Origin of the sequence: Donghicola eburneus (assembly GCF_900115865.1) — a bacterium.
Classification (GTDB): Bacteria; Pseudomonadota; Alphaproteobacteria; order Rhodobacterales; family Rhodobacteraceae; genus Donghicola; species Donghicola eburneus.
In genome coordinates, this window is the sequence record NZ_FOXY01000011.1 from 57,672 (window position 1) to 115,342 (window position 57,671).

Annotated in this window: 47 protein-coding genes and 3 pseudogenes (2 of these 50 cut by a window edge); 38 read left to right on the top strand and 12 right to left on the bottom strand. The window is 58.2% G+C overall.

Translation table 11 applies throughout. The features are described from left to right. The 4 genes from BM225_RS17210 to BM225_RS17225 all read left to right on the top strand — a co-directional run. Positions 1 to 966, top strand: partial view of a dipeptide ABC transporter ATP-binding protein gene (locus BM225_RS17210; RefSeq protein WP_092465062.1) — the 3' portion only. The gene continues 663 nt to the left of window position 1, outside the view; 966 of the gene's 1,629 nt are visible here — the last part of the coding sequence; its start codon lies beyond the left edge, outside the window; the stop codon is at positions 964 to 966. Positions 967 to 987: 21 nt separating this feature from the next. Next, positions 988 to 2,019, top strand: a complete 1,032-nt coding sequence (locus BM225_RS17215) for a DUF475 domain-containing protein (protein ID WP_092465063.1) — start codon at positions 988 to 990, stop codon at positions 2,017 to 2,019. A 159-nt stretch (positions 2,020 to 2,178) separates the two neighbouring features. Next, positions 2,179 to 3,441 (top strand): MFS transporter, encoded by a 1,263-nt coding sequence (locus tag BM225_RS17220; protein ID WP_092465064.1) that lies wholly within the window; start codon positions 2,179 to 2,181, stop codon positions 3,439 to 3,441. A gap of 107 nt (positions 3,442 to 3,548) precedes the next feature. After that, the gene (locus tag BM225_RS17225) at positions 3,549 to 4,646 is read left to right on the top strand and encodes a Gfo/Idh/MocA family protein (protein WP_092465065.1); all 1,098 of its coding nucleotides are present in this window, start codon (positions 3,549 to 3,551) and stop codon (positions 4,644 to 4,646) included. Between the two features lie 283 nt (positions 4,647 to 4,929). Here the strand turns inward: BM225_RS17225 and BM225_RS17230 are convergent, their stop codons facing one another. Beyond that, a complete protein-coding gene (locus BM225_RS17230; RefSeq protein WP_143095411.1) occupies positions 4,930 to 6,069 on the bottom strand; it encodes a calcium-binding protein in 1,140 nt (379 codons plus the stop codon). 232 nt (positions 6,070 to 6,301) lie between these two features. On the opposite strand from BM225_RS17230, the gene BM225_RS17235 reads away from it, so the two are divergent. Further along, on the top strand, positions 6,302 to 7,867 hold the full coding sequence (locus BM225_RS17235; RefSeq protein WP_218157070.1) for an FGGY-family carbohydrate kinase: 1,566 nt from the start codon (positions 6,302 to 6,304) through the stop codon (positions 7,865 to 7,867). A gap of 85 nt (positions 7,868 to 7,952) precedes the next feature. Here BM225_RS17235 and BM225_RS17240 read toward each other — a convergent pair whose 3' ends face one another. The 7 genes from BM225_RS17240 to BM225_RS17270 form a co-directional block, all read right to left on the bottom strand. Continuing rightward, the gene (locus tag BM225_RS17240; RefSeq protein ID WP_092465068.1) at positions 7,953 to 8,258 is read right to left on the bottom strand and encodes an H-NS histone family protein; all 306 of its coding nucleotides are present in this window, start codon (positions 8,256 to 8,258) and stop codon (positions 7,953 to 7,955) included. Between the two features lie 507 nt (positions 8,259 to 8,765). Then, a complete protein-coding gene (locus BM225_RS17245; RefSeq protein WP_092465069.1) occupies positions 8,766 to 9,395 on the bottom strand; it encodes a nucleoside triphosphate hydrolase in 630 nt (209 codons plus the stop codon). Beyond that, positions 9,395 to 10,243: a sugar phosphate isomerase/epimerase family protein gene (locus BM225_RS17250; RefSeq protein ID WP_092465070.1), complete on the bottom strand. Its 849-nt coding sequence runs from the start codon at positions 10,241 to 10,243 to the stop codon at positions 9,395 to 9,397. Before BM225_RS17250 ends, BM225_RS17245 begins: the two co-directional genes overlap by 1 nt. Continuing rightward, complete coding sequence (locus BM225_RS17255) at positions 10,244 to 11,254, bottom strand: ABC transporter permease (protein WP_092465071.1); 1,011 nt, start codon at positions 11,252 to 11,254, stop codon at positions 10,244 to 10,246. It lies immediately after the preceding gene. Continuing rightward, on the bottom strand, positions 11,251 to 12,243 hold the full coding sequence (locus BM225_RS17260) for an ABC transporter permease (protein WP_092465072.1): 993 nt from the start codon (positions 12,241 to 12,243) through the stop codon (positions 11,251 to 11,253). The genes BM225_RS17255 and BM225_RS17260 overlap by 4 nt, the downstream gene beginning before the upstream one ends. Next, complete coding sequence (locus BM225_RS17265) at positions 12,236 to 13,741, bottom strand: sugar ABC transporter ATP-binding protein (RefSeq protein WP_092465073.1); 1,506 nt, start codon at positions 13,739 to 13,741, stop codon at positions 12,236 to 12,238. Before BM225_RS17265 ends, BM225_RS17260 begins: the two co-directional genes overlap by 8 nt. 71 nt (positions 13,742 to 13,812) lie before the next feature. Beyond that, on the bottom strand, positions 13,813 to 14,796 hold the full coding sequence (locus tag BM225_RS17270) for a substrate-binding domain-containing protein (protein ID WP_092465074.1): 984 nt from the start codon (positions 14,794 to 14,796) through the stop codon (positions 13,813 to 13,815). 69 nt (positions 14,797 to 14,865) lie between these two features. On the opposite strand from BM225_RS17270, the gene BM225_RS17275 reads away from it, so the two are divergent. From BM225_RS17275 to BM225_RS22210, 25 genes and pseudogenes are all read left to right on the top strand, one after another. Continuing rightward, positions 14,866 to 16,029 (top strand): LacI family DNA-binding transcriptional regulator, encoded by a 1,164-nt coding sequence (locus BM225_RS17275; RefSeq protein ID WP_245780530.1) that lies wholly within the window; start codon positions 14,866 to 14,868, stop codon positions 16,027 to 16,029. A 281-nt stretch (positions 16,030 to 16,310) separates the two neighbouring features. Then, positions 16,311 to 18,221 carry a type VI secretion system Vgr family protein gene (locus BM225_RS17280; protein WP_092465075.1) on the top strand — a complete coding sequence of 637 codons (1,911 nt, stop codon included), beginning with the start codon at positions 16,311 to 16,313 and terminating at the stop codon, positions 18,219 to 18,221. A gap of 10 nt (positions 18,222 to 18,231) precedes the next feature. Then, positions 18,232 to 18,801 (top strand): DUF6931 family protein, encoded by a 570-nt coding sequence (locus BM225_RS17285; protein ID WP_092465076.1) that lies wholly within the window; start codon positions 18,232 to 18,234, stop codon positions 18,799 to 18,801. After that, positions 18,801 to 19,088 (top strand): PAAR domain-containing protein, encoded by a 288-nt coding sequence (locus tag BM225_RS17290; RefSeq protein WP_177218651.1) that lies wholly within the window; start codon positions 18,801 to 18,803, stop codon positions 19,086 to 19,088. The genes BM225_RS17285 and BM225_RS17290 overlap by 1 nt, the downstream gene beginning before the upstream one ends. 244 nt (positions 19,089 to 19,332) lie before the next feature. Next, entirely contained in the window at positions 19,333 to 20,097 is a 765-nt protein-coding gene (locus BM225_RS17295) for a hypothetical protein (RefSeq protein WP_092465077.1), read from the top strand. Continuing rightward, on the top strand, positions 20,094 to 22,124 hold the full coding sequence (locus tag BM225_RS17300) for an MFS transporter (protein ID WP_092465078.1): 2,031 nt from the start codon (positions 20,094 to 20,096) through the stop codon (positions 22,122 to 22,124). Before BM225_RS17295 ends, BM225_RS17300 begins: the two co-directional genes overlap by 4 nt. Then, a complete protein-coding gene (locus tag BM225_RS17305; protein ID WP_092465079.1) occupies positions 22,117 to 23,118 on the top strand; it encodes an ABC transporter substrate-binding protein in 1,002 nt (333 codons plus the stop codon). Before BM225_RS17300 ends, BM225_RS17305 begins: the two co-directional genes overlap by 8 nt. A 37-nt stretch (positions 23,119 to 23,155) precedes the next feature. After that, the gene (locus BM225_RS17310; RefSeq protein WP_092465080.1) at positions 23,156 to 24,526 is read left to right on the top strand and encodes a type VI secretion system protein TssA; all 1,371 of its coding nucleotides are present in this window, start codon (positions 23,156 to 23,158) and stop codon (positions 24,524 to 24,526) included. Positions 24,527 to 24,563: 37 nt separating this feature from the next. After that, on the top strand, positions 24,564 to 25,088 hold the full coding sequence (locus tag BM225_RS17315) for a type VI secretion system tube protein Hcp (protein ID WP_092465081.1): 525 nt from the start codon (positions 24,564 to 24,566) through the stop codon (positions 25,086 to 25,088). A 23-nt stretch (positions 25,089 to 25,111) separates the two neighbouring features. After that, positions 25,112 to 25,615, top strand: a complete 504-nt coding sequence (gene tssB, locus BM225_RS17320) for a type VI secretion system contractile sheath small subunit (protein ID WP_092465082.1) — start codon at positions 25,112 to 25,114, stop codon at positions 25,613 to 25,615. Next, positions 25,615 to 27,096, top strand: coding sequence for a type VI secretion system contractile sheath large subunit (tssC, locus tag BM225_RS17325; protein ID WP_092465083.1), 1,482 nt, complete (start codon positions 25,615 to 25,617; stop codon positions 27,094 to 27,096). The genes tssB and tssC overlap by 1 nt, the downstream gene beginning before the upstream one ends. Positions 27,097 to 27,103: 7 nt before the next feature. Next, positions 27,104 to 28,471: a type VI secretion system contractile sheath domain-containing protein gene (locus BM225_RS17330; RefSeq protein WP_092465084.1), complete on the top strand. Its 1,368-nt coding sequence runs from the start codon at positions 27,104 to 27,106 to the stop codon at positions 28,469 to 28,471. Further along, positions 28,471 to 28,878: a GPW/gp25 family protein gene (locus BM225_RS17335; protein WP_092465085.1), complete on the top strand. Its 408-nt coding sequence runs from the start codon at positions 28,471 to 28,473 to the stop codon at positions 28,876 to 28,878. The genes BM225_RS17330 and BM225_RS17335 overlap by 1 nt, the downstream gene beginning before the upstream one ends. Continuing rightward, on the top strand, positions 28,875 to 30,614 hold the full coding sequence (locus tag BM225_RS17340; RefSeq protein WP_092465086.1) for a type VI secretion system baseplate subunit TssF: 1,740 nt from the start codon (positions 28,875 to 28,877) through the stop codon (positions 30,612 to 30,614). The genes BM225_RS17335 and BM225_RS17340 overlap by 4 nt, the downstream gene beginning before the upstream one ends. Continuing rightward, entirely contained in the window at positions 30,611 to 31,534 is a 924-nt protein-coding gene (locus tag BM225_RS17345; RefSeq protein ID WP_092465087.1) for a type VI secretion system baseplate subunit TssG, read from the top strand. Before BM225_RS17340 ends, BM225_RS17345 begins: the two co-directional genes overlap by 4 nt. A gap of 15 nt (positions 31,535 to 31,549) precedes the next feature. Next, positions 31,550 to 34,117, top strand: a complete 2,568-nt coding sequence (gene tssH, locus BM225_RS17350) for a type VI secretion system ATPase TssH (RefSeq protein ID WP_092465088.1) — start codon at positions 31,550 to 31,552, stop codon at positions 34,115 to 34,117. Next, entirely contained in the window at positions 34,104 to 34,817 is a 714-nt protein-coding gene (locus BM225_RS17355; protein ID WP_218157072.1) for a type 2 periplasmic-binding domain-containing protein, read from the top strand. The genes tssH and BM225_RS17355 overlap by 14 nt, the downstream gene beginning before the upstream one ends. Then, the gene (locus tag BM225_RS17360) at positions 34,814 to 35,734 is read left to right on the top strand and encodes an FHA domain-containing protein (RefSeq protein WP_092465090.1); all 921 of its coding nucleotides are present in this window, start codon (positions 34,814 to 34,816) and stop codon (positions 35,732 to 35,734) included. Before BM225_RS17355 ends, BM225_RS17360 begins: the two co-directional genes overlap by 4 nt. Next, complete coding sequence (gene tssJ, locus BM225_RS17365) at positions 35,731 to 36,288, top strand: type VI secretion system lipoprotein TssJ (RefSeq protein WP_092465091.1); 558 nt, start codon at positions 35,731 to 35,733, stop codon at positions 36,286 to 36,288. The genes BM225_RS17360 and tssJ overlap by 4 nt, the downstream gene beginning before the upstream one ends. Beyond that, positions 36,285 to 37,610 (top strand): type VI secretion system baseplate subunit TssK, encoded by a 1,326-nt coding sequence (gene tssK / locus BM225_RS17370; RefSeq protein WP_092465092.1) that lies wholly within the window; start codon positions 36,285 to 36,287, stop codon positions 37,608 to 37,610. Before tssJ ends, tssK begins: the two co-directional genes overlap by 4 nt. 3 nt (positions 37,611 to 37,613) lie before the next feature. Continuing rightward, positions 37,614 to 38,486: a DotU family type IV/VI secretion system protein gene (locus BM225_RS17375; protein ID WP_092465093.1), complete on the top strand. Its 873-nt coding sequence runs from the start codon at positions 37,614 to 37,616 to the stop codon at positions 38,484 to 38,486. Continuing rightward, on the top strand, positions 38,479 to 41,910 hold the full coding sequence (locus BM225_RS17380; protein ID WP_092465094.1) for an ImcF-related family protein: 3,432 nt from the start codon (positions 38,479 to 38,481) through the stop codon (positions 41,908 to 41,910). Before BM225_RS17375 ends, BM225_RS17380 begins: the two co-directional genes overlap by 8 nt. Before the next feature lie 12 nt (positions 41,911 to 41,922). Continuing rightward, on the top strand, positions 41,923 to 42,732 hold the full coding sequence (locus tag BM225_RS17385; RefSeq protein ID WP_092465095.1) for a hypothetical protein: 810 nt from the start codon (positions 41,923 to 41,925) through the stop codon (positions 42,730 to 42,732). Then, the gene (locus BM225_RS17390; protein ID WP_092465096.1) at positions 42,696 to 43,262 is read left to right on the top strand and encodes a BUD32 family EKC/KEOPS complex subunit; all 567 of its coding nucleotides are present in this window, start codon (positions 42,696 to 42,698) and stop codon (positions 43,260 to 43,262) included. Before BM225_RS17385 ends, BM225_RS17390 begins: the two co-directional genes overlap by 37 nt. A gap of 408 nt (positions 43,263 to 43,670) precedes the next feature. Further along, positions 43,671 to 44,024, top strand: a pseudogene (locus BM225_RS22210) (transposase); the annotation flags it as partial. 51 nt (positions 44,025 to 44,075) lie between these two features. On the opposite strand, the gene BM225_RS21970 reads toward BM225_RS22210, so the two are convergent. Beyond that, entirely contained in the window at positions 44,076 to 44,270 is a 195-nt protein-coding gene (locus BM225_RS21970; protein ID WP_276326966.1) for an ATP-binding protein, read from the bottom strand. Between the two features lie 41 nt (positions 44,271 to 44,311). On the opposite strand from BM225_RS21970, the pseudogene BM225_RS17400 reads away from it, so the two are divergent. Then, a pseudogene (locus BM225_RS17400) lies at positions 44,312 to 44,494 on the top strand (integrase core domain-containing protein); the annotation flags it as partial. Between the two features lie 200 nt (positions 44,495 to 44,694). On the opposite strand, the gene BM225_RS17405 reads toward BM225_RS17400, so the two are convergent. Together BM225_RS17405 and BM225_RS17410 are read right to left on the bottom strand one after the other, a co-directional pair. Further along, positions 44,695 to 45,258 carry a hypothetical protein gene (locus BM225_RS17405; RefSeq protein ID WP_092465098.1) on the bottom strand — a complete coding sequence of 188 codons (564 nt, stop codon included), beginning with the start codon at positions 45,256 to 45,258 and terminating at the stop codon, positions 44,695 to 44,697. 108 nt (positions 45,259 to 45,366) lie between these two features. Further along, the gene (locus tag BM225_RS17410) at positions 45,367 to 46,293 is read right to left on the bottom strand and encodes a hypothetical protein (protein WP_092465099.1); all 927 of its coding nucleotides are present in this window, start codon (positions 46,291 to 46,293) and stop codon (positions 45,367 to 45,369) included. 480 nt (positions 46,294 to 46,773) lie between these two features. Between BM225_RS17410 and BM225_RS17415 the strand changes: the two are divergent. From BM225_RS17415 to BM225_RS17435, 5 genes and pseudogenes are all read left to right on the top strand, one after another. Beyond that, positions 46,774 to 47,022: pseudogene (locus BM225_RS17415) on the top strand (transposase); the annotation flags it as partial. A gap of 1,143 nt (positions 47,023 to 48,165) precedes the next feature. Beyond that, a protein-coding gene (locus BM225_RS17420) for an IS3 family transposase (protein ID WP_092465100.1) occupies positions 48,166 to 49,301 on the top strand; the annotation gives its coding sequence in 2 pieces (ribosomal slippage) (positions 48,166 to 48,433 and positions 48,433 to 49,301; 1,137 coding nt in all). 72 nt (positions 49,302 to 49,373) lie between these two features. Beyond that, entirely contained in the window at positions 49,374 to 50,492 is a 1,119-nt protein-coding gene (gmd, locus tag BM225_RS17425) for a GDP-mannose 4,6-dehydratase (RefSeq protein WP_092465101.1), read from the top strand. Between the two features lie 64 nt (positions 50,493 to 50,556). After that, positions 50,557 to 51,528, top strand: coding sequence for a GDP-L-fucose synthase (gene fcl, locus BM225_RS17430; protein WP_092465102.1), 972 nt, complete (start codon positions 50,557 to 50,559; stop codon positions 51,526 to 51,528). Positions 51,529 to 51,546: 18 nt separating this feature from the next. Next, positions 51,547 to 53,001 carry a mannose-1-phosphate guanylyltransferase/mannose-6-phosphate isomerase gene (locus tag BM225_RS17435; RefSeq protein WP_092465103.1) on the top strand — a complete coding sequence of 485 codons (1,455 nt, stop codon included), beginning with the start codon at positions 51,547 to 51,549 and terminating at the stop codon, positions 52,999 to 53,001. Positions 53,002 to 53,214: 213 nt separating this feature from the next. Here BM225_RS17435 and BM225_RS17440 read toward each other — a convergent pair whose 3' ends face one another. Then, positions 53,215 to 54,510: a calcium-binding protein gene (locus BM225_RS17440; protein ID WP_092465104.1), complete on the bottom strand. Its 1,296-nt coding sequence runs from the start codon at positions 54,508 to 54,510 to the stop codon at positions 53,215 to 53,217. Positions 54,511 to 54,733: 223 nt separating this feature from the next. On the opposite strand from BM225_RS17440, the gene BM225_RS17445 reads away from it, so the two are divergent. Then, on the top strand, positions 54,734 to 56,455 hold the full coding sequence (locus BM225_RS17445) for a sigma-54-dependent Fis family transcriptional regulator (protein WP_177218652.1): 1,722 nt from the start codon (positions 54,734 to 54,736) through the stop codon (positions 56,453 to 56,455). Positions 56,456 to 56,594: 139 nt separating this feature from the next. Continuing rightward, positions 56,595 to 57,671, top strand: partial view of an NAD(P)/FAD-dependent oxidoreductase gene (locus tag BM225_RS17450; RefSeq protein WP_092465106.1) — the 5' portion only. The gene runs 723 nt beyond the window's last position; only the first 1,077 of its 1,800 coding nucleotides appear in the window; it begins with the start codon at positions 56,595 to 56,597; its stop codon lies off the right edge, out of view.

The following is a 57,671-nucleotide window of genomic DNA, read 5'->3' on the forward strand; positions in this document are numbered from 1 at the left end:
GCGGCGGACCGCGCGGTTGTCATGGAGGGTGGCCATATCGTCGAAAGCGGCACGCCGCGCGAACTTTATCATCACGCGCAGCATCCATACACGCGCAAGCTTCTGGCCGCCGCACCGGGCAAGGGCGAGATGCGGGACCCTGCCTCCGATGAGCAGCCGATTCTGCGCGTGCAGAACCTTCAGAAATCCTACGGCAGCTTTGCCGCGCTCAAGGGCGTGAACTTTGACCTGCATGCGGGCGAGACGCTGGCAATCGTCGGTGAGTCTGGCTCGGGGAAATCCACCATCGCCCGCCTGATGCTACATTTGGAACCTGCCAGCGGCGGCAAGGTGCTTTGGAAGGGCGAAGAGATCCTCTCGAAAACACCGCGCGAGATGGGGCCGTTGCGCCGCCAGTTGCAAATGGTGTTTCAGGATCCGACCCAATCTCTGAACCCGCATATGACGGTATTCCAGATCATATCGGAGGCTTGGGTGATCCATCCCGACATCCTACCGAAAAGCCAGTGGAAAGACCGCGTCGCCGAATTGCTCGAGCAAGTGGGCCTGAAGCCCGAGCATGCCTTGCGCAATCCCCACCAGTTTTCTGGCGGGCAGCGACAGCGCATCGCGATTGCCCGCGCGCTCGCGCTGGAGCCGGACCTGATCATCTGCGACGAGGCTGTGTCGGCTCTGGATGTTTCAATTCAGGCGCAGGTGATTGCGCTGCTCGGTGAGTTGCGCGACCGCCTGGGTATTGCCTTTATCTTTATCGCGCACGATCTGCCCGTGGTGCGCGACTTTGCCGACCATGTGCTGGTGATGCAGCGCGGGCAGGTGGTCGAACACGGCACTGTCCGACAAATTTTCGAAGCGCCGCGACAGGGTTACACCCAGCGGCTGTTGGCAGCGGGTCTCGACTCTGACCCGGATGTCCAAGCGGAACGTCGCAGCCAGCGTTTGGCCTTGGCCGCGACCCAAGCCTGATCCGAAAGGAACCCTCCTACAATGTCTGCGCTTTCCTACTTCAAATGGCCTTTTGCCGTGACCGCGTTCGGCCTTGTTCTGGCGTATTGGCTGGGGCTTCAGACCACGGGCACGGTTGCGGGCGCGCTGTCGTTTCTGCTGATCGGATCGGTTCTGGCGGTGCTGGAGATCAGCCTTAGCTTCGACAACGCCATTGTGAATGCGAACAAGCTGAAGGACATGACGCCGGTCTGGCAGCACCGTTTCCTGACATGGGGCATTCTGATCGCGGTGTTTGGGATGCGGATCGTTTTCCCGCTGGCTGTGGTGGTGATCGCTGCGCGCATCGGCCCGATCGAGGCGATTGTTCTCGCGGCCAAGCAGCCTCAGGAATACGCGCGGATCATGGATGAGGCACACCTGTCGATCTCTGCCTTTGGTGGGACGTTCCTGATGATGGTCGCGCTCAATTACTTCATGGATCAGGAAAAGGACGTCGACTGGGTGCGACTTTTGGAAGAGCGCCTGCGCAAGTGGTCCTCGATCAAGGGGATCGAGATTGCGATGGTTCTGCTGATGGCCGTTGGGTTCACCGTCGTCTTGCCCGAAGACCAAGGCGCAACGTTCCTGTTCTCATCAATTTGCGGTCTGCTGACCTTCTTGGCGGTAGAATTGGTGGGGCATGTTCTGGACGCCCAAGAGGATGTAGGCCGCGCGGCGGCCCAAGGCGGCTTTGGTGCGTTCCTTTATTTAGAGGTGCTGGACGCCAGTTTCTCGTTCGACGGGGTGATCGGGGCCTTTGCCCTAACGCAGAACCTGTTCCTGATCGCGATCGGTTTGGGCATCGGCGCGATGTATGTGCGGTCGATGACATTGATGCTGGTCGAGCGGAAGACCTTGGCACAGTTTCGGTATCTGGAGCATGGGGCCTTCTACTCGGTGCTGGTACTGGCGATCATCATGCTGGTGCAATCCCTGACCCATGTGCCCGAAGTCATCACAGGTCTGCTGGGGGCCAGCCTGATCGGGTGCTCTTTGTTGGCGTCCATCCACCACAACCGTCAGGTCGGGTAGGCTGGCGCGCCTTTGTAAGGCTGAGAACGCAGCAACTGATAAATGTTTCGCATCAGATGCGAGCAATGCATTTGTGCACCACCCAATCTTCCAGAAAACCATAGAATTATCGCGCAGAGCGGGTTGTCCCAAATCACTTTCCGCGTCTAGGCTGAACGTATGTTTCGTAGCCTGCTTCCTCTTTCTGCACTCTTGCTCGGCTCTGCTTTTCTGGTCTTTGCAGGGGGCATGAATGGTCTGGTATTGCCGATCAGAGGCGTGGCAGAAGGTTTCACTGCCGCGTCGCTTGGGTTGTTGGGCACGGGGTGGGCGATTGGATATGTGGCTGGCTGTGTCGCCACGCCCAAGCTAGTGAGCCGCGTCGGCCACATCCGCTCATTTGGGGTAATGTGCGCGATCGCCGCAATTGCGGTGCTGCTTTCGCTGCTTTTGATCACCCCTTGGGTTTGGGTGCCTGTCCGCGGGGTGTCGGGCTTCTGCTTTGCGGGCGCTGCGATGATCGTTGAGAGCTGGCTAAACGAACGCACAGAGGCCACGTCCCGCGGCAAGGTTTTCGGAATCTATACGATGGTCAACCTCGCCGCGACAACGGCTGGCCAAATGGTGCTGACTTTGGGGGACGCGACGGGGTACCTGTTTTTCGTCCTAGCTGCTATAGTTTATTGCCTAGCGCTTTTGCCCACGGCAATCAGTGCAACATCTACACCGAAACCGTTGACACAGGTTTCGCTGGACCTACCAAAACTTTGGCGCAACTCTCCAATCGCTGTGTTTGCGGTCTTCATGGTTGGAATTTCAAACGCAGCGTTCGGAACGCTAGCTGCGGTCTATGCGGCGCGTATCGGACTTACGATTTCCGAGATTGCCTTGTTCTCCAGTCTACCAATCCTCGCAGGCGCAGCGAGCCAGATTCCTGTTGGCATCGCCTCAGACCGATTTGATCGGCGCAAGGTCTTGCTTGGAATTGCGCTGCTGGCTGTGGCAGCGGATGCCTTGTTCTTGTTCTACGGCGTTGCGGGCGCGTGGGCCGCGCTGATCCTGTCAGGTCTTTTTGGCTCGACGGTTTATGCCATGTATCCCGTGATTGTCGCGCACGCGAATGACCACGCGGACACAGATTCTGCCATCCAAGTTAGCGGAGGGCTTTTGCTTGTCTTTGGCCTTGGTTCGATCATTGGACCTAGTTTGGCGGGCTTTGCGATGAGCGGATTCAGCGCACAATGGCTTTTCGCGGTGACGGGATCTGCCCACATGCTGCTGGTACTTTTTGCCTTGCTTCGCATCTGGATCGCGCCGCCTGTTCGGGCCGAAGACAAAGTGGCCTTTCAGGCGACACCTCTTGGACGTGGATCGACACCCGAAACGGTCACGATGGCCGCAGAGTCCCGAGAGATGCTGGAGCAGGATGCGTCCCAAACATAGCTCTCCACCGCTGGAAAATGCAGTCACAGCGTTGACGGCGTAGGGTTTGACGGCGCCGCGCCGACGGGGCAAGACTGCACGCTAATGCATTCGTTCAGGAAGAGAAAATGAAGCAAATCGCATTGGGCATGGTTGGCGGTGGGCAAGGTGCTTTTATCGGCGGAGTCCACAGGATTGCTGCCCGGCTCGATGGGCGGTTTCGCTTGATCGCTGGTGCGCTCTCTTCCACGCCAGAACGGTCTGCGGCGAGCGCGGCGGAATTGGGTCTGGAGCGGTCTTATGGCGATTGGGCCGAGATGGCGCGCGACGAGGCAGCGCGTCCCGACGGGATCGAAGCTGTTGCGATTGTCACACCAAACCACATGCATTTCGGTCCTGCCAAAGCTTTTCTCGAGGCTGGAATACATGTGATCTGCGACAAGCCAATGACTGTGACATTGGATGAAGCGTTGGAATTGAAAGCCATCGCAGATCGGTCCGATGCGCTGCTAGTATTGACACATACCTATGCGGGTTACCCGATGCTGCGAGAGGCGCGGCGGCTGGTGACTTCGGGCGCATTGGGCAAATTGCGGTTGGTTAATGTCGAATACGTGCAGGATTGGCTGGCCGAACTAGAGACTGGCAAACAGGCTGCGTGGCGCGGGGATCCAAAGCAAGCGGGCACTGGTGCGATTGGCGATATCGGCACACATGCAGCGCACCTGGCGCGCTTTGTCACTGGTTTGCCAATAGAGGCCGTTTCCGCCGAGATGCACAGCTTTGTCGAGGGTCGGCAGGTAGATGACAACATCCACGTGATGCTGCGTATGGTGCAAGGTGTACGCGGAATGCTTTGGGCCAGCCAGGTGAGCGTCGGCTTTGATAACGATCTGAGATTGCGCGTTGTTGGGGATAAAGCTGGAATGAAATGGTGTCATGATCGCCCCGAAGAATTGCGCTTCACGCGTCTCGGAGAGCCGACGCAAATCCTTACGCGGGGCGGCCCCGGCTATGCGGGCAAGTCCCGCGTGCCGGGCGGTCATCCAGAAGGTTTCCTAGAGGCGTTTGCCTCGATTTACGCAGACGCAGCAGATGCAATCGCGGCAGGCGCATTGCCCGAGGGTCTGCCAGGGGTCGAAGAGGGCGTACAAGGTTTGCGTTTTATAGATGCATGCCTGCGGTCCAACGCCGATGACGGACGCTGGACGCAGGTTGAAGAGTGACAAAACCATACTGGTACTTAAGCGGATCTCTCGCCCCCATATTCCCCACAAAGTTCTGATAGCAGCGAGTGCAGCCGGCTAATGATTTCCCCCCTTGGGGATACGGTGCGCTCGACGATGCCAATCTGACGTGTCACCTGCGGATGGCCGAACGGCAGACACTTAGGGAAACTGTGCTTAAAATTAGTTGGCCCCTGGCACTGAGTGCACCAGGAACTACTAGGGTAGAGGTCTGATAAGCCGACACGCTGAAACGATCGCTAACAGGCGGCGCGATCACCGATCACAGAAATTCGATTGTTTCTAGAATTGCATCGGTGTGAAAACCGCCTCCGGAAATCACGACGACGCCGGTATCTAAACCGTCAATATTTGTTCGCAAGATCAGGTTCATGTTGTTTGAATTGACGCTGTAGGTAAATTCGGTGCCTTCATCAAACACCAGACGGTCGATATCTCCGATGCGCTCATTGAAGTTTCCAGAGATATTGTCACGACCATAGCTCTCGTCACCCTTCAGGCGGAAGTCAAAGGTGTCGGTTGTTTTCCGCGAGGATGAACGAATGGTGTCGTCGCCAGCGCCGCCGTGTAGCAGGCCGCGACCATAAATGTTGTCGTTCCCCTCGTCTCCGAACAAACGGTTATTTCCCTTTGTGTCGTAGATCTCGTCGTCGCCCTCGCCTCCAGAAACACGGTCATTCCCTCGGCCTCCGGCAAGGTAGGCGTCGTCGCCTCCCTCACCAAAGATTTTGTCGCGGCCGCCCTGTCCATCAATATTATCGGCGCCATCGCCCCCGCGAATGACGTCGCGTCCACCGCCCGAGCGGACAAGGGTCATGCCGTCACCTAGGAGAACTTTGTCATTTCCCGAGCCGCTGTTGACACTGGTGTCTTCGTCCCTAGCGCGTAAATCGATTACGTCGTGGCCCCCGAAGCTAAAGAGGGTAATGCCGTCTTGTAAAAATGTAGATCCAGGCTTTGCGATGTATCGATCATTGCCTTCTGTCAAAACCTGATAACCGGGGTCCTCTGCATCACCATCTAATATAAATCGGAAACTCTCGCCCGCGAGAAAATCGGCGATCGCCGTCTCGTCCCCAGAATCATAAGCATCAATGGCTGGCTCTAGCGTTTCCATGTCCCACTGAAGGCCCTTCCAAACCTGAAATTTCTCGCCTTCGTAGAAAAATGTAATCTTCTTCACTGTGTAATCAGTCATCTCGCCGCCGGAGAACGTGAAGGATCCGTCGAGCTTTGCGAACATGTTCAGTCCACTGTGCTCTACTTGGAGTGTTTTGGCACTCGCGCTTGTGATGTCTGAATCACCCACCAAAATATCTTCAAGGTGAGGGCCACCAAAGTACGCTCTTTGATCCCATCCAATAACAGTTGGGGTTCGTCCAAAATTGATAATTGTTGCCATTTCAAGTTATCCACGAAATTTGTGATCACACATTACAAGATAGATTACATCATTTCAGATGGCCTCCGCAACTAACAGGATCCCAAGTTAACGGCACAGGTTAACTGTCTCCCAATGCAGAGTGTTGGTAATCCTACATTTTCAATGTGCACCTTCGGTTTTGCACGCAAATCGGCTTGAGCAGTTCCTGCTAATCCATGAAGCTTTCGCGTAACGAGCGGAGGAGATGCCTATGGATTGTGTGATCGGGATCGACGTGGGAACCGGCAGCGCTCGGGCAGGGGTCTTTGACCTGTCCGGCGCGATGCTGGGGTCCGGAAAATGCGAGATCACCCTACACAAAGGGCGAGGCGGGATCGTCGAGCAATCCAGCGAGGATATTTGGAACGCGGTCTGCACGTCGGTGAATTCGGCTGTCGCATCTGCGGGCGTGGCCCCCGAAACAGTGCGCGGGATCGGGTTTGATGCGACCTGTTCGCTGGTCATCTTGGGGCAGGGCGGTGCGCCGCTGCCCGTGGCCGAGGAGCGCAATATCATCGTCTGGATGGACCACCGCGCTTTGGATCAAGCCGAGCGGATCAACGCCATGGGGCACGATGTGCTGTCCTATGTGGGCGGCCGTATCTCGCCGGAAATGGAAACGCCAAAGCTCTTGTGGCTGAAGGAAAACTTGCCCGATCTCTACGCGCAGGCGTGGCAGTTCATGGACTTGACCGACTTCCTGACATGGCGGGCGTCGGGTGATCTGTCGCGGTCGATCTGCACAGTCACCTGCAAATGGACTTACTTGGGCCACGAAGGGCGCTGGGACGACAGCTATTTTCGTGCGATCGGGCTTGGTGATCTGGCGGATCAGGGGTTCGGACGGATCGGCACGAATGTGGTTGAGGCTGGCACGCCCTTGGGCACGGGCCTGACCGCTCAGGCCGCCGCGGATATGGGGCTGCCCGCTGGCACCCCCGTTGGCGCTGGCTTGATCGATGCCCATGCTGGCGGGATCGGGTCGGTGTGTGATGCGCCCCAAGATCGCTTGGCCTATGTGTTCGGAACGTCGTCTTGTACAATGACCAGCACGACGGAGCCGGCCTTCGTTCCCGGCGTTTGGGGGCCTTATTTCAGCGCAATGGTACCCGGCCTGTGGCTGAACGAAGGCGGCCAGTCCGCTGCCGGAGCCGCTATTGATGAGCTGATCTTGCACCATCCATTCGCACCAGAAGCGCAAGACTTGGCGGAAAGCGCAGGTGTCTCTTTGCCCGATTGGCTGGCTGAACAGTCCGCAGGGCGTGATATCCTACAGACGGTTAAAGGTTTACATGTGGTACCCGAACCCATCGGTAATCGCGCGCCTCATGCGGATCCGAATACGCGTGCCGTGATCAGCGGGATTGGGATGGATCGTAGCAAAGATAGCCTCGTGGCGCTCTATCTCGCCAGCCTTTGCGGACTGGGGTACGGGTTGAGGCAAATTATTGAAGCTCAAGCGCGTACAGGCACGCACGTCAAAGAGATTGTGATCAGCGGTGGGGCAGGGCGGTCTGCCTTGGTGCGTCAGGTTCTGGCGGATACCACTGGCTTGACTGTTGCGGCCCCGCGAGCGGAAGAACCAGTTTTGTTAGGCTCTGCAATCCTAGGCGCGGTCGCGGGGAAAGTCTGCGACAGCGTCACGGACGGCATGACGCAAATGTCCGGACTAGGCGACGTGTATTTCCCTGATCCGAAAGCTGTTGCGCGCCACAACGCGCGGTTTTCCGTGTACCAAGATTTGCAAGCCAATGCGCGGCGCGCAGTCGACGTCTGATAAAAAATATGGGGGCGACTGTGCCCCCAACAGCTCTTTCAGAAACCGGGTGGTGTTTCCCATCGGGGTTTCTGTTGGCGCAGAATTAGAGTGCGAAGTCCGATAGCTCTTTGCCGCTTTCGAGTTCGTGGACGAGCCACTTTGGTTTGCGGCCCATGCCCGTCCATGTGAGGCTTTCGTTTTCGGGATGTTGGAATTTTGGCGGCAGAACGGATTGCTTCGGTTTCGGAGCGTCGAGAAGCTCTCCTAGCGTAAAGCCCAGTTCCTTGGCCTGAGCTTCCAGACGTTCGCGTGCCTCACGGCGACGACGATCGTCAAAAGTGGCAATCGCCTTCTCAACATCTTTGTGGAGTTTTTTTAATTCTTTCAAAGACATGTCGTCTAGGTTCATGAGAAACCTCTTACTATTTGAAATTAAACCTTGGAGTGATAAGGATAGTTACAATGGCAAGCCATTTTGGCTTGACCGCATATCCCCTTCGAGAAGTGGGGGCGTGAATTGATTCAGGGCATTCGAATTGCTGTCGGTTAATCGCAGCGCATTTTTAATTAAGTTGTTGTCTTGATGATCTTAATTTACTTGGTGCCACTGTCTTTGTAAAAATAATATCATAATGGAATTAATATATCTTCCCCGCCTTGGATTATTATTTATCTTATCGAATGGTTAAATTGTTTATTATGTAATTGTATTCGCAATCAAGAGAAAACAAGGGCGCGAAAATCTTTCGTATGGTGCCGCCAAAATTCTGCTGCACATGGGCTGAGCCTTTTGTCTTTGTTGGTAAGGTGGATTGCAGCGCTGATTTCCTCAAGAAACACAGGGAAAATGGAAAAGCCGCACCCAAAATGGATGCGGCTTCGCAAGGTCAAGTTTTGAGCGGTGGTGCGTTCTTTTCTACTGAATGAGTACCAGATCAGCGGGCACACTCTTCTCTCGAACCGTGCGGCCGTTGGGCAGGTCATTGCCTTCTAGCTTCTGCAAGATTTCTGCCTCTGTGAGATCAAAAGATTCCCATCGGCTTTGCAGGCGCTGAGTTAGGATTTCTTCGGTAACGTCGATCATTACTTTCAGATCGAAAAGCGGATGCAGGTTGGACCAAGGTTGATCGTCAAGCAGCAAATAGTTGCCCTCAACCAGAATGACCGAGGCCGTTGGATCAATCAGCCGCGCAGAGCCGCGTGAAATCTCGAGGGCGCGGTCGAACACGGGGACCGCGACAGTCTCGTCCCGCGCCTTCAAACGTTGCAAGACCGATCGCAACCCGCCCACGTCAAAGGTATCTGGTGCGCCCTTCCAAGGGCGGCGACCTATCTTATGGAGGACAGAGTCGTCGTAGTGAAAGCCATCCATTGGCAGAATGGCGGTCTGCCCGGGCGCATCCTGTTCCAGCTGACCCCACAGGGTTTCGACCGTTGTGCTCTTGCCGGAACCGGGCGCGCCGGCAATGGCGACGAAGCGGCGATCTCCCCCAACGAGCTGAAGGACCTGCGCGTGCAGGTCCTTCATCGTGATGTGCGTGCTCATTAGATCAGGCGGTACTGCGCAGCTTTGTTGCGCAGGAAGGGCAGACCCTTGGACATGACTTCCTCGTGGTCTTTGGCGACAGGACGCCACACCGCAAGGCCGAAACCGATCTCGGGGGGCATGTTGATGAAGCTTTCCATTGCGAGACCCCCTTTGAAGTCGATCGCCTTGAGCGTCGCAAAGATCTCGTCCCAGTCGCAGCAGCCTTCGCCGGGGGTGCCACGATCGCTCTCGCTCAGGTGAATGTACTTCAGGTAGTCACGGCAATCGAGAATGCCGTTGGCGGCGCCCTTTTCTTCGATGTTCATGTGGTAGGTGTCGAGGTGGACAAAGATGTTGTCCGAACCCACACGCTCGATCATCTCTCGCGCTTGCCAGCCGGTGTTGATCAGGTGGTTCTCGTAGCGGTTCACTGGCTCAATCCCGAACAGTAGGCCCACCACTTTGGCATAGCGAGACGAGGCGTCCAATACCTTGGCGATGTTGTCGTATTCTGCTTGGGTGGGCCACGATCCGGTGCGCTGACCGATCCCGCCAAAGGTCACGCCGGACAGGGCCTCGGCCCCGCAGTCTTTGGTTTTGTCGATCGCCAGACGCAGGTAGTCGATCGCGCCCTCGGGGTTGACCGAGGCCCACATCTCTTCGGGCAAGCCCAAAGAGCAGACGGCACGCAGGTTGTTCTGCTCCAGCAGGCCCGCGGTATGCGCGGTGTCGATCTGAGCGGGTTGCAGCATCGGGATTTCGATGAAATCCACGCCATACTGGGTTGCCCCGGCGACGGCTCGTTCGGCCCCTTCGCGGTCCCAATTCATGGTCCACATGCTGGTGTGTACGCCAAAGCCTTCCATTTAAATGTCCTTTCGGGAGAAGAAGTTGACCATCTGTCGGATTTGGTCGGATCGCAGAACCATGACGGCGATCAGGAACAGGCCCCAGACGGCAGTTGCAAGATGTTGGTTGGCGCCGATCAGGTTCAGGCCGGATGAGAGGACCTGAAGAATAATCAGCGCAAGAATGACGGGGGCCACGCGCCCATGTCCGCCAAAGGGGTCGATCCCCCCAAGGAAACAGGCCAGCACGGTGATCAGCAGCATCGCTTCGCCGTGACCCACGCGGACCGAGTTGAAACGCGCGGCCATCAGGATACCCGCAATGGCGCAGAGCAGGCCCGACAAGGTGTAGATCAGAACCAGCGTGCGTTTCGCATTCAAACCCGCGTATTCGGTGGCCTTCATGTTCGAGCCGGTCATGTAAACCGAAAACCCGTGAGGCGTGCGGCGCAAGAGAACGTGCCAGCCAAATGCGATCAGGCCGAACAGGATCAGCGGGACGGGAATGCCTGCCAACTCTCCGTGTCCCAGAACGCGCATGTAGTCGGGAAAGCCAGAGATATCGCCGCCGCGGGTCAGGAACTCACCAAGGCCGCGCAGAAAGATCATCATCGCCAGCGAGACAAGGATCGGGTGCGCGCCAACATAGGCGACAACAGCGCCCATCACGGCCCCTGCAATCGCACCGACAATCATCGCTAGAACGCCGCCAAGGATAAAGGCCCCGATCCCAGCTTCGGCCCCGCCAAACTGCATGATCGTCCATGCCAGTGTTAGCCCGCAGATGTTCGCGGTGTAGACAATCGCCAAGTTCAGACCGCCCGACAGAATAGGAGCCAGCATGGCCAAGGTCAGCAGACCGAGCAGCGGCATCTGAAAGCCCATGGAACCCAGATTAGCACCGGTCAGGAACCGCGGAGACGCGATTGAAAAGACCAGCACAAGCACCGCGAGCATCACCAGCAAACCTGCATTTTCACCGCCCGCGCCGGATTTCAGTTGCGACAGACGCTTTGTCAGAGCGGTCATGAGCGGACCTCCTTCTTGCGTAGGACTTGGCTGAGGTCGATATTTGAAGTCGAGATCGCGATTAGGATGGCCGCGCCGATAATCATCTGGAACGCAAAGGGCGAGACCCCCAGCAGGTTCAGTCCGTTCTGGGTGATGGCCACGAACATGACCCCCAAGACGCAGCCCAGAATGGTGCCTTTGCCCCCACCCAGACGCGCGCCCCCAAGGACGACCGCGGCCAATACGTCGAGTTCACGGCCATAAAGGGCGTTCGGCACGACCTCTTTCACGATGTTCACCTGACACAGACCCGCGATGCCGGCCATCAGTCCCATCCAACCAAAGGCGACGCCTTGCATGACAGCAATGTTCACACCGGCGCGGCGGGCGCCTTCGGGGTTGTCACCAAAGGCATAGAGTTGGCGGCCGATATTGGTGCGCCGGATCAGCGCCCATGTGGCGACCACACAGCCGATCATGACAGCGACGGACAGGGTGAGTTCGGACCAGACACCTTGGGCATTCTCGTGCTCGAAGATAAAGATCCGCGCGGTCCACCAGTCGGGCAGGTTGTAGATGTTCCGACCGCCGGAAAAGAACATGAGCAGCCCGAAAAAGGCGTTGAACGTCGCGATGGTCACCACGATCGAGATAATGCGGAAGCCATGGATCAGCCATGCGTTCAGCAGGCCAAGCAGAATTCCGAGCGACCCGCAGAACAAAAAGCCAAGCACCCAGTTGCCGCCGCCGACCGCCATCAGCATCTTGGCCGCGACGTATTGCACGACGGAAGAGGCCACCGCGAAAGAGATGTCGATGCCGCCCGCGATCAGCACCACCAACAGGCCCACGGCCCAGATCAGGTTCACCGCGCTGTTGTTCAGCAGACTGGTTGCGTTGGGCAGGGTCGCGAATTGCGGTGCGGCGATGGACAGGCCAACGCAGATCAACGCCAACACGACCGCCAGACGCACTTCGATGGTGTAGGATTTCATGAGGTCACGCATAGATCCGTTCCTCCAGTTGCGGCACCGAAATGGTGCGCGGGTCGTATTCCTGCTGAATGCGGCCGTCGGCCATGTGCAGGATGCGGTCCGAGTTGTGCATGACCTCGGTCACTTCGTCAGAGATCAGCAGGATCGCCAAGCCCTCGTCCGCCAGTTGGCGCACAATGCGGAAAATCCCCGCCCGCGCGCCCACATCGACACCCACCGTCGGACTGTCGAGGATCAATAGCTTCGGATCGGTCGCAAGCCACTTGGCCAAAACGACTTTTTGCTGATTGCCACCTGACAACGTCGAAATGGGATCTTCTGGTGCACCGATCTTGACCCCAAGTTCCTTGATCCAGTGACGCACCAGATCGGCCTTGCGGGATTCCGAGATCAGGCCCGTGACGCTGGTCAGTTTGCGCAGTACCGAAATCACAGTGTTGTCCGCGATAGATTGCTTTTGCAGAAGCCCCAGCGACAAGCGGTCCTCTGACACATAGGCCATGCCTTGCTCAATCGCGGCGCGCACCGACTTGGGTCGATAAGGCGCGCCGTTCAACTGCATATCCCCGCTGTCGGCGCGGCGCATTCCCATCATCACGTGGGCCAGTTCCGTGCGACCCGCTCCGATCAGGCCTGTCAGGCCAACGACCTCTCCTGCCTTGATGGTCAGATCAACATCGTGGAACTCGCCATGGCGGGACAAACCGCGCGCTTGAAACGCGACAGGCGCATCGGGCAAGTCACGGGCCGAGACGTCGTTTTCGATATGGTGGCCTGTCATCAACTCGCCCAAGCGCGCTTGGGTCATGCCCTCGGTCGGGTAGACGCCGACCAGGTTGCCGTCGCGAACTACGGTCACGCGCTCTGCGATCTCTAGCACCTCTGCAAGACGGTGGCTGACAAAGACAATCGCCACCCCTTGGGCACTGAGTTTGCGGACGATATCCAGCAGGCGGTCGGTTTCGGATTGGGTCAGGGACGCGGTCGGCTCGTCCATGAAAATCAGCTTGGCGTCGTTCATCAGCGCGCGGGCGATGGCCACGACCTGACGCTGCGCGATGGGCAAACTATGTAGCGGCGCGCCAAGCTCCATGCGAACGCCGAGCCGCTCCAGCACTTTGCCTGCACGGGTGGTCATCTCGCCATAGCGGACGGATTTGGGGCGCAGGCCCACCAGATCGTCAAACGCAATATTTTCGGCGACAGACATGTGGGGGAATAGCGCCAGATCCTGCCAGATCACCGACACGCCCAATTCACGGGCTTGTACTGGTGTGATCCGGTCAATGCGCTGCCCGAACAATTCAATCAAATCAGCGCTTTCAGGGCGGTGGACGCCCGTCACCACCTTGATCAAGGTGGACTTACCGCAGCCATTTTCACCGGCCAGGCAATGTACTTCACCGGCGCGGACTTCAAAATCGACCTTGTTCAGCGCCTGCACGCCGCCAAAGGCCTTGGATACCTTGTGAAGACGCAGCGCAAAGCGCTCTGCCGAAGCAGTTGTCATAACGCACCTCTAGGGGAAAAAGGGGGTGCGGGCGCGCCACTCACTAGCGCGGCCCGCTGGGAGTGTGGCGATTACAGGCCCTTTTCGGCCAGCTCGTCCACAGTGTCTTTGTTAATTTCGAGCAGGTTATCGGTGATGATGTCACGAGCCTCAACGTCAGGGTTCACGACACCCAGCCCCGGAATATCCGCGCCTGCCTCAACGGTTTCGCCATTAGCCAGCATATTGCCAAGGGTTACAAAGACCTCGCCTGCTTGCGCGGGGTTCCACATGTAGCCACCAGTCAGAACGCCCGAATGGATCATCTTGCGGCCCTGACCCGGCGAGAACGGACCCATGACGTGGATGTCGCCTGTCTTGCGGCGCTCTTCTACTGCGCGGCCCGCACCGATGGGACCTTGGCTGCCGAACGCAAGGAAGCCCTTCAGGTCGGGGTTCGCGGCAATCAGGTCCAGCGCGGTCGAGCGGCTGTCATCCACGTTTTCGGCCACGCCGTAGCGGTCGCCAACGATCTCCAGATCGGGGCGGTTCTCTTTCATCCACGCGATGGCAGCGTCGGCCCAAGCATTGTGCAGGGGCACAGTCAGCGAGCCAACGTAAACGGCATACTTGCCGCCTTCGGAAACCTTGTCTGACAGAAGCTGTGCGTGCGCCTCGCCAAAGCCATCTGCCGAGGCCAATTCGAAGTTCCAGTCAACATTCTCGAGGCCGGGACCTTCGTGCGAGATCACGACGATGCCTGCATCACGGGCTTTCTTCAGGACAGGCTCCAGTGCGGCTTCGTCATTGGGAACGACGCCAATTACATCAACGCCCTTGGCGATCAGGTCTTCGATGGCCTGCACCTGCAGCGCAGGGTCGGCGGACACGGGGCCGATCATCTCTGCCTCGACACCCAATTCGTCGGCGCGGCGCTTGATGCCGTCTTCCATTGCATTGAACCACGGAATGCCGCCAATTTTGACAACGATGCCCATGCTTGTCTCTGCAAACGACGCAGATGCAAAGCCAACGGTCAGGGCGAGCGCGCTCACCAAGCCAGTGAATTTCTTCATAGTATCCTCCCTCCGCACGCAACACGCGCACGATCGCAAAAATGCTGTGCAACTTTTGCACAACCGATTGTGCTATTTGCGGTAAAAAAAGCCACGACGTCTCTTCGCGTCGTGGATTTCTATCGATCCGCCTTGCACAATCGATGTTGCAAAGCATTTCCCCTTTCGTGCATGTTGTCAACCAATTCTTCGAAACTGTTCGCATGGGACCGGGGGCGGATGTCAAACAAGCAGAAAGAGACGATCTACGACATCGCTGCAAAAGCGGGTGCTTCGGCGTCCACGGTGAGCGCGGCCCTGAATGGTACATGGAAGAAGCGCCGGATCTCTCAGAAAACGGCTGAGCGCATCATCAAAATTGCAAGAGAACAAGGCTATACGACCAACAACCAAGCGCGCGCTTTGCGCACGTCGAGGTCTGGACTGGTTGCGCTTTTGGTTCCTGAGTACAATCGGTTCTTCTCTAATATCGCGCAGACATTCTCCCAAGAAGTGCGTGCGCGAAATCTCTGTCCAGTGATTATCTCAACCGAGCGCGACCCTGAAGAAGAGCGCCACGTGGTCTCTGATTTAACAAATTGGCAGATTGATTCTGTTTTCTTCGTCGGCAGCGTCGCGCCTGATGATTTAAGCCGCCAGTGCCAAGATGCTGCGATCCCCCACGTCTTTCTCGACCAACCCTGCGCCTTGGCGCCGTCGGTGGTTACCGACAACAGGGCAGGGGCACGGATGCTGACAGAGCAAATCCTGGCATCTCTCCCGCCCCAAAGTGGCGAAGGTTTACGAGATCAAATCTATTTTTTGGGTGGGGACCGGACACTTCCTTCGACCTACAACCGGATTGAGGGGTTTTCTGATGCAATGTGCGCGCAAGACGTAGCGCTGCACCCCTCTCAGATCATCGCAGAGACCTACAATAAGGATGCTGCGACCCGCGCGATTGAGGCGCTGTACGCAGAGCTTGGTGGTCTGCCGCGGGGGCTTTTCATTAATTCTGACTCTGTTTTTGAAGGCACAATGCGCTTTGTCGCGGGCTTGCCCGAAAAAGAGCTTCGAGCCTGTGCCTTTGGTTGCTTCGACTACGAACCCTTCGGGCAACTCTTGCGTTTTCCGGTCCATATGGTCCGCCAGCGCCACCGGACGTTGGTTGAGCGTGCCTTCTGGCTGCTTGAAAACAACAGCCCGCCTGTCCTAGAGCAAGTCGTGCCGGAGTTATATCCAGCAGAGTTTTGAGACATCTGGCACACTAAAAGCCAAGGGATGGTTCGTTTGGGTTTCGGCATTAAAATCGAAACGAGCGATTAACATTAGTCGAGAGCAGTAAGGTATTAAAACTATTTGCGAAATTAGGATCCCAGCTTCGGTTCTCTGGCGTTTGCCTTCAGCATGATCCGCTTTTTGCTCTCTTTTGGACTCTTGCCAGAGCGTCAAGGTCGTTTCACAGTGAGTACGTAGCCGTATGCTCGGTTTTGTCAGTTCAGCTTGTTTTCCGCATCCTTTGAACAAGCAGACCTATGGCGACATCCTTCGCAGCGTTCATCTCGATTGACGGTAAAGACAAACTGGGGGCCGATGCGTTCTCTGGACGAGAGCAGATATCGAGCCTGCCGGAATACGTGATCGAACTGTCCGAAGTGACGGCCAAGATCGCGGATTACATTGGCAAACCCGCCGAGATTTCCTTGCCCCCCGCCACCAACGCTGCCGGAATAGAACCGCGCACTTTTGCCGGCATTGTCACAGACGTCGAGCTGTTGACCGACACCGGGAATGCTTTGGCGGAGCGGCAGCGCGCACGGCTGATTGTGCGGCCCTTTCTGATTTTGCTCGCCTACAGCAGCGCGAGCGTCATCTACCAGAACAAGTCAAGCGTCGACATCCTGAACGACGTTCTGGAGCGGAACGGGATGAAGCGGGCGACGCTCTCGGTGACCGCGACTCCGCCAAAGCGCGCGACCTGCATTCAGTACAACGAGAACGACCTAAGCTTTGTCGAACGGCTCTTGGCCGAGGATGGACTGGTATACTATTTCCACGATGGCTCGGCAGGGGCGACCATGCTGGTGCACGACACTGCCAAACCCTTTCCTGCGAATAAGAGCGGCGGGGCTGAATTGACTGATGCGGGCAATGCGGACCCCAAACTCTTTCAAGCGCATCGGTTGGGATTGGGACGGCAGATTGTGACCGGTAAGGTCAGTCTGACCAGCTATGACGCTGCCAAGGCTGCACAGGCCCTAGGTGGGCCGACGGACTCGACCGAGACCAAGATGACCGGAACGCCCGCTGTCGTGGAATACCGGGCCGATCGTGGGGACGGTGTGAAAACCGATGCCAAGACCTTTGCCCGTCAGGTTCAGGGCGCCGAGAGCCGCCTGTCCGGCCGCACGGATCATCCTGCGCTATTTCTGGGGCAGGTGCTCAAACTGGCCAAGGTCGCGGATTCGGACATGAAGGGCAGCTACGTGGTCAGCCATCTGGAGTTCACGGCAAGCGGCAACGGGCTGCGCACGACCTTCCGTGCCGCACCTAAAGAGGCACCCTATCTGCCACCACATTTGCCCAAGCCTATGATCGCGGGAGTCCACAATGCGCTGGTCGTGGGCGGCAATGATGGGGAGGTCGCTTGCGATGCAGAAGGCCGCGTAAAGGTCAAATTCTTCTGGGACCAGAGCAAGGAAACCAAAGACACCACCGGCTGGATCAGCGTGGCAGAGACCTATGCGGGCAAGGGCTATGGCGGGCAATTCACCCCGCGGGTCGGGCACGAAGTTCTGGTGTCTTTTCTGCATGGCGATCCCGATTGTCCGGTGATCACGGGCCAGATTTACAACGCGAAGAACAAGCCCCCCTTTGCCAAGGCGAACACCACGCAGACGGGCTATTCGACCAAGCTGAAGGGCAAGCCGAACGAGCTGATCTTTGACGATTTGCAAGACAAAGAGAAACTGACGCTGAATGCGGCCAAGGACTATGAACTCACGGTTCAGGATACAGCCACGACCACAGTGACCAAGGACGAAAAGACCACGATCAAGGGCGAAGCGACGCGCAAGGTCGAAAAATCCTGGGACGTGGATATCACCAAGGACCTGACGATCGACGCGCAAAACATCACCTTGACCGGCAAGAGCAAGATCACGCTCAAGGTCGGGAGCAGCTCGATTGAACTGACCTCTTCGGGCATCACGATCAAAGGCAGCAAACTCACGCTCGATAGCACGCAACTGACCGCCAAGGGCTCTGCCAAATTCGCGATTTCGGGCGGGCAAGGGGAGGTGAAGGCCACCGGCCCGCTGAACCTGAAAGGCGCGCAGCTGAATGCCGAAGGGTCCGTCACGGCAAAGCTCAAAGGCTCGGCGATGGCCTCGGTCGAGGGGGGCGGAATGACCCAGATCAAGGGCGCTCTGGTGAAAGTGAACTGAGGTGACGGCGATGAAAAAGATCCCCTTCGAGACCTGCGCAGAGATCCTGAGCCGCTTTGAACTGTCAGAAGCCGGCGCGGCCGTCGCCCTGCCAGAAATGACACCGGCGGACGCGGTGTCTGCCCTCAGCACGCCGGAAACCATCTTTGACCTGATCAACTTTTTTGCTCATGCCTTGCCGCCCCGAGAGGGCTTGTGTTGGGCATTAACGCTATTGGCGGATGCCCCGAAAACCTCGCCCGATGCGGTCAGTGCGCGGAATACGGTGCGGGTCTGGATCGACGAGCCAACAGAGCGCACACGCCGCCGATGCGGTGATTTGGCCGACGCCATCGGGACCGAAGACCCCTTTGGCTGGCTGTGCAATGCGGTGTTCTGGAACGGGTCGGGCAGCATCGTCACGCCAGACCTGCCTGTTGTTCTGCCCCAGCCTTATCTACACGCCAAGGCCCTGTTTGGCGCGGTGGGACTGCTAGCGCCTTTGGACGACGATGAACGGGCGGCTTTCGTGCACCGCGTGCGCGAAACCGGACTGGCGGTTGCGGGCGGTGCGTGGCCCTGCCTGGAAGGAGAGCGCTGATGCTGGCGGCGCGCGTTGGGGATATGACTGTCTGCCCGATGGTCACGGGGATTGTGCCCCATGTGGGCGGTCCGATCTCGCTCTTTGCGACGCCCATGGTCCTGATCGCCAACGTGCCGGTAGCAGGTGTCGGCAGCATGTGCACCTGCGTTGGTCCGCCTTCGACGATTGTGAAAGGCAGCGCTACAGTTCTGGCAGGGGGTAAGCCTGTTGCCCGCATGGGCGACACCACTGCGCATGGCGGAACGGTGGTGTTGGGCTGTCCGACTGTTCTGGTGGGCGGTTAGGCACAAATCCTCAGGTAGAATAAATGGAATGTGAAAGTTCTGTTATGAAAACCGTCGCCTCCCATTCTATTGATCACGAATCCTATCCGTATGGATAAGCGTAACCATCCTTGACAGGATCACAGATGCGAGAGTTTACTTGGGGTAAGTTCGACTTTCGCAGGTGCATCGTTTGCACCCCAATATAGCTTGAACAGTATGATTCAGTTGGTTGCCCGTGTGACAAAATCTGACGGAGTGACTATTGAACATGCTGTTTTTCAAAGAGTTCTATTTGAAAGTATTGCTGTCGGCATGGCTGGTCGTCGCGGCGATGCTGGCAATGCAGTTCAGCCTGAACATCCTTAAATTCAAGTCACTGGTTGGGCAGGCGACAGCCTCTCAGATGCAGGTCGTTGGCTCGACAATTGAGGCCAACGTCATGCGTGCCGAACAGGTCGGATTGGCTATCGACGAGATCGTCGGCCTGCAATCCTTGATTGAACGCGAAGCTGAAAAAGACCCGACCATATCGCGCATAATTGTCGTGTCTCCTGTGGGCCAGCCGCTGGTGCAATCCGGCGCTGAAGGGCTGCCTGACGAGGATCGCGCCGCCGTTCTGCGCCGCGTTTTTTCGGTTCAAGAACAAGAGAGCGCGATTGATCGCGGGACATGGATCTACTCTGGCCGTACGTTGCTCGACTCCTCTGGCATTGTGATGGGTGCCGTGATCCTGATGGCGCCGACGGATGTGACCCAAGCGGCAACGGCCGCTGTGCGAGCGAACCTGATTTCCAACTACGGTCTAATTTTTGGGCTTGTTGCTGCGACCTTGATCCCCTTGATCATCTACCTCTTTCGCGATGTGGGGTCGATCTTTGGTCTGCTGGGGACTGCACCCACCCGCGGGAGCGTGGAGCAAGAATATGTGGGTGAGGCAGGAGAACTCGCCTCCAGCATCAGCATTGGAAATGCCCTCTTTGAGCAGGCCGAAGCCGAATTGGACGCGAGCCAAGGAGGCGTGAAATGAGCAGAGCGTCCACCGGTCTCGACGCCAGTCTGGGGCGCCGCCTTTTCCTTGCGACTGCGCTGTCGATGCTGGTTGCGGCTGCGCTCAGCGTGCTGACCACGATCACTCAGTACGAGGATCAGCTTCAGCCGTTTATCCTAGCAAAGACCGAAAGCGTCGCGCTGAAGGTTCGCAATGACATCGAATATGCCCTGTCCATCGGCGTCCCCTTCGACAAACTGCGAGGTGTTGACAAATTCGTTGCTGATTTGACCGAGGTACATCCCGAACTCAGCAAGATTGAGGTGCTGAGCGGGCCAGCTAGCGCCGTGTCCTCGCCGATGCCGTCCGAGGCTGGCAGCTTTGCAGGCAGCCTGAAGCACGGTATGGCGGCGATTGTCGGAATAGCGACAGGTCAGACCACGGGTGCTGGCTTCGCCAGCGCCGAGATCATGTCTGGCGGCCAAGCGGTGGGCCATGTGATCGCTCATACCAATCCTGCCTTTGTGGTCGAACAAATGCAGAGCGTTTTCTTTGACTCTATCGTGATCCTGATGGCGGTGACTTTGGTCGCGGTCGAGATTGTTGTCGTTCTGACGGGGTTCAGCATCACCGAACCCCTGCGCAAGCTGGAAAAAGCGATAAGCCTGCGGGCCAAGGGCGATCTGGGTATCTACGAGAATTCCTCACGCGATACGCTGCCCAAGCGGTTTGTCGATCAGTTGAATGCCATGAATGCCGCCTTGGTAGAGCGTGTGGCGGGCCTGCGCCGCGCGGGCGTGCAGGCCGTGGACCAGATCGCAGAGCGTTATCATCTGGACCGCCGCGATGCGCCGTCCGAAGCGACGATTATCGATGCGCGCATCCCGTTGTTCGTGTTCTGTGTCGCAGAGGAGCTGCAGAAATCCTTCTTGCCGCTATTTGTTGCGGAGTACTATCAGCCCTCTGATTTATTTGACAAAAACATCATGGTTGGTCTGCCGATTTCGTGCTTCATGTTCGTGATTGCGGCGATCACGCCTTTTGCGGGCGGGCTGGTGGATCGGTTCGGCAACCGGCGTCTGTTCTTGCTGGGGCTTCTGCCCGCGCTGGCGGGGTACATTGGCTGTTATATGGCACGAAGCGCAGACGATATCGTCATTGCGCGGTCCATCACTGCTATCGGCTACGCGATTATCACGATCAGTGCCCAAAGCTATATCGCGGCCATCCTGACCAAGGAAAACCGCGCCAAGGGCATGGCGATTTTCGTAGGCGTTCTGATGGCGGCCACCATGTGCGGCACGGCAATCGGCGGCATTCTGGCGGACTGGCTGGGATACAAATCGGTGTTCCTCGTGTCGATCGGGTTGGCCTCTTTGGCGGGTCTCTTGGGGTTCATGATGCTCAGCCGCGATGTGGGCGTCGCGCAGGGCGGTAAAAAGCCGGCAGGCGCGGGCAGCGCCATCGCCAGCTTGATCCAGAATAGCCGCTTTGTCTTGATCGTTCTGTTTTGCGCCATTCCGGCCAAGATCATCCTGACCGGCTTCCTCTATCTCTTCGTGCCGATCTATCTGGCCAGCCTCGAGGCATCGCAGTCCGAAATCGGCCGGATCATGATGCTGTATTCGCTGATCATTATCCCCGTCAGCCCGTTGGCTTCGTCCTTTGCCGACCGTGTGAACCGCAATCTGGCGATCGTGATTGGCGCGACGATTATGTCGGGGATCGTGCTGCTGGGACTGTACCAAAGCGCCTCTGTGGCGGCTGTTCTGGCGGTGGTGGCGGCTTTGGGCGTGGTCCATGCCTTTATCAAGGCGCCGCTTATCGTCGCCGCGATGGAAGCTGCCGAACAAAGCCCGGATATCACGCGCACCAGCGCCCTGAGCCTCTTGCGCACGTCAGAGCGGATCGGCAGCGTAGCTGGCCCCGTTCTGGTCGCCGCGATGTTGGTGCGGCTGGATTATCAGACCACCGCTGCTGTTCTTGGGGTTGCCATCGCTGCAATTGGTCTCGTGATGGCTTTAATTTCCGTTTTTGGGTCCAAAGGGGAGGTGGCCGATGCGTAACCTCCTGATCGGATCGATGATGACCCTTGCTGCGCCCGCCGCGGCAGAGTTCACCGCAGATAATCCTGCGCGGATCGACATGGTGGTCTGGCGCGGTTGCGAAGAGGCCTGCGAGGGCTTTCGCCGGTTCTTTTCCGATCGCGATTTGCCAGTCGAAGTGAACGTGATTGATGTCGCCAAGGACAAATCGCTGCTGCGTGGCATACGGGATCAACTGAACGCCTCGCCCCCTGATCTGGCTGTGACATGGGGCACCAGCGTCACCACCGGCATTTTGGGCAAACGAGAGGAATTCGGGACCGGCAGCGCACTAGGGCAAACGCCTGCCTTGTTTATGATTGTGGCGGATCCCGTGCGCTCTGACGTGGTCGAAAGCTATGAAAAGAGCGGCCGCGATACGATCACTGGCGTGCGGAACCGCGTGCCAGAGGAAACACAGATCGCGCTGCTCAAGGCGTATTTCGCGCCGAAACGGGTGGGCGTGATCAATGATCCAACCGAGTCCAATTCTGCCTTGAATACCGAAGTTCTGGTAAATCTGGGGCCGGACGAAGGGTTCGAGGTGATCGCCCTCGAGTATTCCCTGAATGACGATAGTAAGGCCGATCCCGCGGAAATTCCCACACTTATGGCAGAGTTGCGCGCCCAAGGGGCGGACGCCGTTTATGTGGGGTCCAGCAGCTTCAATCTGGAAAACCGCGACGTCTTTACTGCCGCCGCGATTGATCAGGGCCTGCCGGTTTTCACCGCCTATGCGCAAATGGTTCAGGACAGCCAAGCACTGATGGCGGTCGCGAATGCCTATGCCAACGTGGGCAAACTCGCCGCCGCTCAAGCCCGAAAGATTCTACTCGACGGGGCCAGCCCTGCCGACATGCCTATTGCCTCGCTCGACCGGTTCTCGGTGTTCATCAACGCCGACACCGCCGCAGCACTCGATCTTTATCCGCCAATTCAACTGATCAACATCGCCGAGGTGGTCAAAGAAGACTGACACCTAGGCGTCAGTGGGGGTCGGGGAGGACCCACATATGGACGCACTGAAGGCCAATATTTCCGACGATGCGCCCTTTGGGATCTACCTGAAAGGGGATCGCGCCGCGTATCGCGCCCTTCGGAATGCCTTTAACGGAGGACAGACCGCCTATCGTGCCCTATCCGAGACGGTAGAATCCCTGCAGGATCGCGATCTACAGGCCGCGGACGCCGAGGCATGGGGCCGTCTGGAAGTAGAGGCGGGCCAGTGCCTGCGCGAAAAGTCCAAGGATCTGGAGATTTTCTGCTGGTACGTGGCGTCCCGCATTCACCTGAAAGACCCGCTGGCCAACACCGCTGCTGCCCTAGAGGCGATGACCGATCTGGTCGAGGGCAGCTGGGACGGCCTGCATCCCATTCCTCCAGACGAGAAACTGAAAGCGGACGACGACGCGGGCCGCAAGAAAGAAGTCGATAGCGGCAAGCTGCGCATCTTCTTGCAGCTGGTTGGCGAAGTGCCGGGTGGCGGTCTGCTGAGCCTTCCTCTGACCAATCTGCCGCTTTTCGGGGATTGTACCTATGGGCAGATGATATCTGCCGAAAAGGGCGAAGGCATTGCGAGCCTGAGCGGTGAGATGAGCGCAGCCGTAGGCAATGACAGTGACGGTCTGGCTGCGCGCGTTGTGGCGCTGCAACAGATGCGGGCGGTGGCTGAACGTCTGAACGTTGCCTTGCGGACGGTTGCGGCGTCCTGCGGTGAAAACCCTGTTCCAGTGGTCCACCTGACCAAGCAGATTGACGATATCCTCCGGCTCTTGCAGCAATTGACCGAGGGAACAGGCTTTGTTTGGCCCGGGTCTGAAGTGGTCGAACCAGAGGCTCCCGCTGCGGAGGATTCAGAGGCGCCCCCAACCGAGCAGGCTGCGCACACACAGCCGGCGGCACCTGCTGGTGGCAGCTTTGCGATCAGCGCAGGCTCACCAAATGACCGCGAAGCAGCGCTGGATGCCTTGGCCGAACTCGCGCGGTATTTCCGCATGACTGAACCCCAATCTCCCATTCATCTGATGCTGGACCGCGCTGTGCGCTGGGGCCGTATGTCGATTGTTGAACTTTACGGCGAACTCCTTGGCGAGGGCAGCGACAGCTTCAACCGCATGGCCGTGATGACTGGCGTCGAAAGTTTCCAGTATTCGGGCCAGTCCGGGCGTCCCAAGCCTGCCACCCGAGCCGACCTGCCAGAATTGTCCCGCTACGATGCGCCCCCGCAGGTCACCCCGCCGCCCGCATCGGATCCTGTCATTGTACCGGAACCGGCGCCGGACCCTGACCCGCCTGCAGCGCAGGAAATGCCCGCTGCCGCGGCGCCAGAAGACCCCCAAACCGAAGAACCGACCGACCTGCCGATGCGCAGCTTCGAGTGGTGACCCTGACAACTGAACGATCCAACTAACGAGGTAAGACATGGCTATCTACATGAAGCTCGATAAGCTCGACACAATCGCAGGGGCGGCGACCGTCCCCGATGTGGGCGGCAAGAAAGGCCTGATGGCCGTCGACAATGTCCAGTTCGGCGCGGGCCGCCCCATCGGCATCGTGGTCGGATCGTCGACCCACGCTGAAACAGGGCAGGTTGATCTGTCGGATATCAGTGTCGCGCGAACTTGCGATGGCGCTTCGCCCTTTATCCAGACCTTCTTTTTCCAGCCCGGCGGCAACGGCAGGACCATCGATTTCGTGATCACTAAAGCCGACCGCAAAGGCGCAGGCATGGTGCCTTCGATGATCATCACCCTCGAGGAGGCCCGGCTGACCAGCTACTCGCTGTCGGCCTCTAGCGCCCAACCTTCCGAGAGCTATTCGATCGCCTACACCTCGATCGCCATCGCCCACTACAACGAAGAGGACAACGGCGAGATCAAGAAGGGTGACACCATCAAGTTCGATCTGGCTACCGCCAAGCTCGTCTCGGCGGCCAAACTTCCCTAATCGACCCAGCAGGAGACTAACCCATGGCACTGAATGCCCAACAGAAACGGGTCAGCAAGAACCGCGTCAGCATCACCTACGATGTCGAGACCGGCGGCGCGATGCAGACCAAGGAACTGCCCTTTGTGATCGGCATGATCGGGGGCTACTCCGGCGACCGGACCGACCGCGAACCAATGGAAGAGCGCACATTCTATTCGGTCGACAAGGACAACTTCGATCAGGTGATGACCCGCGTCGGCCCGCGCCTGACCTATAAGGTCGAGAACAAGCTGCAGGACGACGGCTCCGAGTTCGAGGTCGATTTGGATTTCAAATCGATGAAGGACTTCGAGCCTGACGCGATCGTGGAAAAGGTCGAACCCCTGCGTAACTTGGCAAAGACCCGTGAACAGCTGATGACCCTGATGTCCAAGGCTGACCGGTCCCGTGATCTGGAAAAACTGCTCAAGGAAATTCTTCAGGACGCAGGCGCAATCAAAGCACTCGGTGACGAGCTTGGCGTGAACACCGGAGGAGACGAATAATGTCGGAAACCGAAGCACAAGGCGGCGCAGCGGCCGCCGCCGAAGAGGCCGTCAGCCTGCTGGATCAGGCGCTCGCGGCGACATCTAGCACGCCGCAGGACACGACCAAAGAGCTGCTGTCCGTTCTGACAGAACAGGCCATGTCCGGTCAGGTCGTCTGGGACAAGAACGTCGGCGAAACGATCAAGAAGGCGATCGCGAAAATCGACGAGATGATGTCGAAACAGATGTCCGCCGTCATGCAAGAGGACAAGTTCCGCCGTCTCGAAGGCTCTTGGCGCGGCCTGCAAAAGGTCGTCCGCGAGAGCGAGGTCGGCGCGGCGCAGAAAATCCGTCTGGTCGATTTCAACAAGGAAGAACTGCTGGAGCAGTTCGAGGATGCCCCCGCCGTGGACCGCAGCCCCTTGTTCGAGGCGCTCTACCAGAGCGAATTCGGCACCGCGGGCGGGGAGCCGTATGGCGCGCTGGTCGGGGACTACTACTTTGGCTACGGGGACGAAGACGTCGCCACCATGACCTACATGGCCGAAGTGGCGGCTGCGTGCCACGCGCCGTTCATCGCGGCGGCAGGCAACGAAATGTTCGACTTCGACAGCTTCGAGCGCTTCGAAGAGGGACGTCCCGTGGCAGCCGGTTTCGACAGCCCGCTCTATGCTGCTTGGAATGCGTTCCGCGACAGTGACGACAGCCGCTATGTGGCCCTGACACTGCCGAGCACGCTGGCCCGTCTGCCCTATGGCAATAACGGTCTGAAGGCCAAATCCTTCAACTATCAGGAACTGGACACGGATGCCGAAGGCAACCAGCGTCCCGCCGACAACTCGCAGCTGGTGTGGTCCAACGCCGCCTACGAGATGGCCCTGAAGATGAACGAGGCCTTCACCGCTTATGGCTGGTGCACCGCGATCCGTGGTCTGGAAAATGGCGGCAAGGTCGAAAACCTGCCCAACCTGACCTTCAAGTCCGATGCGGGCGACATCCAGCAGCAGTGCCCCTGCGAGGTGAACCTGACCGACGAACGCGAAAAGGAACTGTCCGACTTGGGCTTCCTGCCGCTGGTCCACTACAAGAACAGCAACTACGGCGTGTTCATCGGCAGCCAGACCACCCAGCGTCCGAAAACCTATACGGACACCAACGCCACCGAGAATGCCGCGATTTCTGCCCGACTGCCCTACATCATGGCATCGAGCCGCATTGCTCATTACCTCAAGGTGATTGGCCGCGACAAACTGGGGTCCAACCTAGAGGCGCCGGATCTACAGCGTGACCTGCAGGCTTGGATCGACCAGTACACCAACTCTGGTGCGGTCGGGAACGCCGAACGGTCCAAGACCCCGCTGGCCGAAAGCAAGATCGAAGTCGTCGAGCAGCCCGGTCGTCCCGGCGCCTATTCGGCGGTGGCGCACTTGCGTCCGTGGCTGCAACTCGAAGAGCTGCACACCTCGGTCCGCATGGTCACCAAGATCCCCGGCGGCTGAGGACATCATGCTCGATTCCGACGCCCAACTGGACCCAACCGCAGCAGAGATCATCGCGTGTCTTCTGGCCGAGTGCCGGACGACCGCCGATTTCCGCGCGCGGCTTGGCCGGATGATCGTCGGGATCGACCAGAAGCTGTCCGCTCAGCTGACCGAAATCATCGACGCTCCGCCCTTTGCGGCCCTAGAGGCTGGCTGGCGGGGCGTGTCCTCTGTCGTGCACGAGGCCGCTGGTGCGACAGACATCAAAATCCGCCTGTTCGACATGTCGTGGGACGAGATCAGCCACGATCTGAACAGCGCCAGCGGGGATCGCCAGACGGTCCTCTATCGCAATGTGGGGCTGAAAGAGCTGGAGACGGCGGGGGGACATCCCTTTGGCCTTTTGCTGGTCGACCACGGGTTGTCGATGGATATCGACACCGAATACGACGAATTCTACACCGCGCAGCTTTTGTGTGCGCTGGGGGAAAACTGCGCCTGTCCGATCCTGCTCGGGGTGGGGCGCGACTTCTTCGGCGAGGACGACGCTGCTTGGATGAGCGACCTGCGCAGGTTGGGCAGCATCCTAGGCTCCGAAGAATACGAGGGCTGGCATCGTCTGCGCCAGACCCCTGCGGCGCGGTTCCTTGGGCTGGTCTGGCCGGACGTTCTGGCCAGAGGACGCTATCAGCAGCATGACACCGGCTTCCGGTTTGACCAGAACCCCTCGACGTCCGAGGGGCTGTGGCAGCACGGGATCTATGTCTTTGCCCGCACGGTGGTGGCCGAATACCGCCGCTGCGCGTGGTTCGGGTTCCTGAAACTGGTGGGCGATGGTCCGGGGCAGGGCGCTGTCCTTGGGGTCGACACCAGTCCTGTTCCTGATGCAACGGCGCGTCCTGCGGTCGGGCGCACCCGCGCGACCCACGGGGTCGGCCGGTTCCTCTCGGACGCAGGCTTCATCCCACTGTGCGAAAGCACCAAGTCCCACGCGCTTTATTTTGTGGGCAACAGGTCCGTTTCGGACACGCAGGCGAACCCCTCGTCCGAAGTGCTGACCCAGATCCAGTCGGTCCTGATCGCTTGCCGCATGGTGCATTACCTCAAGGTTCAGATCCGCGCGCTGATCGGCCAGATCAAATCCGCCAGCGAATGCGAGCTGGTGTTGAACAACTGGCTCCAGAACTACTGCTCAAATCTGGCCGAAGCCGCCCCCGAAATTTTGGCTAAGTACCCGCTGCGTGATGCCCGTGTGTCAGTCACCGATGTGGCCGCCGAACAGGGCCGCTTTGCCTGCAATATCCTGATCAAACCCCAGTACCAGATCGACCATCTGGTCAGCGAAATCCAACTGGCGACCGAACTTGGCGCCCCGCTGGCGAGGGCCTCGTGATGAGCTTTGCCCGCACCTTTCTGAGCGATCGCCTGACCGGAGCGGACTCCGAGGGGATCGGCCTGCACGTCGAACAGTTGATGCAAGCGGTTGCCCCCGAATGGCCCGTGCCCGAGACGCTAGCGCGCGTCAGGGCCTCCAATCTGTGCTTTGGCGTGCCGATGAACTGGGCCTTGAATGACGCGGACCGCCAGCAACAGGTGTGCCGGACCCTGCGTTACAAACTTGGTCAATTCGAGCCGCGCATCTCGCAGGTGCACGAAGTCCAGATGCAAGAGGACGAGGCGGGCAACATGGTCAGCTTTGTCATCCGCGCAGACGCAAAGATGGCGGATGGCGAAGAGGGGATCGAACTGGAAACGCGCCTTTCGCTCTTTGATCAACAGGTCGAGGAGGACAGCCTGTGAACGCCTTCCTCCAGTATTACGAGACCGAACTGGATTACATGCGCCGCTCGTTCGAGGCGTTCGAAAAAGCGAACCCCCAGCAGGCGCGGGCCTTGGGCATTTCCGCAGGGCGGAGCCGTGACCCCGATCTACAGCGCATTGCGGACAGCTGCGCCCTTATCGCTGCGCGTCTGCATCAGCGTCTGGACAACACGCGGGCGGATATCTCGCTTGATCTGCTGCGCCTGTCCTGTCCGGGGTTCCTGTTTGGCGCGCCAAGCTATGCGACCGTTGCCGTAGACGCGGGCGCACTAGAGGGGACCGTGACCGTGCCCCGCGGGACCGCCGTTTACCACAACGAAGACGGCAAGCCCCAGTCCCGCTTCGCGGTTGCGCGAGATGTGTCCGTGGCTCCTGTTCGGATCACCGGCGTGCGCCTTGAAAGCGCGCCATTTTCCTTCGCGCTGCCCGAGGGGACGCGCCGCTCGGATGCCGCCTTGTGCCTGACGGTCGAAACAGTGGACGGCGAGACGCCGCTGGCCGAAGTCCTTGGGTCCAGCCTAGAGATTTGCGTAACCGCGGATGGCCGCCGGAATGCCCGTCTGTGCAATGCTTTGGCAGGCGGGTGCGTGGCGGCCCATGTCGTCAGTGGTCCCAGCCTGCAGGCTTTGGAACAGGTCAGCCTGCGCCCCATGATTGACGTTGCCGACACCGCCCATCTGCCGGTTTTCTACACCCAGTCCGAAGGTCTGGAGGGCCTGCGCGATTACCTGTGCTACCCCGACAAAGGCAAATTCTTTGCTCTTCAGGCGCTGTTCCCGCAGACACCCTCGGCCGAGATCCGCATCTTTCTGACGGCTCAATCTGCGGCCAGCCTGTCGGCCCCCCGTGATGATGATCTGGCGCTGAATATCATCCCCTGCCTGAACATTTTCGAAACCTCCAGCGAGCCGCTGCGCTATGACTATGCCCGTGACCGCATTCCGGTGTCGGCGCTCAGGGAAACCTCTGCTCCGACGACGATCCTGCGGGTCGATGCGGTCTATGAACTCAGCGCAGACGGCGAGCGCCGCCTGCCCGAGATTTTCGACGCGCCTCACATGGCGGGAACCTCCAGCGTCAGATGGCAAGAGCGCCACGTGGTTGGCGAGTTGGAGCCGAACCGCCGGGAGCTATCCTTTTCCGTGGGGACTGACGGTGCACGGGATCTGGATTTCGTCGCAGCGCTCTATTGCTCCAACGGTATTCATGGGGAACGCCCGCGCCCCGGTGCGCCCGCGCGGATTGATCTGGCAGGTATCGCGGCTGCGACCTTTGCCAGTGAACCGACCGTTGCTATTCCTCCGCGGCTCGATGCCAGTTGGCAGTGGGATATCCTTTCCTTGGTGAACGGGAATTTCGGCGCGATCCTCGAAGAGCATGACGCTGCTGCCTCGCTGCGCCGTGTCCTGCATCTGTGCGCGCCCGGTGGATATACCCCGTGCGCCGAGGCGATCGTAGACGTGACCCGCACCTTGGGGACGGCGCCGGTGCAAATTGGCCGGAACGTCATTCTTGCCGCAGGCTCGCTGGTCGAAATCGTGCTTGATCTGGATGTGCTCCCAGTGCCGGAACAGATCTTCGCCCGCGTGCTTGACCGGTTCCTTGGGAGCTTTGTCAGTTATGACCGCTTTATCGAAGTCAGTATCCGCGCCCGCGGCGACGGCGCGCCTCTGATCCGCTTCCCGCGCCGTCATGGCAGTCAGGAGGCCGCATGACTGACCGGCGTGATATCTTGAACGATATGTCCGCGCTTCAGGCGCAGCGCGTGGCCGAGCCTCGGTTCCGCCGTGCGCTTGCTGCGGATGCGGTGGACCCTGCGCCGTTCGGGTCAACCGCAATGAAGGATGCAGGGGCACATGCGCCGCAATCCCACACGGATGACTATTCGTTGTCCTTGCAAGGCCTGCGTAGCATCGACGGCGGCCTGCCGGATTACCTGATCGAAGAGATGTACCGCCGCCTGAACGCGGGGGACCGGTCGCTCTTTGACTTCCTTGGCATGTTTGATCGCCGTTTGACCGAGCTGTCCTTGGCGGTCGAGCAGCATGCTTTGCTGGTTGCAGAGCAGGATGCGGGGGCGGGTGGGGACGGTTTTCTGCCGCTCGTTGCGCGGCTCTGCGGGCAGAGCGCTGCGGCCCTGCCGCTCTTGGCCGAACTCCAGACCCGTAGCCGAAGCCTGAGCAGTCTACGCCGGACCCTGTCGTGGTGGACGGGCCGCGACATACAGGTGCACGCCGATTTCAGCCGCGCCTCACCCGTTGACGAAGCCTGCCGTACCGCCCTTGGCCGCAAGGCCGCCGGACTGGGACAGGGCACCTTGCTGGGAAAATTTGGACGCACCGCTCAGGGTCAGATCGAGGTTGAAATCCACTGTGCCGACCGCGCCAATTTCGAGCAACTCTTGGCAGATACCGAGATGCTGCGCGGCTTCTGGCAGGTGCTGCGGGCGACCCTGCGTGATCCGGCGCCGTTCTCGGTCTTTGCGGTGGTGCCGCGCGATGCGGTTGACGTCCCGCGCCTGTCTGCACGCAGCGGGCAGGGCACGCGCATTGGTCAATACAACTGTCTGGGACGCTCGCGTCCCCAAGGAAAAACCACCCGCATCAAACTTCGTAACAGTGCCGCGGCAGCATAACAGGGAGCGCGTCTCATGGTTCAACTTGTCAAACTGGTGAACAAACTTTCCCCGCAACTGCGCGGGGCGCTAGAGAACGCGGTGGGCGAGGCGGTCAAGCGCAAAACCCCGACCGTCGAAGTCCCGCACTGGCTGTTTCACGCGATTTTCGGCAGCGACACAGGGCTGGCGGGCCATCTGGAAAAGCAGGGCGTGAACCTGTCCGATTTGCAGGCCGAACTGGAACGCCAGATGCCGCACGGCTCCGGTGGGTCTGATAACAAACCGACGATTTCCGGCTCGATTTCCAAGGTTCTGGAAGAGGCGTGGCTGATCGCCTCGGTCGAATTGGGGCAAGGCGCGATCCTGCCAGAGGTGCTAATTCTGGCAACCTTGGCCCCCAATGCCTTGGGGATGCGATCTGAACCGGTCAAGGCGCTGTCCAGCATTTCGACCGATAAGCTGCGTGCCTTTGCAGCAGAACGAGGGGCGGGGCTGGTGACCAGCACAGCGACCGGTGGCGCCCCCAGTGGGGCAAGCGGCGCAGCAGGCGAAGGGGCTTTGGCGCAGTTTACGGTGAACCTGACCCAAGCGGCGCGGGACGGGTCCCTGGACCCTGTGATGGGCCGCACCGAAGAGATTTCCAAGACGTTGGACGTGCTGCTGCGCAAGCGCCAGAACAACCCGATCCTGCTGGGGCAACCCGGTGTCGGCAAAACCGCAATCGTCGAAGGTCTGGCCCAGAAGATCGTCGCTGGGGACGTTCCAGAGCAGCTGCAAGGGGCCGAGCTGCTGAGCCTTGACATGGGTCTGCTCCAAGCGGGCGCGAGCGTCAAAGGCGCGTTCGAAGAGCGGCTGAAAAACGTGCTTGCCGAGGTGAAGGCCTCGGAAACGCCGATACTGATGTTCATTGACGAAGCCCACACTATGATCGGCGCTGGTGGAGCCGAGGGACAGAATGACGCTGCGAACCTCTTGAAACCGGCTTTGGCCCGTGGGGAATTCCGCACTGTGGCGGCGACCACCTACGCCGAGTACAAAAAGTACTTCGAAAAAGATCCAGCGCTGTCCCGCCGCTTTCAGCCGATCAATGTGGATGAACCCAAGCCCGATGCGGCCGTGAACATCCTGCGCGCGGTGTCCGATAATCTGTCCCGCCATCACAATGTTCTGGTTCAGGAAGAGGCGATCAAGGCCGCGGTTGATTTGTCCGTCCGCTTCATGCCCGCGCGGCGACTGCCCGACAAGGCGATCAGCTTGATGGATACCGCCTGCGCCCGCGTGGCCCTGTCACAGCACAGCCGTCCCCAGCAGATCGAGTTTCTGGAAGAGCAGCTGCACTTTGCAGAGGTTGAACTGGACCGCGCTATCAAGGATGCCAAGCAGTTCGGACGCGGTGCCTTTGACGGATCGGTAATGGAGGGCGGCATTGCTGAGCTAAAGGCCGATCTGGACAGCCGCGTCGCCACATGGGAGGCCGAGAAAGGGCTGGTCGAAGACCGCCTTGCCGCCGCCCGCGCCGCCCTAGACGCAGAGGGCGAAGAGGTTGGCGCGCCCGAAATCGATCCCGATCACAAGGACGAATACGTTTACCCTTGGGTCACGGCGGCGACTATTGCGACCGTGGTGTCGGACTGGACCGGTGTGCCCGTCAGCAGTCTGGAAAGTAGCGAGGCGCAGCGCCTGCTGACTCTGGAGAACACCCTCAAAGAGCGCGTTCTGGGGCAGGATAGTGCGATCGAAGCTATTGCCCGCAGCCTCAAGATCAGCCGCGCGGGCCTGACCGACACCCGTAAACCCATCGGGGTTTTTCTGATGTGCGGACCGTCGGGAGTGGGGAAAACCGAGACCGCGCTCGCCATCGCCGAGCAGGTCTTTGGCGGCGAAGACGCCATTACCACCATCAACATGACCGAGTTCAAAGAAGCGCATAAATCCTCGATGCTGCTGGGGGCGGCGGCTGGCTATGTGGGCTATGGCAAAGGGGGCGTGCTGACCGAGGCGATCCGGCGCAAACCCTACAGCGTGCTCTTGCTGGACGAAATGGAGAAAGCCCACCCCGCGATCCACGACATCTTTTTCCAGATCTTCGACAAGGGCCATATCAGCGATAGCGAAGGGACAGACGTCGATTTTCGCAACACGATTATCATCATGACCTCGAATGCGGGGGGCGAAGAAATCCGCGACTTTATCGACAGTTGCGACCATGATCCCACGTCCGAGGAACTGACCGCGAACCTGCGCCCGCAACTGCTGAATTTCTTTAGCCCCGCCTTTATTGGCCGGACCGAGGTCATAGCCTATCGCCCACTGAACGCCGAAGTGGGCGGCAAGCTTACCGAAATCCACCTGAACCGGATCAAGAAACGGATCGCCGCGCAGTATGGCGCCAGCTTTGACTGGGATCAGAGCTTTGTGGATTACGTGGTGTCCGCGAACAACGACCCGCTCAGCGGTGGGCGTGCGCTGGAGCAGGTGATCAACAAGAATTTCCTGCCGCGTCTGGCTGAGGCCTGCATCCAGCAGGTGATCGACGGCGGCGCGCCGGAATCCATTCATGTTGGCCACAACGGAAGCGAGGTCACACTTGAGATGGCCTAAGCCTCATATCTGCGCGGTTGCTTTGGTGGCGTTGGCTTTGCCAGCGTCCGGCCAGACGCGCGATCCGATCCAGCTCGCGACCCAGAACCTGCCACCCTATCACATGTTGGTCGATGGCCAGATCAAGGGCGTCGCGTTCGACCGCGTGACCTGCGCGCTAGACCGGATGGGGCGACCCTATGAGATCATCATGATGGATTGGTCTCAGGCACAGTTGCAGACGGAAAATGGGGATGTCGAGGGTTTCTTCGCGGGTTCACCGAACAAGGCGCGGGCGGTCTACGCCACCCCCTCGGACCCTGTGATCACAGAGGATCTGGCGTGGTTCATGCTGCCGGGCCGCGACATTGACCCCACGAACGAGGCTGACAAGGTCAGCGCCCGCTACAGCGCAAAATTCGCCACCAGCAAATGGCTGAAGCTGAAGCGTGATGGTTACAACGTGATTAAAAAACCCCGTGATGCCGAAGCCCTACTGACCATGCTGCGCAAGGGCGAGATCGACGTAGCGCTCGAGTACGAATTGATCTTTCAACACTATATGCGTGCGGCAGAGATGAAGGGGGATGACCTGATCAAGATCCCCAGCAAGTCCCAGTCAAACATGGTGCATTTTTCGAACAGATTTCTTGCTGCGAACCCGCTGTTTTTAGGGCGGTTCAACAGCTTTCTCGCGATGTGCAAGGCAGGTGAGAAATGACCGTTAGCATTCAATTGATCCGCATTCCCGAAGGCGAGTCTCTGGTTCACAGAGAATATTACGCCTCTGACCTGCCCTTTGTGATCGGGCGCGAATTCGACTGTGATCTGGTGCTGCCGGATCAGGACCGCAAAATCTCTCGGCAGCATGCAGAACTGCGCCTGAACGATGCGGGCCGGATCGTGGTTCTGGACCGCTCGACCAACGGCACAAACATCAATGGCAAGGACCTGTGGAAAGGGGACGAAAGCCCCTTGGCCGACGGGGATCGCGTGAAAATCGGGGAATACGAGCTGCTGTTCGGCATTTCCAAAGCGGCCGCGGCGGTCGATGCCACTGCGGCCAAGCCCAAGAACGGCGCTATCCCAAAGAAACCCTTTACCCTGTCAGGGGTGAACGGGTTTGCCAGTATGGACGCGGCAGGCACCCATGAGGCCCCCGCCGAGGAAGAGGACGACCCCGCAGACTTCACCGAAGGCGGCGTCGATCTGGAGGCCGACTTGCTGTTCGACCCCTTTGCCGAGGGGCCGGAGCTGAAAGAAGCCGCCGCCAAACCGGCCAAACCCACCATTGAGGTCGAACCCGAGGGCGATGCGCGTCCGATGCCTTTTGACAGCTCGACCCTGGATGAGCAAAGCAGCATGCCTCCACGCCCTGTGCTGCGCCAGACCGGATGGCTGGTCGCGCCGGACCGCGAGGCCAACGAAGCCGCAATTGAAAGCGCTGTCGCGCGCCTGTTGGAGCTGGTCGATCCCGTCGCATTGGAAAGTGAATATCGCGAATATTTAGGGCCGTTTTCCCGCACAGGCCGCCGCTTTTGGAAAATCCACAAGCGCATGTTCGCGCGCAAGCGCGACAGCGGGGAATACGTGCGCCTCTTCAAGGCAATTCTGGCAGAGGAAATCAAGAAACGATGACGATCGAGCAAAAAACCCTATTCCTGCCTTTGATCCTGGCGGCTGGCATTGCGCTGGCGGGCTGCGCCCCCGAAGTGGACCCGACACCGGTGAACAAGACCCTTGTCGTGACCGCAGGGCCGAATGTGAACCAGTATTCGGACGTGGCGCACCCTGTGGTGATCCGGCTCTATCAGCTGTCCAGCCGTAGCGAGTTTGAGGCGGCAAATTTCTGGGATATCTTCAACAATTCCGAGACCTTGGCTGGCGTGGTGATCGACCGCCGTAGCCTGTCGCCCCTCTATCCGGATGAAAAGCGGCTGGTCGCGCTGGATCTGGAGCAGGACGCATTCTACCTTGGGGCGTTTGCGGAATTTGCGGACTATGAACAGCAGGCGTTCATGGACGTGGTGCCGATCAGCGCCGACATTCTGGACGCCGGTGTGACCGTCACCGTTACGTCCTCTGGCGTGGCGATCAAGTATCGCGGAACCGATCTGGATGCGGACGCCCCTGCGCCGAAAAAGGGCCTCTTTAGCAAGCTGAAAGGCGTGTTCGGAGGGGGCGACGCATGAACCTTGAACGAAACGTCGTCTGGTCCGAGGGCATGTTCATTGCCCCCCAGCATTTTCAGCAGTTCGACAGGGCGATGCGGGCCTATGCCGAAGGGCTGGCGCGGCTGGATGCGTGGGGCGACGACTATGGCTTTGCGCAACTGGAGCTGAATGCAGAGCATTTCGGCATAGGCAAACTCTCGGTCCGTCGCGCGGTCGGGGTGCTGCCGGACCGGACCTATTTCGAACTCGACGCCGAGCAGAGCATGGATATCCCTGATGGCACTGTCGAAAAGACGGTGTATCTGGCGGTGCCCTTGGCGCGGCTGGGGACGACGCAAGTGGGTCAGCGGCGCGGCGTCCATCGGATGTTGAGCGAGCGTGTCGATCTGCACGATCTGTCCGATCACATGAACGAACCGATTGACGCCGAGGTCGCCAGCCTTGGCGTGTGCCTGCGGATCGAAGGGGATGATCTGTCAGGCTTTGCCGTCATTCCCGTGGCGCGCATCCTTGAGAAAACCGCCGAGGGCGCACTGGTGCTGGATCGCGGGTTCGTGCCGCCCGCATTGGCGATTGCGGCTTCTGACACGCTGATGGACCGTCTCAGCGATATCATCTCGCTTGCCCGTGCGCGGGCGGCCAATACCGGCGGCCGGATCGAGGCCGTCCGCAATTCCCAGAGCATCGGCAGCTTTATCAGCGAACGGCTAGAGCTAGAGGCCCTGAACCGTGGTCTCTTTGCCCTGCAGAACGCTGTGGCGCAGCCCCAGACCTCTGCGCGCAGGGTCTATGGGATGCTTGGCGAGTTGACCGTCGCCCTAGAGGCCGCAGACGCCCAAGTGACCGATCCGCTCCTCGTTTACGATCCCCGTGAGGTTGGGCCGAGCTTTGAAGCGTTGTTCACCCGATTGCGCCGTAAGCTGACGCTGCAGTCCGAGAAATCAGTGGTGTCTTTGCCGTGGAACACCGAACTCTTTGAAAAGCGGCGGCTTCTGCGCATGGTGATCCAACCACGCATGCTGCAAGAGGGACGTAGGCCTGTGCTGTCGGTGTCCTCTCCGCTGGGGAATGCGACCCTGCGCGAAATAGTGCCGTCGGTCTGCAAACTGGCTGGCATCACCGCCATTCCTGAATTGGTGCAAATGGGATTGCCGGGCATCCGCCTGACCCCCTTGGGCACAGCACCTGCAGAGCTGCGAGACAAAGATGGCTCGGCCTTCTTCGCAGTCGATACCGGATCGCCTCATTGGCAAAAGTTCATCGAGAAAAAAGAAGCGCTGGCCATGCATGTGGATGACCGGATTCCGTCTCTCACCTCGACTTTGTATCTGCTGGGGTAAGAGATGGCCGACACGCACGCCCCAACGATGACACTGACTGCCGACGGGATCTCAGGCCCTGAGACAGGGGCGCTGCGCTATCCGGTCTCGCTCAGCCCGTCGGTGCTGCAAAGCATCGAGCGGACGCTGCGCGCAGGGCAGGAGACAGGTACCGGCTTGATGCAGGTTTCGGCAGAGTTGATCGGTCTGTGCGGCACGGTCCGGCGAATGCAGGACATTCACGAACCGCATCTGGTGCGGGCCGAAATCGCGCGCTCTATCATTGATCTGAAATACCGCGTCGTGCAGTTGGATTACCCGCCATCGGTGGCCGAAAACTTGTGCCTCATCTTTGCGATCGTGATCGACGAATTCATCCTGACCAGCGATTGGGGCAAGGAATCCGGTTGGGAGAACCTGACGCTGGTCGCCGACCTCTTCGGGTTCCGCGACGGTGGAGATCGTTTCTATAACATCGCGGAACGGGCCTTGATGCAGCCCAAGGCGCTGAACGAGTTTCTGCACCTGATCTACATCTTCCTGAAGTTGGGCTATCGCGGCCGCTATACTGTCGGTCAGGAAAAGGAACGCGATCGCCTGATTCACCGGCTGGAACGTGTCATCGACCATCCGGATATTGAGATCGCGCCAACTCAATTTGGCCGCGAACTTCGCAAGACCCGCGCTTTGCGTCAGGCGATGCCATTTGCCCGTAAGCTCTATTTCGCAGGCTTGGCGGTGCTGCTGATGGTGGGTTTCGTGGTCTCTGCCCGCTTTGCCGAAGAACGTACGGCTGCGCGCACTTTGGACCGGTTCCGCGCTGAAACCGGCAGCGGGACAACTCCTGTCTACGTCTATTCCAGCGATACCAAGACGACGGTGGTGCGCAATGATTGATACCGTCTTCCGCAAAGCGATGCGCCTCCGGATGGGGCTGTACACGTTCCTTGCGACGATCTCGCTGTTGTTCGCGGTGCTGACTTACTTTGCGGTCGAGTTCGCTCAGGCGCGGATCTGGCTTTTGGTGGTGATCGCAGTGTTGGTGATCCTGTCGGTGGTCGTGTCGGTTCTGGTGGTGGTCTACCGGAAATCCATCTGGCCCGACGATCCGGTGCGAGAGGCGGAAAAGTCGCTCAAGCGCGATATGAAGCGGTTGATCCGCAGCCTGTTTGACGCCGCGCCGCGCATTAACAGCAAACTCTCGCGCGTGCCTGTGAATTTGTTTCTGCCGGTCTCAGCTTCAGATGACACCAGCTGTTTGACCGAGACGGGCTATACCGCGTTTGGCGAGCCGCTGATACGGGATGGCCTGCGGCTTTCGCTTTGGGCTTCATCGACTGCATTGGCTATCCGGTTCGAGTTGGCGGGCGGCGAAGAAGCGCCATCGGACGTGATCACAGCACTAGGAGCGGCGTTGGTGAAGCACCGGCCTGCGATGCCGCTAAACGCCATCTTTCTGGACATGGACTTGTCCGAGTTGCCTGCACTAGACGGGGTCAATCGCGATCGGATTGGGGTGATCAATCTGGTCCTGAACCGGCTGACCGAGAAACTGGCCGTGTCGCCACCGCTACACCTGATGCTGCGCGGACTTGAGCAGAACGAGGACTTGGTTCGAGCCGCGATCCTGACCGAGAGTATCGGCGAAGAGCGTGTGTTTGGTGGATTCTTGCCTCAGGACGGCGAGGAGCATCCCAACCCAGTCCATGCCCTGTTCACGCAGATGATCCAACGGATTGAAACCCTGCGGCTGGACGCCTTGGAAAAGCAGCTTGCGCCGGATTTTTGTGCCTCTTTGATCAACGCGCCCTCGCAATTGCGGGCGATCGGAATGCAGACCGAGGCGGTGATCAAGCCGCTTATTCGTCCCTTGCCCCCCAGAAAAGACCCGTTTGCCCTGCACAGCATCGCCTTTGCGGGCACGTCGTCGGGCGACAAGCCCGCCGATTTCCTGACGCGGTTCTATGCGCAGCGGTATTTTCAGGATGGCGAGATGCCCGTCGCCTTGCCCGCGCCAGAGGGCAGCATCAGTGCCCGTCACGGCGGCGCGCTGGCCGCAGCCTACCGCACCGAAGCTTTCGCAATCGAGCCGAACCGCAGCCAGCTGTGGCGTCAGGATCTGAAGGGCAATCTGGTGACCGTGGCCTTGACCGCCATCGTGGCCTTGTTCGGGACCGCGATGGTGATCAACATGCGCAACTACCGCGCGGTGAACACGCAGGTCGAAGAAGCGTTCGAGGATTATTTTCAGGCGATGGCGACCTCGGCCCAAGGGGCAGACGGGCTGAACACGCAAATCAATGCGCTCTACAAAATCCGGTCGTCGTTTGACGGATATGATGCCCTGCCCAAGCGGCCCATCCCCGTGTGGCTGCCAAAAGGGTCGCTCGAGTCCTTCTATCAGCGCGCTTACGAGAAAGAGTTGACGGGCCCGTTTCAACTCGCGCTCGCCGACTATCTGGAAAAGGACCTGTTCGCCTATAACGCGCTCGGGGATGGGGTGACGCTATTCTCCTTGGCTCTGAACGAGGCAGAATTTTACACCAATCAAGCCAGCAACGCCGAAGGTCTGACAACTTATTTTAGCCGCGCGCTTGCCGAAGAGGGGCAAGTCTCGGCCAGGGATACAACAGCCAGAGAAGCCCTGCTGGCTGACCTATTCGCGCTGAACCAGCCGCCGCCCGCGCGCAACGAGGAACTGAACACCGTCGTCGCAAAAACCCTGACGGGGCAGAACACCGCAGACCTGCTCTACAAGCTGCTGCTGCGCGAGCCTGAATTTGCGGACCGTGTCGATCTGCGCGCCAGCCTCGGGCCTCGGTTTTCCGAAGTGTTCGAGCCGCCAGAGGACCCTGCAACTTATTTCGTGCAGCGTGCCTTTACCCGCGAAGGGTTCGACGCGATGTACCGGAACGGCGAGATCGCAGCCCTACGGGACATGATTTCGAACTATGATCTGCTGGTTGGGCAGATGGAAGAGACCGAGATAGACAACCTGCTGCGGCGCGTCGGCGATTTGTACATGGCCGATTACATTGGCCGGTGGTCCGATTTCCTAGGTGCGCTGAAACTGCATGATGCTCGTGACTGGGAAGAGGCACAGGTCCTGATGAAGGCGCTGGTGAATACCAGCGAAAATCCCGTGAAGAAACTGGTGACGACCCTTCAAAACGAGGTCGCGATCACCTTTCCACCGCCGCTGCCGCCCGCCAAAGATGGCGACGAGGTGGACCCCATGGTGCTGGCCCGCTTCGAGCAATTGCAAAATTCACCGCAAGCGGTCGCGGCGCGCAACATTTCTGCGGCGTTTCAGGAATATCTGATCACGCAAGATATGTCGGGCAAGCAGTTGACCCAGTTCGACATCCTGCTTGCCTATGCCCGCGAGGTCGCCGCGTGGCTGGATGCCGCCGTCGCCGCCGGAACGGGCACGGGAAAGTTCCTGTTCGATCAACTGGTGAAATCCGAAAGCGCGACCCCGCTCGCGGTGCTCGACAACTTTGCGCAGCGCAGCGAATTGCCGATTGTCCGAAGCTTTGGCGTCGCCCTGTCGGGCACGTTGGACCGCGCCGCAATGAACTTTGTGCAGAGCTATGTGGACGGGCAATGGCAGCAGCGGGTGTATGATCCCTATGACTCTCTTCTGTCGTCGATGTTCCCATTCGATGAACAGGGCAGCAGCGAAATCACCCTTGCCGAGTTCACAGAGATCTTTGGCCCCGAAGGCGCGATCCAAGCCTTCAAGGCGCAATTCCTATCGGCGTTCGAGGCGCAGCCAGGGATGTTCCAGATGCGGTCGACCTTCTTGCCCCAGAACAGCATTGGTTTGTCTTTTGAGACTGAAAAGATGCTGCTGCATGCCCGAGAGATCACCGAGTCCGCCTTTGTCGACGGCAAGCCCTATGCGAAATTCCGGATCCGCGTCAGTTACATGGATCCTGCCCTTAGCGAGATGAACCTAAGGTCTGGCGCAACCCTGCACCGCTTTGCCCACGGTCCTATGGCCTGGAGCGATCAGGCGTGGCCGCTCGCTGGCATGACCGACAGCGATCTGGATCTCAGCGTCTACATGCGCTCGCGGCCTGTGCTGGAAAAGCGGTTCATGGGCACTTGGTCCTGGTTCCGTCTGGCCGAGGCCGGCGCAGGTAGCATCGACCCTTCGACCGGGGTCGCCGAAACCACTCTGGATATCAACGGCAACCTGATGGCGTTGCAGTTTGATGTCGCCACCCGCAGCACGCCCTTTGCGCCGCGGTTTTTCTCTCGTTTCCGTTTGCCAGTGCGTCTCTTCGAAACCTACGCCATCGAACCCACGCAATAGGGAGTGCGGGACATGCCGGATGATGATCGTGATATCAAAGGAAACGCCACAGAAGCGTTCGAAGCCGTAAGCTGGCAAGTGGCTGGAGCGCTGACGGGAGATGCCGCTATGCCGCTCATGGCATATCTTCAGATGGTGTATGAGATGGCGCGAGAGGCGAAATCTCCAGAAGAGGAACTCGCGTCCAATCCGCAGTTCATCATGAACGGGCACTCGGGCCGCGGTTCTCCCAAGACAAAGGGTTATTTCGGTTACCGCAAAGGGCTGTCGCTGTTTTCCTCTGCTGCAGGGTTCACAAGCAAGATTGCCTCGACTGCGACACAGGTCGATGTGGGCGGCGTGCTCAAGGAGAGCAATGCGATCGGATCGTCTATCGGCCACCTTTGCAAGGTCCGCGCAACCGGTGCCCGCTATCGTCAAAGCGAAACGATCACCCGATGGGTCGATGCGGTCCAAACCGCAAAGGGCCTGAAGATTGCTGTGCGTTCAGTGGATTTGGCTGGTGCGGCCATTCCGATTGGAGCCGTCGGGTTGGGTACGGGTGTCGCGAGTGCTGTGGCCAAAGCGGGGATCAAAGTGACCATCGGTGGCCTAATGGGCCGCGTCGCGATGGAGCTGCACTGGCGTGCCTTTCAAGAGGTCACAATCAGCCGCGTCCTAGTGGCTCCGAATGGCAAAGCCGTGGGACCCGCGAGCGCGATCCTGTACGAGCTGTTCACAAAACGTGGCATGACCCGCATCTTCGGACAGCATGACATTGCCAACATGGTCAAGGAGCCTGCGGGATGGTTGGCCGTGCGCGACAAGCTGATGCTGATGTAAGTGGCCGTTTGACCGCTGCGCTTGCAGAGTTTGGGTTGGGGCGTGATGCGTTGCAGGAGCGGCTCGGTGGCCGCTCTTGGAAAGTTTTGTATTCAGGGCTGCCCCACGTCCTTAAGCTAGCGGCAGATGGCTGGATTGACCATTTGCACAACGAAGCGCGCTGTCTGCAAGACATCGCACATCGGGAAGTTGGGATTGGAGAGCAGGCCTTTTTGGTCCCTTACATCGAGGGGCATCTTTTGGTCGCCGAGACGCTTGACGAGGCCGGACTCCGCGCTTGCCTCGCGCCTGTTCACGAGGCGGGATACACCTTTTGCGATTTGCGCCCGTCCAACGTCATTGTCGCTGCCGGACAGTGTCATCTGATTGATTGGGAGTTCTGCACACGCACCGGCACGAGTATTGAGAATATGCCGAGCAGACCCTATTCGTCCGGCTTCACGCATCCTGATCTGATCTGGGCCAAGGGGGTTGTGGATCCTAGGCTGGATCGCTTCTCTATGGTGCGGTTACAAGAATTGTTGAGTTAGTGTACTCTGGCAATATAACGAAGACGAACAGGTTTCTCGTAAAATTATAGTGTTAGCCAGTTTCCTACAGATCGTGGAGTTTCTGCCGGGTTTTGAGCTTGATCGTCGACACAGAAATACCCCTATAGCTCCGAGGTGGGCTTTCTTCAGGAGGTCAGCTTGACACTGAGACTCGGTCCATCTCCCCTGCGCCTCTTGCTAAGAAAAGTATAATGTGTTTCCGTGCTGACCGAAGTGATCGGCTGTTGCTCCATATCCACCGCTTATTTTCGAGCATGCTTTCTGGTTCGGATTCGAGATCAGTTCGGGCATTAGTTAATAAACCCCTGATAGGGCATCGCGACCTCCTATTGCTAGGGTACTCTCCCCGATCTTAGGGGGACGCGGGAGTTGAATTTTCTCGGCAGGATGAACCAGGAGATTCCGCTTAAGAAGACACGTTTCACAGAAGCGCAGATCATGTGTGTGCTGCGCCAGATGGAAGGCGGCGGTCCTGCTGCCGGGCTGTGCCGTGAGCATGCGATGAGCAGCGCCATGCTGTAAAATGGCGCGCGAAGTATGGCGGCATGGAGGACAGCTTGATCAGTGAGATGAAGCCATTGGCCGCGAAGAACTGACGCCTGAAGCGCATGTATTGTGATTTCAGTATGCAGAATGATCTGTTGAAAGAAGCGCTCAGAGAAAATGATTTGGCCAGCTCAATGCCGAGAGTTGGCCTTGAAAGCGGTGGCGATGAAGGGCGTCAGCATGGCGCTGGCGTGTGTCAATGGCAGGTCAAAATTCCCCAGTTTGGCATCCCGGTTGTTGGCGGATTTATAGACTGGCAGCTCCATTTTTGATTTCAGGTGGGCGCCCTCTGCGCTTTGAAGGTGGCGGCGGCGTAATGGGCGCATTTGCACGCGCATGTTCAGTAGTGAGATCGGTATGACCACGTAGTCGGTAGCTTGCTCCCTTGATGTGCATGACGACAGCGTGATGGAGGAGACTATCCAGCAAAACGGTAGTCACGACTGGATCTCCAAAGACTTCACCGCACTCAGCAAAGCCTCGGGCGCTGGATCGATAATTGGATGATCGAGCGCTTTTGGAGATCCCCGAAATACGAATGTATCTATCTTAACGCCTTCGAGACAGGCTCTGAAGCCAGCGATGAGATCGGCGCCTGGATTGCCTACTACAACGAAAAACGCCCGCACTCATCCCACGGGCTGCTGACGCCGGGCGAGGCATATTATAGCCGGATCCAGAACCTGAAGGCCGCCGCCTGAAATGAAACTAATGCAATAGCTTAAGCCCGGAGGTGAACTAGTCGAAAATGAGGGCCACCTCTCCCGTTCGAAACTTGTATCCGTGGTCGAACCGCTTGATGACATTGTTGCTGGAGAAGCGTAGCTCTGAGCCAAAGATGAGTTACCGTATTTGAGGGGTGTGATCAGCCTGCGCAAAGATCGTCCCCCCACAGTCGCCAATAATTTGAGACAATACGATAAGCGAGCACAACCTGATCGGCTTTGGCGTTGCGTGGTTGCTGGCGTATCACGATAGCCGCTGCCGAAAAAAAGAGCTGAGTCAAAGAGCGGGCCGAAGTTCCTGATCCGAGATCCCTTAGGTCTGTCGAACTCAGCTGAAGGCTGTCGTCCATGGGAAGGTTGGAAACCATCGAAAGCTCTGCGCCGCGCAACTGATCAGGAAAAAAGATCTGCCTGACTCGCGTGGTCGCTTTGAGAATATTAGAGGTTGGCACCTGCGCAATCGAAGTTAGAGGTGTGGCTTCTATCTCGCGTTCAATGATATCAAAGGCTTCGCGCACAGACCTAAAAATCAAATCTTGGGGATTGAAGCGCAGCGCATGCCGCTCTTTCAGCTTGCGCAAAAAGTCTTCGATTTTCGCGATCTTTGCGAGCACGGCAGCGGCGTCTTTATCGTCACTGGATAGGACGATGGCGCAATTATCGTCTTTGTCGAGAAGGGCAAGGGTGGTGGGGTGACTAAGCATCTTTGGAACTTTATAAACGGGGAAGTGGCCCGCGCCGCGGCGGGCCACTGGATTTGGATTAGAATAGATGGCGCTCTAAGATGACTTCGTCCTCAATGGCGTCGTCACTCAAGACATCATCGTTCTTCTGTAGGTGCAGCATGATCGGGAGGTCGTTTTTTTGGACATCTCATCGCCAAGCAGTGCGACAGATACTCCGCCAGCTTCAGCAACAACTTTTGGGAGAATGCCGTCCGCTTCCCCAAATAGGTTGGCACCCAAGTCGGCAACAGGACCGGACCCGGTACCCTCGAGAGCGATCTGAAGATCAGTCGCAACCTCGGTCGTTGTCGTCACCAATTCGCTGCCCTCGATGGTAGCCTGAAATTCCAAAATCGCGTATTCGATATCGTCAAGCGCAACCTCTACAGCGTTTTCTGCATCGCCCGAAACTTCAAGTGAAAGGTCGATCCCGTCCTCGGCACCACCGATATCTATATCGATCGTGGCGCGAACATCAGCTGCGGTCTCGCTCATGCCGTTGTTGCTGCCATCACCAGCAGTATCAGGGGGCAGCTCAACGTCAGAAATTACTTCTCCGCCGCCCGCAATGATCCCTTGGCCAGCGGCACCGGCATCTTCGAACGGGATAGTCAGACTGCTGTCGAGTTCGGTAGCGGGCTCAATGCTAGCGTCCAGGGTGACACCAAGGCCATCTCCCACACCTTCGAAGGTCACTTCGGAATAGACCTCAAGCTCAGCGTTGGCGTTTGCTAGAATATCAGGGATCGCGACTGCGATTTCGGTCGCCTGATCGTTCACATCATTGGCGCCATCAGTCATTTCGGCGGTTAGGTCCACCGCGACGTCCTCAAATGCATCTGTCTCATGTGAAATGGCGCCTTTAAGACCTTCGATCGACACATTCAAAGCTGTGGGGGCTAGTGTGGCCTCTACATCGTTGAGCAGACTGAGCGCTTCGTTGCAGATCGTAGTGCCGGATGCGGAAGAAATGGAAAGGTCTGGGGACTTATTGGCAAAGAAAGCACGGCACATTCTATGATGTGTCCTTAATAGCTAGACGACTTATTTCTTAATAAAAACACATTTCACTTCATTAAAATATACGACAGACGATATATGTTTTGCCTTACGTTTCCGGGTATTTGGCCGTTCCTAACTACACTTTGCCGCGCGTTTTTTTACGACATACTTCGAAGGATTACCTTCGAGCTGTGTATTCGATTAACATGGCGGATGAGAGCTGTGTCACTGGCTCAGACCCGCAGTGAGAATCATCACTGTAGAGGGGCATGAATCGAGGTAGGGTATTTGCCAACTTCTTCAGACAGTCTCGCAATGAACCAAGATCGCCTGTACTGAATCCACGAAAGCAGAGGGAACGGCTGTCTGATGTCAGCGCGCATGGGACAGTTGGAGGTGCATTTGATAATAGAGGGTTTCTGGCACATCGTAACCACCAAAGAGTGGAGATGAGACAGGAACTCAAAACCAAGAAGTGCCCCCGACGAGAAGATTGTCAAGGACATCCGTCGCGCGACCCGCAAGCAACACACCTCAGAAGACAAGATCAGGATTATACTAGACGGCCTTAAAGGCGAGGACAGCATTTCTGAGCTGTGTCGCCATGAGGGCATTGCGCAGAGCCTTTACTACAGTTGGTCCAAGGAGTTCCTCGAAGCTGGCAAGAAGCGCCTCGGCGGTGATACTGCGCGTGCGGCGACATCCACCAAAGTGAAAGATCTTCGCCGTGAGGCTTACGCAGAAGAGTAATGGCGCGGCGTTTAACAGATTAACCCGGATGTGACCAATTTTCCGAGAACTGGCATGGTTATCTCTACGCAGTCTGAGTGACAGCGCAATCGCACAGACTGAGTTGGATGCGTTGACCTCTACCGAGAAAATTATGCTGAACAAGCCTGATTTGTCGGCAATCAGACAGCGCAACGCGAAAAAATTATGAAGCTTCTGGCATCACAAAATGCGGCTTGCCGCAACTGCTATCAGGCCAGCTCAATCGTGACTCACAACGTGGACTTTTTTGAATCTTGACCCGCACGGATAAAAATTTTTCAAATGGTCTAGATCGTATTACTGATTTGCGCGAGGAATGCCTTACGGTGAATATAGTCCTCGAAATCGGACTGGCTCGGGGGAGATGGGACGGGTTTCGGGAGCATTTGCGGGCTGGCGAGACGATGAGACTCGCTAGCCGCTTTCTGGGGCGCCAAAGTTCGACGCATGTAATCCTTTAAGAATATTTCGAGGGCGCCACAAAGCCAGTTGGCCCGTCGCAGTGATGACCAAAACTACTTGGTAGAACAACTTCCTTCGTAAACAAGGTTCCTGATCTTTCGCAAAAGGCGCGACCTTGCTAGCCTTGGAAATTGGTGTTCTCGATATTGGCGAAATCAGAGTTCTGCAGTTCAAATCGCTCAAACTGGCATCACTCGCGTTCCTCTTAAGCTGTGTTCACACAACGGATGGAACATCGGGTTGAAAGCCAAGACAGCACACAGTAGACATCCTTATGATACCTCGATTGGTCATGAAACTCTCCATTGCTTTGTGCGATCTGCTCTGTTTGGAGTCCTGTTTAAACATGAACAAGTCTTTTGATGAGAACATGAAGGAGATCGTTGGCTGCGTCGTGGTTCAGCGTTTCGTCATAAAATTTATATAGTTAGGGCTGAATACTCTCACAGAATTATATCACTCTCGCAGAAACACTGTGATTTTTCGAAAAGAAGTGCGCCCCACAATGGGGCAACCCCATCTCTGGCTTGCTCCCTTCTCGTGAGGTAGCGTTAGACTTACTAAATTATTAAATCGCGTGCGGATAAAGAGGTGGTCGCGGGAATTCGGACCAGGAGTTAAGCTGCAGCTCCTGAACGAGACTGACCTGAGATGACGAAACGGAAACGCTATTCTGCGGAGTTCAAAGCCAAGGTGGCCCTTGAGGCCATCCGCGAGGAACTGACGACGGCCGAACTGGCCAAGAAGTACGATATCCATCCCACCATGATCAGCGGCTGGAAGCGGGCGGCGATCGAGAACATGGTATTGGCCTTCAACACGAAGGCGGCTGCCGAGCCGACGATTTCGGTCGCGGATGTTGAGAAGCTGCATGCGAAGATCGGCCAGCTTGTGATTGAGCGGGATTTTTTGTCCGAAGCCTCCAGTCGCATCCCCGGCACTGGAGGCAGAAAGCGGTGAACAAGGATCATCCCGGCCTCAGCGTCCGGCGGCAGTGCAGCCTGCTGTCCCTAGCCCGATCAAGCCTCTACTACCAGCCGCGCGGCGAAAGCGCGGAGAACCTCGCCTTCATGGGAATCATTGATCGCCAGTTTATGGAAACCCCATGGTACGGCTCGCGCCAGATGGCCCGCCACATGCAGAGAGAAGGGCGCAAATGCGGTCGGCATCGCGTCAGGCGGCTGATGAAGCTCATGCGGCTGGTGCCGATCTATCAGGAGCCGAAGACCAGCAGGAAACACCCTGAGCACAAGATATATCCGTATCTTCTCAGGAACTTGTCCATCACCCGGCCGAACCAGGTCTGGTGTACGGACATCAGCTACATTCCGATGCGTCGTGGCTTCCTGTACCTTGTGGCGGTTATGGACTGGCACAGCCGAAAGGTGCTGAGCTGGCGGTTGTCTAATTCCATGGACGCGGGATTCTGCGTCGAGGCATTGAAGGAGGCGCTGGCGAAATACGGCGCGCCCGAAATATTCAACTCCGATCAAGGATCTCAATTCACCAGTACCGACTTCACCAACGTGCTGAACGACGCGAAGGTGAAAATCTCCATGGACGGGCGTGGCCGCTGGATCGACAACCGGATGATCGAGCGTCTGTGGCGGTCACTCAAATACGAATGCGTCTACCTGAACGCCTTCGAGACCGGGTCCGAGGCGCGAAAGGGGATCGGCGCGTGGATCAGCTATTACAACGAAAGACGCCCGCACTCATCGCATGGGCTGCTGACGCCGGACGAGGCCTATGGTATTCGACCCCCGAACCTAAAGATCGCCGCATAATGTGAAACCAAAGCTGTAGCTTAGCCAAGCGGCAAACTGGTCGAAAAACTGGGACCACCTCTTAATACACATATGAAAAAGGCTTTGATCACTGGTGTGACCGGTCAAGACGGCTCCTATTTGGCGGAATTCCTTCTTGAGAAGGGGTACGAAGTACACGGCATTAAGCGCCGTGCCTCGCTTTTCAATACTCAGCGCATCGACCAGATTTACCAAGATCCTCATGTCACCAATGCGCAATTCAAGCTGCACTATGGTGATCTGACGGACACGTCGAACTTGACCCGTATTCTTCAGGAAGTTCAGCCGGATGAGGTTTATAACCTCGGTGCTCAGTCCCACGTCGCGGTGAGCTTTGAAGCGCCTGAATACACTGCTGATGTCGATGCCACCGGGACGCTGCGCCTGCTCGAGGCGATCCGTTTCTTGGGCATGGAGAAGACTACACGTTTTTATCAGGCGTCGACGTCCGAACTGTACGGCTTGGTTCAGGAAATCCCGCAGAAAGAGACCACACCGTTCCACCCGCGGTCGCCTTATGCTGTCGCGAAGATGTACGCCTATTGGATCACCGTGAACTACCGCGAAGCCTATGGGATGTATGCTTGCAACGGCATCCTGTTTAACCACGAAAGCCCCCGCCGCGGTGAGACCTTCGTGACGCGCAAGATCACCCGTGGTTTGGCCAATATCGCACAGGGCCTCGAGCCGTGCCTTTACATGGGCAACATCGACAGCCTTCGTGACTGGGGCCATGCCAAAGATTATGTGCGTATGCAGTGGATGATGCTGCAACAAGACGTAGCGGATGATTTTGTCATTGCGACAGGCGTCCAGTACTCTGTGCGTGAATTCATCACGTGGACTGCCAAAGAGCTTGGAATCTCCTTGGAGTTTACCGGTGAAGGTGTAGATGAGATTGCAACCATTACAGCCATCGAAGGGGACATGGCACCGGCCCTTAAAGTTGGCGATGTCATTATGCGGATTGACCCGCGTTACTTCCGGCCGGCGGAAGTGGAAACGCTGTTGGGTGATCCTACGAAGGCAAAAGATAAACTTGGCTGGGTGCCCGAAATTACGGCGCAGGAAATGTGTGCCGAGATGGTGGCCGAGGATCTGAAGAACGCGCGCCGTCACGCGCTCTTGAAAGAGCACGGCTACAGCCTGCCCGTTTCGATCGAGAACTAACGTTTGTAGCCCGCCGTATTCTGGCGGGCTTTTTTACTACCTTTTCAAAGAACGGGACTTCATCGTGCAAAAGATTTTTGTAGCGGGACACCGCGGAATGGTCGGAGGCGCGATCCTCCGGAACCTGCAGGCCCGCAAAGACACGGGCGAAGACATTACGCTGATCACGCGCACCCACGCCGAGTTGGACCTGACAAGCCAGGCGGCTGTTGCGGAGTTCATGCAAGCAGAAAAACCCGACGTGGTCATCCTGGCGGCGGCCAAGGTGGGCGGCATTCACGCGAACAACACCTACCCGGCCGAGTTCATTTACCAGAACCTGATGATGGAGTGTAACGTCATCCATCAAGCCTTTGCCGCGGGTGTCAAAAAGCTGCTTCAGCTTGGCTCTAGCTGCATCTATCCAAAGCATGCAGAGCAGCCGATGACCGAGGCGGCTTTGCTGACAGGCACACTCGAGCCGACAAACGAGCCTTATGCCATTGCCAAGATCGCGGGGATCAAGCTCTGCGAGAGCTACAACCGCCAGTACGGCGTAGATTACCGTTCGGTAATGCCGACCAATCTCTATGGCCCAGGCGACAACTTCCATCCGGAAAACTCGCATGTGTTACCCGCGCTGATCCGCCGTTTCCACGAGGCTGCTCAAAACGGTACCGAAGAGGTTGTGATCTGGGGGTCGGGCAAGCCCATGCGCGAGTTCCTGCATGTGGATGACATGGCCGAGGCCTCGCTCTTTGTGCTTGATCTCGACAAAGGTATCTACGACGCAAATACCGAGCCAATGCTCTCGCATATCAACGTGGGCACCGGGACCGATATCACCATCCTTGACCTTGCGAAGCTGGTTGCAAAAGTCACGGGCTACGAGGGCAAAATCTCTAACGACCCATCCAAGCCCGACGGCACTATGAAGAAGCTCATGGATGTCAGCCGCCTCGAGAAGATGGGCTGGAAAGCGCGCGTCGGCCTCGAAGAGGGTGTCGCCGAAACCTATCAGTGGTTCCTTGAGAACCAAGACAATTTCCGTCGCTGATCTCACAAGCCTAGAGTAATGACTTTGAATAAATCCATTTACCCCGTTCTTCTTTGTGGCGGCTCCGGCACGCGCCTTTGGCCGCTGAGCCGCAAATCCTATCCCAAGCAATTTGCCCGGCTGACCGGTGACGAGAGCTTGTTCCAAGCCTCGGCCAAGCGTTTTGCCGGTGCGGCCTTCAAGGCACCGACGGTCATCACTGGCGCTGACTTCCGTTTTATCGTCCTTGAGCAGCTCGCAGCGGTTGAAATCGCACCGGCTGCGACGCTGATCGAGCCTGAGGGCCGCAATACAGCGCCCGCGATCCTCGCCACCGCGCTTGTTCTGGACGCCGAAGAGAGTGGCGCGCTGATGCTTGTCGCCCCGTCGGACCATGTTATTCCCGACGCGGAACGCTTCCGCGAGGCTGTCATCGCCGCGGCTCCTGTTGCTGAAGCGGGCAATCTTGTGACCTTTGGCATCAAGCCTGATCGTCCCGAAACCGGATATGGCTGGCTCGCTCTGTCAGAGCGGCCCGATGTGGACTTCGCACCAGTGCCTCAGGCGCTGAAAGGGTTCGTTGAAAAGCCCACGCTTGAGACTGCGCAGAAGCTGTTTGATGGCGGCGAACACCTGTGGAACGCGGGCATCTTCATGTTCTCGACCACAGCGATCATCGAAGCCTTTGAAAAACACGCCCCCGACATGCTGGCCCATGCACAGCGCGCTGTGGAGGAGGCAGAAAAAGACCTCGGCTTCACCCGTCTTGCCCCCGAGCCTTGGGCACAACTCGAGGACATCTCGATCGACTACGCGGTTCTCGAGAAGGCCGAGAACCTGTCGGTCGTGCCCTATGGCGGCGTTTGGTCTGACTTGGGCGGCTGGGATGCGGTTTGGCGCGAGAGCGATCTGGACGAGAGCGGCGTTGCCACCAGCGGTCCTGCCACGGCCATCGAATGTGATGACACACTCCTTCGCGCTGAAACCGAGAGCCAAGAGCTGGTCGGGATCGGCCTGAAAGACGTCATCGCTGTCGCGATGCCGGACGCGGTGCTCGTCGCCCACAAAGATCGGGCACAAGAGGTGAAGAAGGCTGTCGCCGCGCTAAAAGCCAAAGGCGCCTCGCAAGCGGAAACCCTGCCCCGCGACTACCGCCCTTGGGGGTGGTACGAAAGCCTGGTCGTCGGACGCCGCTTCCAAGTAAAGCGTATCCACGTCCATCCAGGCGCAGCGCTATCTCTGCAGTCCCACCACCACCGCTCTGAGCATTGGATCGTGGTCGAGGGCACCGCGAAGGTGACCATCGACGAGACCGTCCAGCTTGTGACGGAAAACCAGTCCGTCTACATCCCCCTCGGCGCCGTCCACCGGATGGAAAACCCGGGTAAAGTCCCCATGGTCCTGATCGAAGTTCAGACCGGCTCTTACCTCGGTGAAGATGACATTATCCGCTACGAAGATATCTACGCTCGCGGACAAGGCGCTAAGGGGTAAAATCCTTCCAACGCAGTTTATTTGCGGGGCCGGATGAAGAGTGCGGCCCCGCTTTTAGGAGTTGTCTACGGATTTCAGGGATCTGCGTAAGCCTGAACAGTTTGCTGCGAAGGTTTTAGTCAGTCGAGGTGCCTAATCTTCTCTCTGAGCCGATCATCCTATTACTATTTACTCTGGAAAATCCGTAATCAAGCCTTTTAGGGTAGGCCTTACTTAAACAAGCATCATGTTCAGCGCGAACATTGTCGTATCGCGAATTTCTAAGGTGTCACTATCCGAGAAAGATAGAAGTACGCCTGATTCAAACTCGGTGGCATAGCTGTCCAGATCAGAACGGATGTCGTCGTTGGTTAGACCGTCGAACTCAATGATGAGCAGGTCAGTCACTTCAGCGTCGTAAATGATGTCTGAGCCTTGGCTGTAGATAAAGGTATCCCCGCCAGAACCACCATAGAGGCTGTCGTTTCCAGCGCCGCCATGCAGCGTGTCGCGTCCCGCTTGGCCAAGAAGCAAATCATTGCCTTGCTCGCCAAAGATGTTGTCATCGCCTTTGCCGCCATAAGCCTTGTCACTACCTGTGCCGAGCTTGATCGTGTCGCGGCCACCATTTCCGCGGACTTTGTCACGCGCGCCGCCGCTGTCGATTTCGTCGGAACCAGCCCCGCCTTGGATAAGGTCTCTTCCCTGCCAGCCGTCGATGCGGTCAGCACCGCCTCCACCAAGGAGTTTGTCATCACCGGTGGAGCCTACGAGCCAATCCGATCCTCCGGACCCGCGCAGCGTATCGTTGCCGTTATCTCCGAAAAGGGTGTCGTCTCCTGTCCCACCGATTAATAGGTCGTGACCCCCGCCGCCATTCAGCCAATCATTGCCACCAGCACCGTGCAACGTGTCGCTTTCGTCTTGACCGCTGACGAAGTCCATTCCGCTATCACCGCGCCAATTAATTCCCGGCGCGTCTGGTTCGCTGATTCCGCCTTCCTCATAATATCGAAGCATCTCCCATGTATCGTAGCTCAGACCCGAGCTGGGGATTGTGGCAGGCCCGACTTCAGATACGTAATTTTCGTACATGGACAGTTCATCGCCTTCAATCTCCAGAAGCAAAGTGTGCCGGTAGCCATCGCTGACGACTGGAGTGTATTCGAACTCCAGTACCTGTGTGCGGAAGCGGTCGTCGGGGGCACCGCCGTCTGTCACTTCGGCAAGGTAAAATTCACCCTTTAAGGTGATTTGCAATGCGCCCGGTGAACCATCCGCCGCAGAGTCGCCGCCAAGATTCAGGCTCTCGCTCAGAAAGTTTGAAGAGACACTCGAATAGGTTGCGCCGCTGCCCCATGTATTCAGAAACCCGACATCCAGAGAGGCGCTGTTACTTTCGCGCTGAAGATCGAGCTGTCCCCAGTAGATTTGCGAATAGATTGTGAGGTGATCGTATGACTTTTGAACAAGCGATCCGTCGGTATCCCAAGCTCCAGTAGTGACGTCGAAGGTGGTAAAGTAGTACATTCTGGCTCGCTTGTTGGAAACTTCATCGCAGGTCGGGGCGTGCAATCAAAGATAGCATTGCGTCACGCAGCCTTAATCTTTGGGTAGTTTGGCGTCCAGTGCAGCGTGGGCTTGGCTGACGACTCCAGAGCGAGAGCGATTGGCAGGCCTTCGCTTAGAACGAAAGTTGGAGACGGATTCTCTGCAGTTCTCGCCTATGCTGTCGCGCGGGGAGGAGAACGCGATGGGAGATGTGCGGCACGTTCAGGAAATCGAGCAAGTCCTCGGAGGCGGCGCGACGGGGCGGGATAGCTTTGTTTCGGCGTCGTGGCGACGGTGTGTTGAGCTATATGGCATGGACCCGACGCGGACCGATCCTGCGCATATTGTTACCGAGATGGAGTTGCGCGAGCATCGCAAGCAAGCTGAATGGCTGATCGGCGCGGCGCGCTCTGGGTTGCAAAGCCTGTTCCGGCAGGTTGCGGGGCAGAACTACGTGCTGTTGCTGACCGATGCCAAAGGGGTCTGTGTCGACTTCTTTGGCGATGATCTTTTCGTAGATGATCTGCGCAGTGCGGGGCTTTATCTGGGGTCGAACTGGTCAGAAGATCTGGCGGGCACTTGCGGGGTAGGGGCCTGCATCGTGACCGAGGAGCCTGTGACAGTCCATCAGGATGACCACTTCGGGAATGCTCATACTCGGCTGTCCTGCACGGCGGCGCCGATCTTTGACAGCTTGGGGCAGTTGGCAGCAGTGCTGGATATTTCGCTGCTGCGGTCCCCGACGCCAAAGAGCAGCCAGAACTTGGCTATGAATCTTGTGACGTCCGCCGCGCGGCGGGTGGAAATGGCGAACCTTATGGCAGAGAGCCGTCGGGACTGGGTGCTCCGGTTGTCTTCTAGCCCAGAGTTTCTGGATGTGGACCCAGAGGCGGCGGTGCGGCTCGATGGGTCAGGGCGGGTTATTGGCTACACCCGCGGGGCGCGCCCGCTGTTTCCCGATGGCGCGGCGATCATTGGGCAGCGGATTGAAGAGGCTTTGGGTTTGTCCGTCGATGATCTGCCCGATCTGATGCGCGACCGTCCGACCGAAGAGCGAATTGTTGAGATGCGGGATGGCGGTGCGCTGTTCGGACACGCTATTGCCCCGCAAACCACGCGGACAGCGCGGCCCGCACGCCAAAGTGGGGCAGTCGCGGGTTTGTCTGGCGGCGATCCGGTAATGACGCGGCTTTTGCAGCAGGCCGAGAAGATCGCCCGCACCAGTGTTCCTGTGATGATCACAGGCGAGACGGGAACGGGGAAGACCAAGCTGGCGCGGGCGCTGCATATGGCGAGCGGGGCCAACGGCTTTGTCAGTTTGGAGTGTTCGATGATCACACCGGACGGGCTGATCCATCTACAAAAACAGATATGCGGGGCGACCTCGCTGCTGCTGCGCAGGATCGAGGAATTGCCAGAAGCCTGTGCCGCGCCATTGACCGCTTTGCTGGACTCGGCACCAGATTTGCGACCCTTGGTGACCAGTTGTTTGCCTGTTGCTGAGCTTGATCTGCCACGCCCGCTGTTTCATCGGTTGACGGGAAGCGTTTTGGCCATTCCGCCTTTGCGGCAGCGCCAAGACCTTGGCTGGTTGGTCGAGCGGATCCTTCGCAGACGCACGGCCGAGGAGGTACGGCTGTCGCCTTCGGCGCGGGCGGATTTGTTAGGGCGCTCATGGTCAGGCAATCTGCGGGAACTAGAGCAGGTGCTTGATGTGGCCTTGGCGATGGCCGAGGGCAATGTGATCGACCTGACCGACTTGCCCGCCCCTGTCGAGGAGCGCAGCGCAGAACCCGAGGAGTCGCTGGAGCAAATCATGGATGCCTGCGAGTGGAATATGTCCCGCGCTGCGCGCCGATTGGGCGTGAACCGCTCGACTGTACTGCGGCGTCTGCGCAAAGCGGGGTTGCAGCCGCCCACCTGATCTGTTGCGCGGTGTTGCGCGCGCAACATGCCGCGCTGCAGAACCTTTTTTCTGGTCGTAGATCGCCCCAAAACCCATAGATTGTTGGTCCAACGGGCATCCAAGCTCTTCTCCAAGGACACGCGTAGGAGGAGATGCGATGCTTGATTCAACAGTGACAACCCGAACGCAAACCGTGCTGGACAGCCTGAACGCCGCGCTAGCCGCAGGTGATATAGGCGCGGTCAAAGACCTGTTCGCCACCGACAGCTACTGGCGTGATCTGGTTGCGGTGACATGGAACCTGAAGACTGTCGAAGGCCCCGAAGGCGTGGCCGACATGTTAACTGCGCAGTTGGAACATACCCAGCCGTCGAACTTCGAACTACAAGCCGGAGAGATGCCCGCAGAGGAGGGCGGTGTCACAACGGCTTGGGTGACGTTCGAGACCAAGACAGGCCGCGGATGGGGGCTGATGCGTTTGAAAGACGACCGCATCTGGACCTTGCTAACCGCGCTGCAAGAGCTGAAGGGCTACGAGGAAAATCGCGGGAAACGCCGCCCCATGGGTGCCGAACATGGCGCGCAGAAAAACCGCAGTAGCTGGCTGGAACGCAAGCAAGCGGAAGAGGCGTCGCTTGGGTATGACACTCAGCCCTACACGGTGATCGTTGGCGGCGGGCAGGGGGGCATTGCCCTTGGGGCGCGTCTGAAACAGTTGGGCGTGCCGACGATTGTGCTGGATAAACATGACCGCCCCGGGGACCAGTGGCGCAGCCGGTACAAGTCCCTGTGTCTGCACGACCCGATCTGGTACGACCATCTGCCCTACATCAAATTCCCCGACAACTGGCCCGTGTTCACCCCAAAGGACAAGGTTGGCGACTGGCTGGAAATGTACACCAAGGTCATGGAGATCAACTACTGGACCCGCTCCGAGGTCGAGAAGGCGACCTATGACGAGGCGACCGGCAAGTGGAAGGTCGAGGTTAACCGCGACGGCGAAAAGGTGGTGCTGGAGCCGACCCAACTGGTCATGGCAACAGGCATGTCGGGCAAGCCGAACATTCCAAATTTCCCCGGAATGGATACCTTCAAGGGCACGATCCAGCATTCGTCCCAGCACAAAGGCCCCGATGAGTGGACGGGTAAGAAGGTCGTCGTGGTCGGCTCCAACAACTCGGCCCACGACATCTGCGCCGCGCTATGGGAAGCGGATGCTGACGTGACCATGGTC

Excerpts from the sequence above, each read along its gene's own strand:
- BM225_RS17215 (WP_092465063.1), top strand. The coding sequence starts at position 988 with ATGTCTGCGCTTTCCTACTTCAAATGGCCTTTTGCCGTGACCGCGTTC.
- BM225_RS17220 (WP_092465064.1), top strand. The coding sequence starts at position 2,179 with ATGTTTCGTAGCCTGCTTCCTCTTTCTGCACTCTTGCTCGGCTCTGCT.
- BM225_RS17225 (WP_092465065.1), top strand. The coding sequence starts at position 3,549 with ATGAAGCAAATCGCATTGGGCATGGTTGGCGGTGGGCAAGGTGCTTTT.
- BM225_RS17230 (WP_143095411.1), bottom strand. The coding sequence starts at position 6,069 with ATGGCAACAATTATCAATTTTGGACGAACCCCAACTGTTATTGGATGG.
- BM225_RS17235 (WP_218157070.1), top strand. The coding sequence starts at position 6,302 with ATGGATTGTGTGATCGGGATCGACGTGGGAACCGGCAGCGCTCGGGCA.
- BM225_RS17240 (WP_092465068.1), bottom strand. The coding sequence starts at position 8,258 with ATGAACCTAGACGACATGTCTTTGAAAGAATTAAAAAAACTCCACAAA.
- BM225_RS17245 (WP_092465069.1), bottom strand. The coding sequence starts at position 9,395 with ATGAGCACGCACATCACGATGAAGGACCTGCACGCGCAGGTCCTTCAG.
- BM225_RS17250 (WP_092465070.1), bottom strand. The coding sequence starts at position 10,243 with ATGGAAGGCTTTGGCGTACACACCAGCATGTGGACCATGAATTGGGAC.
- BM225_RS17255 (WP_092465071.1), bottom strand. The coding sequence starts at position 11,254 with ATGACCGCTCTGACAAAGCGTCTGTCGCAACTGAAATCCGGCGCGGGC.
- BM225_RS17260 (WP_092465072.1), bottom strand. The coding sequence starts at position 12,243 with ATGCGTGACCTCATGAAATCCTACACCATCGAAGTGCGTCTGGCGGTC.
- BM225_RS17265 (WP_092465073.1), bottom strand. The coding sequence starts at position 13,741 with ATGACAACTGCTTCGGCAGAGCGCTTTGCGCTGCGTCTTCACAAGGTA.
- BM225_RS17270 (WP_092465074.1), bottom strand. The coding sequence starts at position 14,796 with ATGAAGAAATTCACTGGCTTGGTGAGCGCGCTCGCCCTGACCGTTGGC.
- BM225_RS17280 (WP_092465075.1), top strand. The coding sequence starts at position 16,311 with ATGGCGACATCCTTCGCAGCGTTCATCTCGATTGACGGTAAAGACAAA.
- BM225_RS17285 (WP_092465076.1), top strand. The coding sequence starts at position 18,232 with ATGAAAAAGATCCCCTTCGAGACCTGCGCAGAGATCCTGAGCCGCTTT.
- BM225_RS17290 (WP_177218651.1), top strand. The coding sequence starts at position 18,801 with ATGCTGGCGGCGCGCGTTGGGGATATGACTGTCTGCCCGATGGTCACG.
- BM225_RS17300 (WP_092465078.1), top strand. The coding sequence starts at position 20,094 with ATGAGCAGAGCGTCCACCGGTCTCGACGCCAGTCTGGGGCGCCGCCTT.
- BM225_RS17305 (WP_092465079.1), top strand. The coding sequence starts at position 22,117 with ATGCGTAACCTCCTGATCGGATCGATGATGACCCTTGCTGCGCCCGCC.
- BM225_RS17310 (WP_092465080.1), top strand. The coding sequence starts at position 23,156 with ATGGACGCACTGAAGGCCAATATTTCCGACGATGCGCCCTTTGGGATC.
- BM225_RS17315 (WP_092465081.1), top strand. The coding sequence starts at position 24,564 with ATGGCTATCTACATGAAGCTCGATAAGCTCGACACAATCGCAGGGGCG.
- tssB (WP_092465082.1), top strand. The coding sequence starts at position 25,112 with ATGGCACTGAATGCCCAACAGAAACGGGTCAGCAAGAACCGCGTCAGC.
- tssC (WP_092465083.1), top strand. The coding sequence starts at position 25,615 with ATGTCGGAAACCGAAGCACAAGGCGGCGCAGCGGCCGCCGCCGAAGAG.
- BM225_RS17330 (WP_092465084.1), top strand. The coding sequence starts at position 27,104 with ATGCTCGATTCCGACGCCCAACTGGACCCAACCGCAGCAGAGATCATC.
- BM225_RS17335 (WP_092465085.1), top strand. The coding sequence starts at position 28,471 with ATGAGCTTTGCCCGCACCTTTCTGAGCGATCGCCTGACCGGAGCGGAC.
- BM225_RS17345 (WP_092465087.1), top strand. The coding sequence starts at position 30,611 with ATGACTGACCGGCGTGATATCTTGAACGATATGTCCGCGCTTCAGGCG.
- tssH (WP_092465088.1), top strand. The coding sequence starts at position 31,550 with ATGGTTCAACTTGTCAAACTGGTGAACAAACTTTCCCCGCAACTGCGC.
- BM225_RS17360 (WP_092465090.1), top strand. The coding sequence starts at position 34,814 with ATGACCGTTAGCATTCAATTGATCCGCATTCCCGAAGGCGAGTCTCTG.
- tssJ (WP_092465091.1), top strand. The coding sequence starts at position 35,731 with ATGACGATCGAGCAAAAAACCCTATTCCTGCCTTTGATCCTGGCGGCT.
- tssK (WP_092465092.1), top strand. The coding sequence starts at position 36,285 with ATGAACCTTGAACGAAACGTCGTCTGGTCCGAGGGCATGTTCATTGCC.
- BM225_RS17375 (WP_092465093.1), top strand. The coding sequence starts at position 37,614 with ATGGCCGACACGCACGCCCCAACGATGACACTGACTGCCGACGGGATC.
- BM225_RS17380 (WP_092465094.1), top strand. The coding sequence starts at position 38,479 with ATGATTGATACCGTCTTCCGCAAAGCGATGCGCCTCCGGATGGGGCTG.
- BM225_RS17385 (WP_092465095.1), top strand. The coding sequence starts at position 41,923 with ATGCCGGATGATGATCGTGATATCAAAGGAAACGCCACAGAAGCGTTC.
- BM225_RS17390 (WP_092465096.1), top strand. The coding sequence starts at position 42,696 with ATGGTTGGCCGTGCGCGACAAGCTGATGCTGATGTAAGTGGCCGTTTG.
- BM225_RS17405 (WP_092465098.1), bottom strand. The coding sequence starts at position 45,258 with ATGCTTAGTCACCCCACCACCCTTGCCCTTCTCGACAAAGACGATAAT.
- BM225_RS17410 (WP_092465099.1), bottom strand. The coding sequence starts at position 46,293 with ATGTGCCGTGCTTTCTTTGCCAATAAGTCCCCAGACCTTTCCATTTCT.
- gmd (WP_092465101.1), top strand. The coding sequence starts at position 49,374 with ATGAAAAAGGCTTTGATCACTGGTGTGACCGGTCAAGACGGCTCCTAT.
- BM225_RS17435 (WP_092465103.1), top strand. The coding sequence starts at position 51,547 with ATGACTTTGAATAAATCCATTTACCCCGTTCTTCTTTGTGGCGGCTCC.
- BM225_RS17440 (WP_092465104.1), bottom strand. The coding sequence starts at position 54,510 with ATGTACTACTTTACCACCTTCGACGTCACTACTGGAGCTTGGGATACC.
- BM225_RS17445 (WP_177218652.1), top strand. The coding sequence starts at position 54,734 with ATGGGAGATGTGCGGCACGTTCAGGAAATCGAGCAAGTCCTCGGAGGC.